Here is a 55,326-nt window from a genome sequence, read left to right on the forward strand (position 1 = left end):
GTGCCCGGCCTGCGTGTACGACTTGGGGGCGCGGGTCCCCTCGAAATTGCACAGGAACGTCAGCTCGGTGCCGCGACGGACCGCGACGTTGGCCCCGAGCCCCGTACGGGTGGCGAGGTCCTGGAGAACCATCCGCGCGGCGCGATGGACCGGATGGCGATTCGTGGCGGTGGCGGCAAGCGAAAGGATGCCGAGGCTGAGGCGGTACAAGTTGCTGACAGGATCGCGCTCCACCATGTCGAGGCGTTCGAGCGTCGACAGCAGACGAGAGGTCGTCGAGGAGCCGAGGCCGGTCAGCTCGGCGACATCGGAAACGCGCAGTTCGGCGCGGCCGGAGTCGAGCGCGCGCAGCACCGAGACCGCGCGTTCGACACTCTGGTTCGTCCCGACATCAGTCGCCCGATTAACCATGACCCTCCTCATTCTGCAATCCGCTTGCACTATCTGCAGAAGCATACTTGTACCGGTATCCGGCGGCGGCAGCGCTGCTGCGCCGTGAACAGCCGCCGTCGATGTGCCGGTCACCGCCCGGCATGACGCCTCAGCATCAGATTCGCGCCGACTACGGCGCTCGCAGATCGCGGTCCATCAGGCGCGCTCGCCCGCCATCGCTGACGCGGCACTGCGCGCGGGCCGCTTCGTGAAGTTCGGCGCTGATCGCCTGTCGCGTCCGCAGGTCGCGGGGCCATCGGGCACTATCGACGGGGTGAGCACCTACCCCGAGGCGAAGATCCCCGAGAAGCTTTTCGACGACCCCGAGCGGGAGGCTCGGTGGCGGGCCCGCTTCAGCGCGCCGCGCGTGTCGTTGCCGGACTGGGCGCGCGATGCCCCGCAGCGCAGCCTGTACGTGTCGAACTTCAGCGGCACTTGGGAGCTCTACGCGTGGGATCGCGACGCGGACAAGCACCGCCAGGTCACCGACCGCCCGAACGGGACGTTCCACGGCACGCTGTCCGCCGACGGCGAGCAGATCTGGTGGTTCGACGACACCGACGGCGACGAGTTCGGCAGCTGGCGGGTCGAGCCGTTCGCCTCGGGCGAGGCCCGGCCCGCGCTGCCGGGCACGCACCCCGGCTACCCGGCGGGCCTGGAGCTCGGCCGGTCGGTGATCGGCATGGGCATGTCCACCGATGACGGTGTGACGGTCTGGGTGGTGCGCGACGGCAAGCCCGAGGTGCTCTACGAGCACGAGCAGGACGGCGGGCTGTCCGCGATGTCCTGGGACGAGTCGATGCTGGTGATCTCGCACTCCGAGCACGGCGACAGCCGCCACCCGGCGCTGCGGGTGCTGCGCACCGACGGTTCCGAGGTGGCCGAGAAGTGGGACGGCCCGGGCAAGGGGCTGGACGCGCTCGCCTTCGCGCCGGTCACCGGCGACCCGCGGCTGCTGGTGCTGCACGAGCGCCGCGGCAAGGAGGAGCTGCTGGTCTGGGACGTGGTGGCGGACACCGAGACCGAGATCGAGCTCGACCTGCCCGGCGAGGTCTCGGCCGACTGGTACCCGGACGGCGAGGCGCTGCTGATCGCGCACACCCACCACGCGCGCACCACCATGCACCGCTACGACCTGGCGGAGAAGGCCCTCACCGAGCTCGCCACGCCGCCGGGCACGGTGGCGGGCGCGTCGGTGCGGCCGGACCACGCCGTGGAGTACGTGTGGTCGTCGGCGGCGACGCCGTCGCTGATCCGCACGGTTTCCGCGGACGGCGAGGACCGGGTCCTGCTGACGCCGCCCGGTGACCGGCCGCCGGGTTCGGAGGCCGTCACCGACGTGTTCGTGGAGGTCCCGTACGGGCCGAACGACACGGTGCACGCGCTGGTGGCCCGCCCGGCGAACGCTCCCGACGGGCCGCTGCCGACCGTGTTCAACCTGCACGGCGGCCCGCACGCCGCGGACGAGGACCGGTTCTCGGCCTACCGCGCGGCCTGGCTGGACGCCGGGTTCGCCGTGGTGGAGATCAACTACCGGGGCTCCACCGGGTACGGCTCGGCGTGGCGCGACTCCATCGAGGGACGGCCGGGGCTGACCGAGCTGGAGGACGTCGCGCGGGTGCACGACTGGGCGCTCGAGGCCGGGCTCACGACTCCGGCGCAGAGCGTGGTCGCCGGCGCGTCCTGGGGCGGCTACCTGACGCTGCTGGCGCTGGGCACGCAGCCGGAGCGGTGGGCCGGCGGTGTCGCCGGGGTTCCGGTGGCCGACTACGTCTCCGCCTACGCCGACGAGATGGAGCCGCTGCGGGCTTACGACCGCGCGCTGTTCGGCGGTTCGCCGGAGGACGTGCCGGACGTGTACGAGAAGGCCTCGCCGATCACCTACGTGGACCAGGTCCGGGTGCCGACGCTGGTGCTGGCCGGGGACAACGACCCGCGCTGCCCGATCCAGCAGATCCTGAACTACCTGGACCGGCTGGGGCAGCGGGACGTCCCGTTCGAGTTCTACCGCTACGACGCGGGCCACGGCTCGCTCGTGGTGTCGGAGACGCTGCGCCAGGTCGCGGCGGAGATCCACTTCGCCCGCCGCGCCGTCGGCCTGGGCTGAGGCTTGTCAGGTGGCGATTTCGCGCGAAATCGCCACCTGGCACAGCTTTCCGGGCACCCGGAAAACTCTTTGCCGGAATTGCCGGGTTTTCGGTACGAAATACCCATGCCGCAAACCGATCCCGAGATCAGCTTCCGCCGTGTCACCGCCTGGACGGTGACCGACGTGTGCGAGCTGAGCGAAACGTTGTCCGACGAGCAGCGCGAGATGGTGGCCGACAACGCGGTGTCGATCGCCGAGGCGCACTTCTCCGAGAGCGCTTGGTTCCGGGCCATCTACGCGGATGAGACCCTGGCCGGGTTCATCATGCTGCACACCGGCGCGGACTACGACGACGGCATCGAGCGCCCGGGTGTGTTCCTGTGGCGGCTCATGGTCGCCGGCCCGCACCAGGGACGCGGCATCGGCCGCAAAGCCGTGCAGAAGGTCGTCGCAGACCTCACCGCGCGCGGCATCCGCGAGCTGCGCACCAGCTACGACGAGGGCCCGGCCAGTCCCGGCCCGTTCTACAAGTCTCTCGGGTTCATCCCCAGCGGGGACTTCTACGGCGAGGAGATCGGCGCCGTGCTGCGCTGGTGATCCCGTGCGGATTCCGGCCGCCGACTGGTCCGTTCCGGTGGTAGCGCTGGTCAATTTTTGATCGAAAACGCAAGAATGGTGGCCATTTCACTCAGCACTGAGCAGGCGAGGTGGGAGATGGCAGGCGTCAGCAGACGGGGTTTCCTGGGCGCGGTCGGCGTCGGCGGTCTCGCCCTCGGCATGTCCGCCGGCAGCAACCGGGTGCTCGCGCAGGCGCAGACGCGGTCCGGGCTGACCGTGCGCGGCGACGAGTTCCTGCTCGACGGCGAACCGTTCCGGATCATCGCCGGCGAGTTCCACTACTTCCGCACCCATCCCGACCAGTGGCGGGACCGGCTGGTCCGGATGCGCGCGCTCGGGCTCAACACCGTGGACACCTACGTCGCGTGGAACTTCCACGAGCCGCGACGCGGCGAGGTGGACTTCACCGGCTGGCGCGACGTGGTGCGCTTCGCCGAGCTCGCCGGCGAGGTCGGCCTGAAGGTCGCGATCCGGCCCGGCCCCTACGTCTGCGCCGAGTGGGACTTCGGCGGCCTGCCCGCCTGGCTGCTCGCCGATCCGGACATGCCGCTGCGCTGCGACGATCCGGTCTACCGCGAGCTGGTCGACGCGTGGTTCGGCGAACTGCTGCCGCGGCTGGCGCCGCTGCAGGCCACCCGCGGCGGCCCGGTGATCGCGTTCCAGGTGGAGAACGAGTACGGCAGCTACGGCAACGAGCAGCAGCATCTCGCGCACCTGCAGAACACGTTGCGCGGCAACGGGATCGACAGCCTGCTGTTCTGCTCCAACGGTCCGTCGGAGTACATGCTGCGCGGCGGGAACCTGCCGGACGTGCTGGCCACCGTGAACTTCAGCGGCGATCCGGCCGAACCGTTCGCCGCGCTGCGCCGCTACCAGCCCGAAGGCCCGATCTGGTGCACGGAGTTCTGGGACGGCTGGTTCGACCACTGGGGCGAGCAGCACCACACCACCGACCCGGTCCAGACCGCCGCCGACGTGGCGAAGATGCTGGCGGCCAACGCGTCCGTGACGTTGTACATGGGTGTCGGCGGCACCAACTTCGGCTGGTGGGCGGGTGCGAACCACGACGACGCCAACGACCGGTACCAGCCGACGATCACCAGCTACGACTACGACTCCCCCATCGGCGAGGCCGGTGAGCTGACCGAGAAGTTCCACCGGATCCGCGAGGCGATCGCCGAGCACGCACCGGTGCCCGGCGAACCGCTGCCACCGCTACCGCCCCGGCTCGCCGCGCAGAGCGTGCGGCCCGACGCCTCGGTCGGACTGCTGGAATCCCTCGACGTGCTCAGCGAACCGGTGCGGCGGTCGGCGCCGGTGCACATGGAGGCGCTGGGGCAACCGCACGGGCTGATCCACTACCGCACGCGCATCCAGGGCCCGCGCGAAACGGCGGGGATCAAGGTGCGCGGGCTGGCCGACCGGGCGCTGGTGTTCGCCGACGGCGAGCTGCTGGGCGTGCTGGACCGCAACGAACCGCAGGGATCGGTGGAGGTGCCGGTGCCGGGCGAGTCCGTGCAGCTGGACCTGCTGGTCGATCCCGGCGGCCGGATCAACTTCGGCCACCGGCTCAACGATCCCAAGGGCATCAACGACCGCGTGCTGCACGGTGCGCAAGCCCTGTTCGGCTGGGAGATCCGCCCGCTGCCGCTGGACGACCTCACCGGCTTGCGCTTCCGCTCCGGCACCGCCACCGGGCCCGCCTTCCACCGCGCGACGCTGCGGATCGGCGAGCCCGCGGACGGGTTCCTCGCGCTGCCGGGCTGGACGAAGGGCCTGGTGTGGCTGAACGGGTTCCTGCTCGGCCGCTACTGGTCGATCGGCCCGCAGCGCACCCTGTACGCGCCGAGTCCACTGTGGAGGAAGGGGGAGAACGAGCTGGTGGTGCTCGAGCTCCACGAGCCCGGCGGAGCGCTCGAACTCCGCGCCGAGCCCGACCTCGGCTGAGCGGTCGTGAGCGCGTAACAGTGTTCGAGCACTGTTACGCGCTCACGACCCCGGCTGGCGCAGGTCGAGGCGGTAGTCCAGCTCGTCGAGGTGCTGGCCCCACTGGCGGACGGACCTCCGCTCGGTGCAGTGGAAACCGGCGTCGAGGTAGAGGTGCGCAGCTGCTTCCAGCTGACCGACGGTCGAGAGCAGGATCCGCTCGAAGTCGCGTTCCCGCGCGTACTCCAGCAAGGCGCGGATCAGGCGTTTGCCGACGCCGGAACCGCGCACCTCGGGCGAGACCAGGAACCACCGCAGCTTCGCGGTGCCCGCCCCTTCGTCGGTGAGGCCGACGGTGCCCACCACCTCGCCGTCCCGCTCGGCGAGCCAGAGCCGTCCCGGCTCGGCACCCGGCTCGTCGCGGGCTTCGCCCAGCGCCTCGGCGAATGCGGCCAGGCCCTTGGCAACGTGCGCTTCGAAGCGTTCGTCGAAGGAGTGCTCGCGCGCGTAGAACCGGCCGTGCATGGCCAGCACGGTGCCGAGGTCGCCGGGGCTCGGGCCAACGCGAACGGTGATCTCGGAGGACATCTCGACTCCTGGTGTGAAACAGTTGTTTCACTCGTACGCTAGCAGCCCGACCCACACCGGAACAGAGGGCGACGATGACCGACACCGGGCGCCGCGACGAACTGCTCGCGAAGCTCCTGGACTACTCCGCCGCGCACGGCCTGTCGGAGGTGTCGCTGCGCCCGCTCGCGGCGGCGGTCGGATCCAGCCCGCGGATGCTGCTGTACTTCTTCGGCTCCAAGGAAGGCCTGGTCCGCGAAGTGCACCGGCACGCCCGCGACGTCCAGCTCCAGCTGCTCGCCGACACGCTCGCCGACTGCCACGAGCGCACCGAGGCGCTGCGCGGGCTGTGGCGCTGGCTCAGCTCCACAGCGCACCACGACGTGATCCGGTTCTTCTTCGAGAGCTACGCGCGCTCGCTGCGGGGCGGCGCGTGGGAGGGCTTCGGCGAAGCCAGCGTCCGCGAATGGCTGCCGCCGCTCCAGCGCGCGTTGGGCGGCTCCGAGGCCGAGGCCACGCTGGTGCTGGCCGCGCTGCGCGGGCTGGTCCTCGACCTGCTGGCCACCGGCGACGCGGCGCGCGTGGACACCGCGTTCGAGACCCTGCTCACCAGCCTGTGAAATAGTCGCCGACGCGGAATATCTGCACGCGCGTGGTTGTCCGTGCCTGTCGTGAGCCATCTCTTCGAACCGATCAAGCTGCGCGACCTGGTCATCCGCAACCGCGCGTGGGTCTCCCCGATGTGCCAGTACTCGGCGACCGACGGCGTGCCCGACGACTGGCACCTGGTGCACCTCGGCCAGTTCGCCACCGGCGGCGCCGGGCTGATCATCTCCGAGGCGACCGCCGTGGTCCCCGAAGGCCGGATCAGCCCGCAGGACACCGGCCTGTGGAACGACGAGCAGGTCGCCGCCTGGCGGCGCATCAACGACTTCCTGCACGCGCAGGGCGCGGCCACCGGCGTGCAGCTCGCGCACGCCGGGCGCAAGGCGTCCACCTCCGCACCGTGGGAGGGCGGCCAGACGGTTCCCGCGTCCGAGGGCGGCTGGGAGACCGTGAGCTCGACCGCCAACGCCTTCGGCAACAACGCCGCACCGCGCGCCCTGACCGAGGCCGAGGTCGCGGAGCTGCCCGCGCAGTTCGCGGCGGCCGCGCGCCGGGCCGAGCAGGCCGGCTTCGACGTGGTCGAGCTGCACTTCGCGCACGGCTACCTGGCGCACCAGTTCTACTCGCCGCTGGTCAACGACCGCACCGACCGCTACGGCGGCGACTTCGACAACCGGGTCCGGGTGCTGCTGGAGATCACCGACGCGGTCCGCGAGGCGTGGCCAGCGGACCGGCCGCTGTTCGCGCGGATCTCGGCGACCGACTGGGTCGAGGGCGGCTGGACCGGCGAGGACTCGGTGCGGCTGTCCCGGCTGCTGGCCGAGCGCGGCGTCGACCTGGTGGACGCCTCCACCGGTGGCGCGGTGCCGAAGGCGGAGATCCCGATCAGCGCCGGCTACCAGGTGCGGTTCGCGCGCCAAGTGCGCACCGGGGCGGACGTCCCGACGGCGGCGGTCGGCCTGATCACCTCGCCCGAGCAGGCCGAGGAGATCGTCGCCTCGGGTTCGGCGGACGCGGTCCTGCTCGGCCGCGAGCTGCTCCGCGACCCGCACTGGCCGCTGCGCGCGGCCGACCGCCTGCACGCGGACAACATCTGGCCGAAGCAGTACGAGCGGGCCCGCCGCATCTGACCGGCGGTCTTCCGAGGTGAAGGGCACCCTTCACCGAGTTAGCGGGCGAAAGGTGCCCTTCACGCCGACCTCGTTCGGGTGCCCATCACTCGACGGAAGCGAGGTGAAGGGCACCTTTAGGCAGCACAGTTGCCTAAAGGTGCCCCTCACCGCTCCCAGCCCGTTCGGGAGTCCATTGTGGATTAGGGTGGGAGCTTTTGGCCGAAGTTGACCGGGGCGGGGCCAACTCGCGTAATCTCGGCTCAGGAACTCCCCGAGCGTGAAGATGGACATGCGTACAACACCAGTCACAGCCGCCGCCGCGCTGGCCCTCGCCGGCCTGCTGCTCTCGGGGTGCGCGGGTGGCGACGCACCAACCTCGGAGGCGGAACCGCTGGTCGGGCCGTCGCTGGCCGGGTTCGACCCGTGCTCGGCGCTCTCCCAGAGCGATCTCCAGCACGTCGGGGTCACCGAGCCCGGGGAGCAGGTCGACGAGAACGGCGAGATCGGCTGCGACTTCCGCGGCGACGACGAGTTCCTGCTGCGGATCTCCAAGGCGGAGACCACCGACCTCGCGGGCTGGGAGCGGCAGCGCGGCGTGTTCAGCAGCTTCGAGCCGAACTCGGTGGGCGCCCGCCGGGGGATCAGCGCGGTGCCCGCCGGAGCGCCGGAGTTCTCCTGGTGCAGGCAGATCATCGCGGTCGGCGACGGCTCGGTCTCGGTGGAGATCAAGTACAACGCCGACACCGGCCGGGCGGACCCGGAGACCTGCGCGAAGGCGCTGGACATCGCGCAGGTCCTGGAGCCCGCCCTGCCCTGAATCGTGAGCACTTCGAGGGGCTGTAGCACCCCGAAGCACTCACGATGCGAGCTGCGACTGCCACATCCAGTGGGCCTTCTCCAGCTCCGCGGCGATGGCGATGAGCAGGTCCTGCGTCACCAGGTCGGTCTTGTCGGCCTCGTCGATTCGGGCCCGCAAGCGGCGGATCAGCTCGCCGAGCGACTCGGCCATCGCCTCGATCACGGCCTTGTCGCTGCGCCAGTCCGACTCGAACTTCGGCAGGCCGGAACCCGCCGCGACCGTCGCCGCGCGGCCGTCCGGCGAGACTCCGATGGCCGCGGCGCGCTCCGCGACGTCGTCGGCGAAGCCGCGCGCGGTGGCGACCAGTTCGTCGAGGTGCAGGTGCACGTCGCGGAAGAAGCGGCCGACGACGTTCCAGTGCGCCTGCTTGGCCACCAGGTGCAGGTCGATCAGGTCGAGCAGCGTCGCCTGCAGCAGCTTGCCGGTGATGTCCTGGTCCTGGTCGTTGAGCGGGCTGGTGATCGGAGCCATGAGCGGTACAACCTCCTCGGACGCGAGCTGCTTCGCTCCTGAGGGTGCTGCCTCACGGGCACCGACGCACTTCGAACGTCAGGAGGCGAACTCGACCACCTGTCGGCCGATGGTGCGCAGGATGGTGGTGACCTTCTCGTCGGTGCACTCGCCGCCGGGCTCGAAGTGGGTCTCCGCCGAGTTGACCGCGCCGCCGAGCGGCGTCGGCCAGCCGCGCAGCGCGTGCACGACGGAGCGCAGCGCTTGCAGCGTGGTGACGGTGGCCTGCCAGCCGTGCGCGATGCCGATGCAGCCGACCGCGCGTCCGTCCAGGTAGGGCCGCTCATCTTCGCGCAGGTCCTCGGCGTAGTCCAGGGCGTTCTTGATCAGCCCGGAGACGGTGCCGTGGTAGCCGGGCGAGGCGAGGATGACCCCGTCCGCGTTGCGCAGGGCGTCCACCAGCTCCAGCGCGTTGTCGGTGCGCTCGGTCAGCTGCGGGTCGTAGAACGGCAGCGCGAGGCTGCTGCCGGTGATCGCGTGGACCTTCGCACCTGCTTCGCGGGCGCCCGCCAGCGCGGCGTGCAGCGCACGTTCGGACTGCGAGTCCGGCCGTACCGAGCCACCGATTCCCACCACGGTCAGCGTCATGCGCAAATCCTTCCACCCGCTCGTCGCACCTGTCTTCGGCGGACTCCGGCCACGCTACGACTTCCAGCCCGGTCGAGGTCAAAGCGGAACGTCGGTGTCTTGAAACACACCTACTTGCAGGTAACCTCAACGTCGACCTGCCGCCTCCCGGGAAGGCCCACGATGTCCAAGGTCCGCGAACTCGTGGAGGCCGCAGCGCTGCGCGGCATCTTCGCGCTGCCCCGCCCCGCCCGACGGCTCATCGCCGGACGGCCGGTCCGGCTGGACGGCCAGGAACTCGCGCTGGACGCGCAGCTGCTGCTCAAGCTGCAGAAGCTCAGCGGGCAGGAGAAGCTCTCCGCTCCCACGCCGGAGCTGGCGCGCGAGGGTATGCGCCGGTCCACCCGCCTCGCCACCGCGGCACCGGTGAGCGGGGTCGTCGTCGCCGACCGGCCGATCCCGACCGAGAACGGCGCGCTGCCCGCCCGGCTTTACCGGCCGCGCGAGCTCACCGGCACCAGCCCGCTGCTGGTGTTCTTCCACGGCGGCGGCTGGGTCATCGGCGACCTCGACAGCTACGACGACGTGTGCCGGTTCCTGGCCAAGCACGCGGGCATCCGGGTGCTGTCGGTCGGCTACCGGCTCGCCCCGGAGTTCCCGTTCCCGGCCGCGCTGGACGACAGCATCGCCGCCTACCGGTACGCCGTGGACAACGCCGCCGAGCTGGGCACCAGCCGCGATTCGATCGCGGTCGGCGGGGACAGCGCTGGCGGCAACCTGGCGACCTCGGTAGCCCTGCACGCCGCCCGCTCGGAGCTGGCCGACCCGGTGTTCCAGCTGCTGATCTACCCGGCGGCGGACGGCACCACGCGCCGCCGCTCGCGGGAGCTGTTCGGCACCGGCTTCCTGCTCACCGACGCGGACATGACCTGGTTCATCGACCACTACCAGCCCGACGAGGAGCTGCGCGCCGACCCGCGCCTGTCGGTCCTGCTGGCCGAGGATCTCAGCGGGCTGCCGCCGGCGTACGTGGCCACGGCCGGGTTCGACCCGCTGCGCGACGAGGGCGAGGCCTACGCGCAGCGGCTGGCCGACTCGGGCGTGCCGGTGATCAGCCGCCGGTTCGAGGACCTGATCCACGGCTTCGCCAACGCGCGCCAGGTGGCGCCCCGGTTCCAGGAGGCCATGTTCGAGATCGTCGGCGCGCTCCGCGCCGGGCTGTCCCTGCGGAAGGTGTGAGACCCGCGAGTGCTTTGGGGTGCTCTAGCGCCCCGAAGCACTCACGACACGGGCGGCGGAGGCGTGGACGGGTCGGCCAGCCACGCCTTCGCGCGAGCGCGGGTGGGTTCGGACAGCCGCCCGCTGATGTCGGCGAGCGTGACCGCGCGCAGCGAGTCCCGCCAGGCCCGGTCCGCGTCGAGCATGATCTGCGCGACCGGGCACGGCGCCGTGCACCGCTCCGGCGGCACCGCGCAGGCGCCGCGCTGCCGGATCTCGGTGCACACGAACGAAGGCGTGGTGCCCTCGATCGCTTCGACGACGTCCAGCACGGTGATCTGCTCCGGGGCGCGGGCCAGGCGGAAGCCGCCGCGCGGCCCCGGGCTGGCGATCAGCACACCCGCCCGCACCAGTGATTTCAGGTGCTTGGCGAGGTAGGCCTCCGGCAGGTCGTAGTACCCGGCCAGGGTGCGGCGCGAAGCCAGGTCGCCCGCGTCGGCCTCCGCGAGGGTCACAGCGCAGTGCAGCGCCCACTCCACCCCCTGCGACAGCTTCATGTCCGGCACCCTACTTGGCAGACTTCATGGATAACGAATATCCATGATATCTATTTACCCATGATCCGAAGCGCCGCGCGATCGCAGCCCGCTCCGCCCACCGCACGTCGGTGGTTCGTCCTGGGAGTCGCCCTGACCGGCACCTTCCTGGCGACGTTCGACCTGTTCGTGGTGAACATCGCCGTTCCGTCGCTGCGCGCGGACCTGCGCGCCGGCGACGCGGCGATCGAGCTCGTCGTGTCCGGCTACGCCTTCGCCTACGCGGCCGGGCTGGTGACCGGCGGGCGCCTCGGCGACCGGTTCGGCTACCGGCGGACGTTCGCGCTCGGCATGGCGGCCTTCGCGGTCGCCTCGCTGCTGTGCGGGATCGCGGCGACACCCGGCCAGCTCGTCGCCGCTCGACTGCTCCAGGGGCTCGCCGCCGCCGCGATGGTTCCGCAGGTGCTCTCGCTGATCACCGTGACGTTCCCCGCCGAGCACCGGGGCCGCGCCACCGCCTGGTACGGCGCGGTGAGCGGGATCGCCGCGCTGGCCGGGCAGATCCTCGGCGGGCTGCTGCTGACCTCCGGGCTCGGCTGGCGGATGATCTTCCTGATCAACGTCCCGTTCGGGCTGATCGCCGCGGCGCTGGCGGCGCGCCTGCTGCCCGCGGGCGGCGGCCGGATGGCGCGGTTCGACCCGGTCGGCGCGGTCGCGGTGTCGCTGACCCTGGCACTGGTGCTGGTGCCGCTGGCGCTCGGCCGCGAAGCCGGTTGGCCCTGGTGGACCTGGGTGTGCCTGGTCGCGGTCGTGCCGATCGGGCTGCTGACGACGCGCGCGCAGCTGGGCCTGGCGCGGCGCGGTGGCGAGCCGATCATCGACCCGCAGCTCTTCGGCAACCGGCGGTACCTCGCACTGCTCGCCGCGAGCGCCCTGTTCCAGCTCTACTTCGGGGCGCTGATGTTCACCCTGACCATGCTGCTGCAGGGCAAGCTCGGCAGCAGCCCGGTGACCGCGGCGCTGGTCTTCCTGCCGCAGGGCGTGCTCTTCACCGTCGGCTCGATGCTCGGCGGACGGCTGACGGCCCGGTACGGTGTCCGGGTGCTGCTGAGCGGCGGAGTCATGGCGATGGCCGGGCTGGTCGCGCTCGCCGGAGCGCTGGCGGCCACCGGCGGCGAACTGCCGAGCTGGTGGCTGGCGCCGCCGCTGGCGCTCGTCGGGCTGGGCAACGGTTTCCTGCTGCCCCCGATGATCGGCGCGGCCCTGGCCCAGGTGCGGCCGGACCAGGCCGGTGCGGCGTCCGGCACGTTCACGACCACCCAGCAGTTCGCGAACTCGCTCGGCGTCACCCTGCTCGGGACGCTCTTCTTCGCCCTGGCCGGGCCCCGGTTGGTCGCCGCCGACACCGCCATGGAGGTCGTGTGCGCGGTGTACGTCGTGCTCATCGCAGCCGTGCTGGCGCTCATCGGAGTTCGCCGCGGGAAGGGAGAAGCCTGATGCGCAAGGCCGTCGTCGTCGGTGGCGGGATCGGAGGCCTGGCCACCGCCGCCGCGCTGGTCCGGCAGGGCTGGCAGGTGGAGGTGCTGGAGCGGGCACCGGAGTTCGCCGAGGTCGGCGCGGGCATCTCGGTGTGGCCGAATGCGTTGCGCGCCCTGGACGTGCTGGGCCTGGGCGACGCGGTGCGCGAACGCTCGGTGCTGTCCGGGCAAGCGGGCTTCAAGGACTCCAGCGGGAATTGGCTCTCGCGCATGGACACCGCCGAGGTCGAGACGCGCTTCGGGCCGATGGTGATGCTGCACCGCGCCGAACTGCTCGACGTGCTGCGCGCCGCGGTCCCGCCGGATGCTCTGCGCAGCGGGATCGAGGTGCAGCGGGTGCGGGCGGACGGGACGGTCGTGCATTCCGCCGGGGAGTCCGGGGCCGATCTGGTCGTGGGTGCCGATGGGATCCGCAGCGCCGTTCGCACCTCGGTCTGGGGCAGTTCTCCCGCTCCGCGCTACGCCGGTTACGCCGCCTGGCGGATGATCACCGCGCCGGTCGAGATCGAGGACAGCGGCGAGTCCTGGGGACGCGGCGAGCGGTTCGGCTTCGCGGCGCTGCCGGACGGGCGGGTCTACTGCTTCGCGGTGGCCAACGCCCCGGAGGGCGCCGCTCGCACCGGATTGGCCGAGCTGGAGCGCAGGTTCGGATCGTGGCACGACCCGATCCCGGCTCTCCTCGCCGCCACGAGCGAGGACTCGGTGCTGCACCACGACCTGTACGAGATGCCGCCGCTGCGCTCCTACGTGGCGGGCCGGGTCGCGCTGGTCGGCGACGCGGCGCACGCGATGACGCCGAACCTCGGGCAAGGCGCCTGCCAGGCGCTGGAAGACGCGGTCGTCCTCGCGGAAACCGCGACCAGCGGCGATCTTCCGGCCTACGACCGGCAGCGCCGCCCTCGCACGCAGCAGATCGTGAAGCGGTCCCGGCAGATCGGCGCGATCGCGCAGTGGTCGTCGCGCCCCGCCGTGTCGCTGCGCAACACGGCCCTGCGCTTGGCCCCGAGCTCGGCCGCCCTCCGCTCGCTGGAGCCGGTCCTCGACTGGCGCCGGTGAGCCCTGTGCGGGCAGACGACGCGGCGCGCGCTTCACACTGACCAGCGCAGCCCCGGCGGCCGGGCACGCGGGGCCGTGGTCAATTTCGTACGAAATTGACCGTCACCCGGGTGAACGTCAATTTCGCGCGAAATTGACCGTCACCTCGGCGGATCCGGCGGGACGGAGGCTCGATCGGCGTAACCGAGGCGCTGCCCGGCGCGCCGCCTGCGGCGGCGTCGAGTGCCCGGGCACCTCACTGGTGACGGCCGTGAGTGGTTTGGGGCGTTATAGCGCCCCGAAGCACTCACGGTTCCTGTGAAGACGGAGCCTGCGCGGGGCCGCCGCTACTGGCCGAGGAGTTGGCGGAGGCGGTTCAGGAGGTCTTCCCTGCTCGCCGCGCCCAGGCGCTGCTTGATGCGGCTGATGTGGTGCTCCACCGTTTTCGCCGAGATGAACAGGCGCTTGCCCACCTGCTTGTAGGTCAGGCCCGCCAGGACCAGCTCCGCGACTTCCTTCTCCCGCTCGCTGAGCATTCCGCTCTCGTCGTCGCCGCGCACCGCTCGCGGGCGCGGTGGCTTGCCCTGCAGCGCCCGGGCGCATTCCAGCAGCGCCAGCATCGCGCGGCGGTCCGCGGTCCGGATCGCCGCTTGGCCCGCCAGCCTCGCTCCGTCCCAGGCGAGCCCGGCCGCGTGGAGGGCTCGGGCGGTTCTTTCCGCTTCATCCTGGTCCACCTGGCCGGCGAGGATTCCCAGCCACACCCGGGCCGCTTCGGCCATCGCCGCCGCCAGCGGGTTGTGGTGGGCCATGCCGGCGAGCTCCACCGCCCGCTGCTGGGCGGTGTCCAGCTCGTCGAGGACGATCGACGCCTGGAGGCGCTTCCAGGTCAGCATCGACGTCCACAGCGGCGGGTTTCCCAGGCGGTCGAGCAGGGCCAGCGCTTCGGTCAGGTAGGGCTCGATCCAGTCCTGGTCGCGCAGCCGGGCTGCGGCGATCAGCAGTTCGCCCAGCGGGAGCAGGGCGAACAGGTCCACCGAGTGCTCCGCGACGACCTGGCGGGCTTGGCCCCGGGCGGCCGCGAGCGCTGCCATGTCGTTGTCGCGACTGGCGATTCCGGCTTCGAGCGCCGTGGCCACCAGGCGGTCGCGGGCCGTCATCTCGCCCGCCGGGAGCTTCGCGCGCGCGGCCACCGTGTCGCCTCGCACCAGCGGCAGCCACGCCGCCAGCAGGCGGTGCCGGTGCTGCAGCAGCGGGCCTCCGGTGCCGGCGTCGATCGCTCGGTCCAATGTGGACTTCGCGACGTCCAGCTCACCGCAGTGCAGGGCGACCAGCGCGGCCACCGAAGCAGGCGAGTCGGGCAGCAGGACGCCGCGCCCCACCGGTTCCGACAGCGACGCCGAGCGCACCAGCGTGGACAGCGCGATGGAGGCCGATCCGGTGACGGATTCCCGCACCCCAGCGGCCAGTTGCGCGGCGGCGCCGGTCATCGACGTCGGCGGGCCCGCGTCGTCGGAGGAGCTCAGCAGCTCGTCGGCATCGGCCAGCCTGCCGGATCCGATCAGGCCGACGGCCGCGAAGGCCCGGTCGCCCGGCCACCGCAGCCGTCCGACCGACCAGCGGCACATCTCCGCCGACCGCTCCAGCAGTCCGCGCTGGGCCAGCACGCTCGCCGCGACCTGCACGCCGAGCTCCCGGTCCGGCACCGCCGCGTCGACGATCACCTGATCGGCCAGCCGCAGCGCTTCGTCCAGCTCCCCCGCCACGGCCGCGGCCCGCGCACGCCGAGCGGCGACCGACGTGGCCGGAGCACCCGCCGACACCGCCGCGTCGAACAAGCGCGGTGCCAGCTTCGGCGCATCCAGCATCGCCTCTTCACCGGCCTGCTCGAACGCCTTGGCCAGCGTCGCTTCCGGGAGCAGCGCTATCTCGGCGCCGAGCAGCGGGCTGACCAGCGGCAGCACCGGGCCACCTCGGGCCAGCTGGGTCTCGACCAGGCGGCGGGTCACCTGGAGCCGTCGCTCCCACGGCGTCAACCGCAGCACGGCCTCGCGCACGATCGGCAGCAGCACGTCGTTCGCCGCCACCAGCCCGCCGGAGCGCACCGCCAGCAGCGCGGCGCCGACCGCGGCGGCGTCCAGGTCGAGCAGCGCCGCGAGCAGGTCCGGGTGCGGCGTCGCGCCGACGGCCATCGCCGTCACGCACGCCTGCCCGGCCTCGCCGAGCTGGTCCAGGTCGTGCTGGAACTGGTCGAGCGCCCGCGCGGACAGCTGCATGACGCCCGGTTCCACGGTGCCCAGCACGCGGCTCACGTAGCGGGGGACGCCGCCGGTCTGCGCGTGCAGCCAGCGGATCCAGTCCGCGGAGGCGGTTCCGACCTGGACCGCCAGCTCTTCCGGGCTGAGCGCGGAGAGCAGCACCGGCGCACCGAGCTCACCGATCAGCTCGCCCAGCGCATCGGGCCGCGGGCCCGGCCGGTAGGCGACCAGCAGGCGGGCTCCCGGCTGCCGGGCGAGCTCGACCAGCCGGGCCAGCGCGGGCTCGTCGAGGCGGTGCGCGTCGTCGACCAGCACCGCGCCCTCGTCCGCGCGGTCCAGGTCGGCAGCGCCGAGCACCGGGACACCGGCGGCTCGGTAGGCCTGCGCCAGCTCGGTCAGCAGCGCGGTCTTGCCGTAGCCGCCGGGGCCTTGGACACCTGCGGTGATGGGTGCGGACGGGGCGGTGGCGACCGCCGACCGGAGCCCGGTCGCGTGCCCGTCGAGCAGGGAGGTCGTCGAGTGGTTCACGCCTGCCGTCCTTGTCGGCCCGTCATCGGCTCATCAGCTGGAGGAGGCCCAGCATTCCGCCGCCGCTGGAGGAACTCGGCCAGAGGAAGGTGAGCAGCAGGCCGACGATCACCAGCACAGCGGCCGCGGACAGCTTAATGATCTTGATCCGCCGCGCGCGATCCTCATCGGGGGGCTCCAGCGGCAGCGGCTCCACGTCGATCGGCGGCCGCGGCGCGTCCGGGATCTCCGGTTCCTCCTCCTCGAAGTCCGAGCCCTCGATGCGCACCAGCACGCTGGTCTCGGAGATCGACCCCTCGTCGCCGTCGGTCGAGAGCAGCTGCACCGCGGCCGATGCCGCCCCGCAGGCCGCCGCCAGCTCCGGCGAGACGTCGACCTGCGGTGGCACCTTCAGCCGCTCGGCGACCAGCTGCTTGAGCAGCGGAACCCGCGCCGTGCCACCGGCCAGCACCACCGCGTCGAGGTCGTCCGGGGTCAGCGTCGCCGACTGCACCGCCTGCAGGACCAGCTCCGGCACGCGTTCCAGGTGCGGGCGGGCGAGCTGCTCGTAGCGGGATCGCGACATTGCGAATTCGGTTCGCACACCGGGCAATTCCACCCGGATCTGCGCACTTGCCTGCTGCGACAGCGCTTCCTTCGCGCGGACGCACTCGGCGCGCAGGTGCGCCAGCGCGGCCCGCTGGTTCAGGTCGGCGAGGTCCAGGGCCTCCAGCTGCTCGCCGAACTCCGCGCGCACCGCGGCGAAGATCTCGTCGTCCAGGTCCTGGCCGCTGGGGTGGTCGGCGGTCAGCGGGGAGCCCACCACCTCGAAGCCGCGCTGCCTGCGGCGCAGCACCGTGGCGTCCATCCCGCTGCCGCCGATGTTGGCCACCGCGATCGGCTCGTGCTCGGCAACGCGCTGCTTGCCCGCGTAGTCCAGGGCCACCGCCAGCGGTTCCGGCACCATCGTGACCTCGTTCAGCCCGAGCTGCGCCAAGGCCTGCTGCACCAGCCGGATCCGGTGCGGGCCCCAGGTGGCGCTGTGCGCGATCGCGATGTGCTCGGCCGGGTGCCCCTGCCTGCCCGCCACCACGTCGGCGACCCACTCGACCATGGCCGCCACCAGGCGCTGGGCGGGGACGAACTCGCTGCCGACCAGCAGCGGCAGGTCGTCGCCGAGGCGCGCGGTGAAGCCGCGCACCACCCACTCGTGGTGGGCGATCTCCTGGCGCTGGGCGGCCTCCCCCGCCACGAACGAACCGTCCTGCACCTTGCACAGCACGGTCGGCACCACCGGCCCGGCGGCCAGCGGCACCGGTGCCGCCGCGGCCCACCTGCTGCCATCGCGGCGGGCGATGGCGGCCGTGGTGGCCGTCGCACCCAGATGAACGCCCAGGACGTAAGGCATGCAATCCCTTCGTGTCACCGGTCGGCCACCATCGGGCGATACCGGTGGCGGCGCGGGGTGGACACAATTTAGCGCGCGCTCGGTTACACAGAGGTATCAGATTCCCCACTCGATCCCCTAACGGACCACCTAGCGGATCCCCTAATAGAGATCTGAGTAACTAGGAGTCGTACCCGATGGCCTGGGGGCTCTCACCCCATAGCGTGATCGCCACAGGGGTGAGGACCCGCGCGACCTCACTCGGAAACCCCAGCCGAGAACCGCTGAGCACATCGGGAGGCCCAACGATGATGAACCCTCAGCACGCGACCGGTCGGGCCGAGTCCTCCACTCCAGACCCCGGGACGCACTCCGCCGGCCTTCCGGAAGAGCCGACGCTGTACGAGTTCCTCACGCGCCTCGTCAGCGACCCGGCCGCCCGGTCGGCCTTCGACACCGATCCGCAAGCCACGCTGGATCAGGCCGGACTCGGGGGAATGAGCGCGACGGACGTACTGCACGCATCGTCGCTCGTCCTCGACTACGCGCCGGTCGAGGTGGTGACGGAATACGGGCGCTCACTCCAGAGCAGCGTCGAGAAGTTCGCTGCGAGCTCCCAGGCCGTCGCGTTCAACCAACTGCATCCCGCACATCCACTAGATCAGGAAGAGCAGAGCATGCTGCAGAACACCCCCGCCCAGTCCGACGACTTCGGCAAGGACAGCGACGTCGACGCCACCCTGCCGGCTCCGGCCCCGGCTCCGTCGAACAACACCGACGTGGACGTCGACATCGAGCAGACCGACTCGCACAACCTGATCAGCATCCACCACGTGCTGAGCGACAACAGCGTCGGCAACGACAACATCATCGGCTCCGTGGTGGGCAACACCGTCGGCCAGGTCGGCGACAGCCTCGACCTCGGCGACGTCACCAACGTGGTCGGCAACACCGTCACCGAGGTCAACTCGACCGCCACCCACGTCTTCGACACCAGCGTCGACCTGACCGCCGGTGCGGGCTCCCTGGTCTACGGCGACGTGACCAACGTGGTCGGCAACACCATCAGCGGCGACACCCTGAACGTCGTCGGCGACCTCAACGTCGGCAACGTGCTGGGCAACGTCACCAACGGCGACGTGACCGAGATCGTCGCGAACGCCCCGGTCGTCGGCGACGTGGTCGCCAACGTCGGCAACACCGTCACCAACGTGCCGGTCGTGGGCGACGTCGTGAACAACGTCGCCAGCGGCGACATCTCCAGCGTGACCGGCGTCGTCGGTGACGTGACCAGCGTTGCGGGCGACCTGCCGGTCGTCGGCGACGTGGCCGGTGTGGCCGGCGGCGTCGTGGGCGAGGTCCCGGTCGTGGGCGACGTGCTGGGCGGCGTCACCAGCGGCGACGTCAGCATCCTGCCGGTCGACGACGTGACCGCCGCGGTTCCGGCCGCCCCGGTCGAGACCGTCACCGAGACCGTCGGCAGCCTGCCGGTCGTCGGCGAGGTCGCCGACACCGCCACCTCGGCCCTGCCGCTGGACCTGGACGGCCTGCTCTGAACGCAGTGAGCGACTGAATGCCGGGATCCGCCGCACGCGGATCCCGGCATTTCGCGCATTTCCGCAGTATTTCGACGACAGCGGGCGATCGAAACCGTGTGAGTTCAGCCGTTCGGGTTTATCTCTCCGCGATGTCAGGCCACAATCGACGCCGTGATCGAGACGGCGTTGGTGGAACTGATCGATCGCGCGACTGCGGAATGCGCCGAGCAGCAGCGCGCGGATCTGCACAACCGCCTGCGCCAAATCCGGACCAGGGTGCTCGACCCGACGCAGCTGGTGCTGGTCGTCGGCGAATCGAAGCAGGGCAAGAGCGCGCTGGTCAACGCGATAGTGAACGCCCCGGTGTGCGCTTCCGGCGACGACGTCACCACCGTCGTGCCGACCCTCGTGCGCTACGCCGACGAACCGACCGCGCTGCTCATCGAGCACGAGCCCCGGCAGGGCCCGGCCGCGCTGGACCGGATGCCGGTGCCCGTCGAGCGGGTCCGCGAGCACCTGGACCGCGCCCTCGCGCTCGGCCGACCGGTCACCAGGGGCGAAGTGGGCATACCGCGCGCCGTGCTGCAGAACGGGCTCGCGCTGATGGACACCCCCGGCGTCGGCAGCGTGTCCTCCTCGCTGACCGCCACCACGCTGACCGTGGTCGCCGAAGCCGATGCCCTGCTGATGGTCTCCGACGCCACCCAGGAGCTGACCACCAACGAGCTCTCGTTCCTCAAGCAGGCCACCGCGCTGTGCCCGAACATCGCGCTGGTGCTGCCGAAGATCGACCGCACGCCGCACTGGCGGAAAGTGCTGGAGACCAACCGCAAGCACCTGGAGAACGCCGGTATCGCGGCCAAGATCTTCCCGGTGTCGGCCAGCATCCGGATGCGCGCGATGCAGGCCAAGAACACCGCGCTGAACACCGAATCGGGCTTTCCGCCGCTGCTGGAATTCCTGCAGACCGAACTGGCGGGAAAGCACGAGCAATCCACCCGGCGCCTGGTCGCGCACAACGTTTCCGAAGCCCTCACCCAGGTCAACGACGCGCTGAAGGCCGAACTCGCCTCGCAGAACCCGCGCACCGCGGCGGAAACCCTGGTCGAGCTGGAAACCGCGCAGCGCCGCGCCGAAGACCTCCGCCGGGTCTCCAACCGCTGGCAGAAAGCGCTCAACGACGGCATCGCCGAGCTCTACGCCGACATCGAGTTCGACTTCCGCGAGCGCGCCTGGGCGATCCTGCACGAGGTCAACGAGATCTTCGAGGTCGCCGACCCGCTGAAGGTCTGGGACGAGTTCCGCGAATGGCTCACCGACCGGCTCACCGACGCGATCGTCGACACCTTCGAGTGGCTGGAGGCCCGGCAGGAGCAGCTGGCCGAGGTGGTCGCCGCGGAGATGCGCTCCGAGCACAGCGTGCACAGCCCCGAGCTTGACCGCATCCACCCGCCCTCCCCGATGGAGGAGGTGCCGGAGCCGAAGCTGCCGAGCCGCAGCGAGTACAAGCGGTTCGACCAGTTCCTCACCGGGCTGCGCGGCTCCTACGGCGGTGTGCTGATGTTCGGCATGATCACCTCCTTCGCGCTGGGCGGGCTGTTCAACGTGGTGTCGATCTCGGCGGGCGTGCTGCTGGGCATCAAGAGCCTCGACGAGGAGAAGGACTCGCGGCTGCGGCGCCGCCAGACCGAGGTGAAGAGCGCCGTCCAGCGCCACGTGGAGCAGGTCATCTTCCACGTGAACCGGGAGGCCAAGACCACCATCCGCACCGTGCACCGCGGCCTGCACACGCACTACATGCAGATCACCGAGGACGCGCAGTCGGAGATCAGCCGGGCCATCCAGGAGATCAAGCGCTCCGCCGAGCGCAGCGCGGTGGACCGCGACCAGCGGGCCCGGGAGATCCGGCAGAAGATGGAAGACCTCACCTCGCTGCGCCGCCGGGTCGCCGTGCTCACCCAGAACCGGATCACCGCGGCATGACCGGCGAAGCCCTGCTCGACCGCGCCCGCGCGCTGCTGATCCGCACGATGACCTTCTACCGCGACGACCCGCGCACCTCCACCTGGTTGCGCGGCCGGCTGGAACGGCTCGACCAGCCGCTGCGCATCGCGGTCAGCGGCCGGGTCAAGGCGGGCAAGTCGACGCTGATCAACGCGCTGGTCGGCGCCGAGCTCGCACCGACCGACGCCGAGGAGCGCACCCAGGTCAGCACCTTCTACCAGTACGGCCCCGAGCCGAAGATCCTGGTGCACACGCCGCAGGGCACCGTACAGAACGTTCCGGTGTCCACATTGGACGCTGGAACCATCCGCGACCTGCAGCACTGGCGGCCGGACGAGGTGTCGCGGCTGGTCATCGAATCGCCCACGCCCGGACTGCAGGCCATCACGCTGATCGAAACGCCGGGCGTGGCTTCGGCGGCGGTGCAGGAGACCGGGCGATCGGCGCTGGCGCAGATCCTGTCCGAAGCCGACGCCGTGCTGTACCTGACGCGCTACCCGCGGCAGACCGACCTGCAGTTCCTCCAGTCGGTCAACGAGCTGCAAACCGCCCGCAGCGTCCCGATCAGCACCATCGTCGCGTTCTCCCGCGCCGACGAGACGGGCAGCGGCGGGCCGGACGGGTTGCAGGCCGCCGAGCGGATCGCCGAGAAGTTCCGGGGCGACCCGACGCTGCGCTCCTTCGCCCAGCACCTGATCCCGGTGGTCGGGCTCCTCGGGCAGGCGGTGGCGACGATGACCGACGAGGAGTTCACCGCGCTGGTCAACCTCGCCCGGTTGTCCCAGAACGACCTGGAAGCGCTGCTGCTGTCGGCGGACCGGTTCGTCAACAGCAAGATCGAATCGATCCCCGGGCCCATCCGGCAGCGGCTCTTCGAGCGGTTCGGGCAGTTCGGCCTGGGCCGCGCGCTGACGTTGCTGCGCAGCGGAGTCACGGAACCCAAGAAGCTGCGCGCGGCGCTGCTCGACGAGAGCGGCCTGAACTCGCTGCACGAGACCGTGCACCAGCAGTTCGTGGAACGCCAGGACGCGCTGCGAGCCCGATCTGCGCTGTTGGCCGTGGACATGGTGCTGCGCGCCAACCCGCGCCCCGGCGTGCAGCAGCTGCAGGGCGAGTTCGAGCGGATGCTGGCCAACGCGCACGAGTGGGACGAGCTGCGGCTGCTGTCGGCGCTGGATTCCGGCCAGGTGCGTTTCACGCGGCCGCTCCAGGCCGAGGCGAAGCGGCTGCTCGGCGCGTTCGGGAGCAGCCCGCAGGAACGGCTGGGCAGCGAGGACGCGGCGCTGGCCGAGGCGGCGGCCGCCGCGCTCGCCCGATGGCGGCAGCAGTCGGTGAACCCGTTGCACGATCGAATCCACCGCGACGCGGTGCGCACCGTTCTGCGCAGCTGCGAACGCCTGGTCGTCAACCAGGCCCACGCGCCCCAACGCCCGGCCCAGCCGCGCCCTTCGCAACAGCACCCCGTTCAGCAGCCCGCGCAGCACCAGACTGGGCAGCACCAGCAGCCTGCGCAGCACCAGCGCAGCCCTTCTGCGCATTCCTCCGAGGGCCAGCACCGATCTGGGCACCACCAGGTGGTGCAGCCCCAGCAGGTGGAGCAGCCGCGCCGCCGGCGCGCAGCGCACCAGGCCCCGCCCCAGCCCCCGCAAGATCCTCCTGGCGCGCATTCCCGCCCCTAGGTGTCCACAGTGGAACATCCAGGGTCTTTCGCGGTCTGGGAGGAGTTGTGGTGGACATCGTCCGGCGTGCGTACGACCACCCCGACGTGACCGCGCTCGTCGCGCGCCTGCAAGGCGAGTACACGCAGATCTACGGCGAGCCGGACGACTCTCCCGTCGACGCCGCTCAGTTCAGCCCGCCGAACGGAGTTTTCGGCGTCGGGTACGAGCGCGGAACCGCCGTGGCCATGGGAGGCTGGCGCCGACGCGACGACGGACGCGCCGAGCTCAAGCGCATGTACGTGCCCGACGAGCACCGCGGCAAGGGCTTCTCGCGGGCGATCCTCAGCTGGCTGGAGAACGCGGCCGCGGCCGACGGAGCTGCGGAAATGGTGCTGGAGACCAACCAGCGCCACCCGGCAGCGCTCGCCCTGTACCGATCGGCCGGGTACACCGCGGTCGAGGCGTTCGGCTACTACGCGGACGACCCGCTCACCGTCTACCTCGGCGTCTCGCTGCCCCGACGCGCCTGACCCGCGCTAGCCGTCGTCGAACGCGACGAGCACCTCGGAGAAGTCACCTTCGCGGAGCGCCTGCCTCGGGATGAGGAAGTGCAGCGAACCTCCTTCCGGGAACTCCCACCCGCCGATGTTGCTGGAGAGCCGGAGGAGGTGCGCGTACTCGCCCCGGCGGTCCGGCAGCGGATCGCCCGGCTGCACCGCGATCGGCCAGCCGAAGGCCTGGTCGAGGCCACCTCCCGGATACCGGTCGCCCAGGTGCTCCTCGGTGAACAGGTCGATCACCTGCTCCTCCGGGTCGCAGATGCTCGTCAGGTCGGGGCCCGGATCGAGCCCGAAGCCCTCGATGAGATCTTCCAGCGACGCGCCCCACCACACGTCGGGCAGGGCCAGGCCCGGTGCGGCGTGCAGCGGGACGCTCGCGAACGAAACACCCGGCGGCTCGACCTCGACCGCGCGCTCCGGATCCGCGGGAACGACCTCGCAGCGGTGGGAGCACTCGAGGCCGAAGAAGTTCAGCAGGCCAGGACGAACGGGCAGCTCGTCCTGGAGCCACGGCGCGAGCTCGGCCGTGTCGAGGACCGCGAACAGGAGGAGCGGGACGTCATCGGCATCGTGCGGCCACGGCGTTCCCGGTTCCAGCAGCGCCGGGCCGCCCGCCCTGCTGCGCCCTGCCGCCGGATGGGATTCGTCGGCCGGTCTGAGCTCGAACCCCGGCCTGGCCAGCGCGGCCAGCTGCGCCCCCAGGTGCTCCCCGAGCAGTTCGACGCACGTCTCCCTGATGTGGGCGGCTTCGCGTTCGCGGTGCATTGAGCGTCTTTCCAACCTCGTTTTGCGTAGCGGTGCGGGTTGCGGAACCTCAGCGCCCGCCTGGCTGCGGGATCCCGCTCTTATGTATGCCCAATACACGGCGAACGGGCTGTCCTCGCCAGGCGACCTCTGCGAACCCGCGGCGGTGCCGGTTGCGTAGGTGGGTTATGCGCCTGGCGGCGCATGCGACACCCCGCCGACGTTCGGCTTCCAGCCTCGCGGCTGCGGAACCACCAAGGTGAAAAACGCTCATTTCGACATCCCAGCAGAGAATTCCGGCGAACTCTCCGTTTTGCCGCAAGAGCACTTGCCAGCAGTCCCCCCGAATCTTCCCGTGAACCCGATCCGGCTCTCGTGCGGAGAACAGGATGTACGAGGACGGACGGCGAAGGGCAGCCATGGGTGCACCAGCGATCGACGGCGAATCAGAGGACGACGCTTCGATCATCGGGAGATCGGTGCGGGATCCCGACCGCTTCGCCGCGATATTCGACCGGCACGCGCCGTTGATCCACCGGTACCTCGCCCGTCGCGTCGGCGGGGACGTGGCCGAGGACCTGGTGGCCGAGACGTTCCTGACCGCGTTCCGCAAGCGGCAGCGCTACGACCTGGGCAGGGCAGACGCCAGGCCGTGGCTGTACGGGATCGCGACGAAGGTGGTCGGCCAGCACCGCCGTCAGGAAGAGCGCACCTACCGGTACCGCAACGCCATCGCCCCGGTGCCGGACGAGCTGGGCCACGCGGACCGGGTCGCCGCGCAGGTCAGCGCGCAGGCCATGGGGCCGCTGCTCGGCGCCGCGCTGGGGAAGCTGTCCCAGAAGGACCGCGACGTGCTGCTGCTCGTCGCCTGGGAAGACCTGTCCTACGAGGAAGTCGCGGCCGCACTGGGCATTCCGGTCGGCACCGTGCGGTCGCGCCTGAACCGGGCCCGCAAGAAGACCCGCGCCGTGCTCACCGCTGCGGGCAGCACCCCGAACCACCAGGAGGTCGTTCGCAATGGACGTTGACGAGATGAAGCTGATCAAGGAATTCAGCGGATCCGCCCCGCTCCCCGACCGGAACCAGCTCGTGCCCGCGCGCAACCGCCTGATCGTCGCCGCAGCCGAGGAGCGCACCGGTTCAGCGCCCGCGATGCGGAGCCGGGGACGACGTTGGGCCTGGTCGACCGGGCTGACCGTCGGCCTCGCCGCGGCGATCTCCGGCGTGCTGGTCCTCACCCCGGCGGGCGAAGTCGGCGGCGGGGCCCCGGTCGCGAACGCCGAGGCGGCGCAGGTGCTGCGAAGCGCGGCTGACGCGGCGCTGAAGCTCCCCGACGCCGCACCCCGGCCCGACCAGTTCGTCTACTTGCGGTCCGAGACCCCCGACGGCCCTCGCGAAGCCTGGCTGTCGGCCGACGGAACGCGCGAGGGCGTCTACGTGCAGGGCGGTGAGAACCCCGGAACAGTGCCCGCCTGCCAGGGCTCGACGTACCAGGATTCGATCGGCACCCCCCAGGAAGCCGGGAACTGCACTCCGGAGGCCGGCTACCGGCCGGGGCTGCCGACCGAGGCGGACGCGATGCTGGAATACCTGAAGAATCCCGAGAACGCCAAGGATCCCAACGTCGTCTCGTCCATCCGGCGCCTGGCCACCGAGTCGTACATGCGCCCGGAATCGCGCGCGGCGCTCTTCGAGGCCGCCGCCGAGATTCCCGGCATCACGGTGGTCCCGGACGCGAAGGACCCGAGTGGACGGTCCGGCATCGGCATCTCCTTCCCCAGCCCGGACGGCACCCCGCAGCTGCTGATCTTCGATCCCACCAGCTACGCCTTCCTCGGCACGGAGAACTACGCCCAGCTGGAAGTCGCGTTCACCGACCAGCCCGGGCACCGCCCCTGATCAGCCCGACGCCCGCCGGAAGAGGTTCCGGAAGACGCGAAGGCCGTGGCGCCCCGGCCCTTCGCAGCTGGTTCCCGCACTGGCGGGAACGGCCGAAGGTCCTGGGAGTCGGGAGCTCCCAGGACCTTCGCGCGTGGTCGTGGTCCGTCAGCCCTGGACCTTGGCGGCGATCTTGTCGCCGGTGTCCTTGTCGACGCTGCGCCAGTACTCCAGCGCCCGCTCCAGGACCGGCTTGGTCACGCCTCCCGAGAGGTGACCGGCCACGTTGTCCACGAACCGCGCCCGCTCCTCGTCGTTGAAGACGTTGCGCACCATCGCACCCGGCTGGCCGAAGTCGTCGTCCTCGGCGTGCAGCCGGTACGCCGAGCGGATCACCTCGTGCTCGATCCCGGTGGCCGAGTCGTCGACGCCGTAGGCCGGATCGGCGCGCGGGCCGTCGTAGGAGTTGGGCACGTACACCGGGTCCTGCCCGATGCTGTACCGCATCGCGCCGTCCTTGGAGTAGCTGTTCACCGGCGCGATCGGCCGGTTGACCGGCAGGTCGTTGTAGTTGGTGCCGATCCGGTAGCGGTGCGTGTCCGGGTAGGCGAACAGCCTGCCCTGCAGCATCTTGTCCGGCGAGGCGCCCACACCGGGCACCATGTTCGACGGTTCGAACGCGGCCTGCTCGATCTGCGCGAAGTAGTTGTCCGGGTTGCGGTTCAGCACGAACCGCCCGACCTCGATCAGCGGGTAGTCGGCGTGCGGCCACACCTTGGTCAGGTCGAACGGGTTGAACCGGTAGTCCGCGGCGTCCTCGAACGGCATGACCTGGACGTAGCAGGTCCAGCTCGGCTGCTCGCCCGACTTGATCGCGGTCCACAGGTCGCGGATGTGGTGGTCGGCGTCCTCACCGGCCATCCGGTCCGCCTCGGCCTGGGTCAGGAAGTCGTGCCCCTGGTCGGTCTTGAAGTGGTACTTCACCCAGAACTTCTCGCCCGCCCCGTTGATCCACGAGTAGGTGTGCGAGCCGTACATGTTCATGTTGCGCCAGGTGCGCGGGATGCCGCGGTCGCCCATCAGGTAGGTCACCTGGTGGGCTGATTCCGGGCAGCGGCTCCAGAAGTCCCACTGCATGTCGTTGTCGCGCAGGTGGTTGTCGGCGCGGCGCTTCTGCGAGTGGATGAAGTCCGGGAACTTGATCGCGTCGCGGATGAAGAACACCGGGGTGTTGTTGCCGACGAGGTCGTAGTTGCCCTCGTCGGTGTAGAACTTCATCGCGGTGCCGCGCGGGTCCCGCCAGGTGTCCGGCGAGCCCAGCTCACCGGCCACCGTGGAGAACCGCACCAGCGTCTCGGTCTTCGCCCGCGGCTGGAACACCGCGGCTCTGGTGAACTGGCTGACGTCCTCGGTGACCTCGAAGAACCCGAACGCCCCGCCGCCCTTGGCGTGCACCACGCGCTCGGGCACCCGCTCGCGGTTGAACTGCGCGTTCTTCTCGATCAGGTAGTGGTCCTGCAGCAGGACCGGGCCGTTCGGGCCGGCGGTCAGCGAGTGGTCGTCGCTGGCCACCCGGATGCCTGCGTTGGTCGTCGTGGGTCGTGCCGAACTCACGATCGTCCTCCTCGTGGTGGTGGCTGAGGCCCTCCGGGCCTACCGAGGACCGGCAGTCGGGGCAGCGCGCCACCACGCGGGACGAGTCCGGAAACCGTCCTACAGCGGCAGGTCGCGCAGGGTTTCGTAGATCCGCTCGACCACCGCTCGGCGACGCGCCATCAAACGCGCGGCCGCCGCGTCGGGCGTGGCCCGTCCTTCCGGCACGACCAGTTCGGCGGCGCGCTCCAGTGAATCGAACTCACCCAGGGCCCGCCACCCGAGCAGCACCGCGCCGAGCCCGGAGCCGCCGCTGCCCTCCGCGAGGTCCAGGTCGATGTCGAGCGCCGCCGCGATGGCGTCCGCCCAGACCCGGCTCCGGAAGCCACCGCCGGTGGCCCGCACCGCGCGGACCTCGGCACCGGAGTCGCGCACCGCGTCGAGCACCAGCGCGAGCTGCTGCGCCACGCCTTCGACGACCGCGCGGGTCATCTCGGCGCGACCGTGCGACCGCCGCAGCCCCAGGAACGAGCCGGTCAGGCCCGGTTCCCACCACGGCGCCCGCTCGCCGAGCAGGTACGGCAGGGCGATCAGCCCCTCCGCACCGGGCGGCACGGCCGCCGCTTCGTCGAGCAGCTCGGCCACGTCGACGCCGAACGCCTCAGATGCCCACTGCGCGGCGACCCCGCCGTTGCTCACGGCACCGCCGATCACCCACAGCCCGTCGGCCAGCGCGTAGCTGAACGTCCGGCAGCGCTCGTCGACGCCGGGCTTGTCCCGGGTCACGCGGAGCGCCCCGCTGGTGCCCAGCGAGAGCGCGGCCACGCCCGGCTGCACCGCACCGACGCCGAGGTTGGCCAGCGGACCGTCGCCACCGCCGAGCACGACCGGCAACCCCTCGGGCAGCCCGACGGCGTCGGCCACCTGCGAGGTCAGCGGCATGGTCGTCGTCGGCGAGTGGATCTCCGGCAGCTGCTCGGCGCGGACGCCCGCGACCTCCAGCGCCGGTTCGTGCCACTGCAACGTCGACATGCCCTGCAACCCGCTCCCGGAGCTCAGCGAGTACTCGGTGACGAGCTCCCCGACGAAGTCCGCGACCACGAAGTCCTTCAACGCGCACCAGCGCACCACGTCGTGGGTGAGGTCGGGCTGGCTCCCGGTCAGCCAGGCCAGCTTCACCATGACCGACTGCGTGTGGACCGGCGTGCCGGTCGCACGGTGCAGCGCCGAGGCGGCGTCGCGGTCGGACCGGATCCGCGCCGCGACGTCGGCCGCGCGGGTGTCCGCCCAGTTGAAGGCCGGTGTGGCCGGAGCACCGGACGAGTCCAGTCCGACCAGCGTGTGCATGGCGGTGCTGAACGACAGCCCGGCCACCTCGTGCCCGTGCTCCTTCGCCCAGGCCGCGCACTCGGCCAGCGCCTCGATCGCGGCGTCGCGCACCTGCACGGCGTCCTGCGTCGCCTCACCGGACTCGTCGGTCCGCAGCGGGTAACCGCGCTCGGTCTGGTGCAGCACCCGAGCGTCGGTGCCAGCCGCGACGACCTTCGTCGCCGTGGTGCCGAGATCGATGCCGAGGACAACCGGGGCAGGGCTCATGCCCCCAACCTATCCGCCGAACGCAGCAACGGATTCGCTCAGGGCACACCCCCGGACCGCCGATGCCCGAGCAACTCCAGGTCAAGGCACATCCGCACGAGCTCGGTCGACGTGAACCGACCACCACCCCGCCAGCCGATGCGGTAAACGTCACCCGCGAGCCGGTAGTCGGTGAGCGTCACCGATGGCTCCGGATCAACCTGCCAGTAGAGGGGTATCCCCGCCGTGGCGTACTCGCTGCACTTCGTCACGGTGTCGAGCGTTCTGGAACCTGGCACGCTCACCTCGACCACGCCGAGGAGATCCGACGCGGACGGCATCTGCATGTCCCGGTCGATCAACCTCGTCGGCACGATGGCCACATCCGGCACGCGAACGGTGGGCGGCCATCGTTCCTCCACGATGACTTCCATTCCGCATATCGGTTCCCATTCACCAGGCAGCACATCCTCCAGTTCAAAGGCCATCGAGTTCGCGACACGTTGGTGCCACGTACCGGGCCGAGGTGCGCCGGTCAGCACTCCTTCCTGCAGTTCGTAGTAGCGCGAGCGGTCTTCGGGGAGCGCCGCGAATTCGGTCAGGGTCAGCAGGTGGTCAGGCCACGCAATGGGTTTCATGGGTCCACTGTGGCGAATGGTTCGCGAGAGGTTCAAGGAGAATTAGAGATGAACACACGTTCGAATGAATCTTGAATCCGTTGCGCCGCAACGAAAAGGCGCCTCCCTCCCGCAGCCGGGAGGAAGGCGCCCTGTCGAGCCGGGGGCTTACTTCGCGAGGGTTTCGGCGATCTCGTAGGTGTTGAGCGCCGCGCCCTTGCGGAGGTTGTCACCGCAGACGAAGAAGTCCAGCGTGTTCGGGAAGTCCAGCGCCTGGCGGACGCGGCCCACGTAGGTCGGGTCCTCGCCGACCACGCCGGCCGGGGTCGGGAACACGCCGTTGTCGTGGTCGTCCTGCAGGACGATCGTCGGCTGCGCCTCGAACAGCCGGTGCGCCTGCTCCACGGTCACCTCGCGCTCGAAGGTGGCGTGCACCGCCAGCGAGTGCGTGGTCACCACCGGCACCCGGACGCAGGTCGCGGAGACCTTCAGGTCCGGGATGCCCAGGATCTTGCGGGACTCGTTGCGGACCTTGAGCTCCTCGGAGGTCCAGCCGTCGTCCTTGCGCGAACCGGCCCACGGCACCACGTTCAGCGCCAGCGGAGCCTTGAACGGCGTCTCCGCGGGCAGCCCGGCCGCGGCCAGCGCCTCGGCCACGTCACCGGCGCGCTCCCCGACGCCCTTGCCCGCGACCGCGGCGATCTCCGCCTGCAGCCGGTCGATGCCTTCCTGACCAGCACCGGAAGCGGCCTGGTAGGAGGAGACGACCAGCTCGCGCAGGCCGAACTCGCGGTGCAGCGCACCCAGCGCCGCCATCATCGACAGCGTGGTGCAGTTCGGGTTGGCGATGATGCCCTTGGGCCGCTCGTTCGCCTGCTCCGCGTTGACCTCGGGCACCACCAGCGGCACCTCGGGGTCCATCCGGAACGCACCGGAGTTGTCCACCGCGATCGCGCCGCGCTCGGCCGCCACCGGCGCCCACTGCGCGGAGACCTCGTCCGGCACGTCGAACAGCGCGATGTCCACGCCGTCGAACGCCTCCGGCGCGAGCTCCACCACGGTGTGCTCCTGGCCGCGCACGGTGATCTTCTTGCCCGCCGACCGCGCGGAGGCGATCAACCGGATCTCGCCCCACGGCACGGAGTCGCGGTTGTTGATGATGTCGATCATCACGGTGCCGACCGCGCCGGTCGCACCCACGATTGCCAGCGTCGGTGCCATCAGCGACCACTCCCCGCGTAAACAACGGCCTCTTCATCGCCACCGAGCTCGAACGCGTCGTGCAGCGCGCGCACGGCGTCGTCGAGCTGGGTGTCCTGGATCAGCACCGAGATGCGGATCTCCGAGGTGTTGATGATGTCGATGTTCACCCCGGCGTTGGACAGCGCCTCGCAGAACGTCGCGGTGACGCCCGGGTGCGACCGCATCCCGGCGCCGACCAGCGAGACCTTGCCGACCTCGTCGTCGTAGACGACCTTGTAGAAGCCGACCTCCTCCTGGATCTTCTCCAGCTCGGCGACCGCCACCGCACCGTTGCTGCGGGCCACGGTGAAGGTGATGTCGGTGAGACCCGAGTCGGTGCTGGAGACGTTCTGCAGCACCATGTCGATGTCGATCTCGGCGTCGGCGACCACGCGGAAGATGCGGCCCGCGACGCCGGGGTTGTCGGGCACACCGCGCACGGTGACCTTCGCCTCGGACCGGTCGTGCGAGACGCCGGTGATCATGGCCTGTTCCACGGAAAGATCCTCCACTGAGCCGGACACGGTCGTACCGGGCTTGGGCGAGTAGGACGAGCGGACGTGCAGCGGGACGCCGTAGCGGCGCGCGTACTCCACCGCGCGCAGGTGCAGCACCTTCGCGCCGGTGGCCGCCATCTCCAGCATCTCCTCGTAGGTGATGTGCTCGAGGTGCTTGGCGTTGGGCACGATGCGCGGGTCGGCGGTGTAGATGCCGTCGACGTCGGTGTAGATCTCGCACACGTCGGCGTTCATGGCCGCGGCCACCGCGACCGCGGTGGTGTCCGAGCCGCCCCGGCCGAGCGTCGTGATGTCCTTGGTGTCCTGCGCCACACCCTGGAAGCCGGCGACCAGCACGACCTGGCCCTCCTCCAGCGCTTCCTGCACGCGCCCCGGGGTGACGTCGATGATCCGGGCGTTCTGGTGCGCCGAGGTGGTGATCACCCCGGCCTGCGACCCGGAGAACGAGCGGGCTTCCGCACCGAGCGACTCGATGGCCATCGCGACCAGCGCGTTGGAGATTCGCTCCCCGGCGGTCAGCAGCATGTCGAGTTCGCGCTCCGGTGGAGCTGGGTTGACCTGTTTGGCGAGGTCGAGCAGCTCGTCAGTGGTGTCTCCCATCGCCGAGCACACGACCACGACGTCGTTGCCCGCCTTGCGGGTCTCGACGATGCGTTCGGCGACCCGTTTGATGCGATCGGCACTCTCAAGCGAGGATCCGCCGTACTTCTGGACGACGAGCGCCACGTGAAACAAACCTCCTCGACCGCTGCGGTCGCCCCGGGCACGGGTTGTCCCCGCACTGACACCGGTGGACGAAGAGCGCCAACGCACCGCGGGCGCGCAGGTTGCCCCAGCGACCGAGCAGTCGACAGCGTCGGCCGCTACCGGCCGAAACGGCCTTCTACCAGGTCGCTCCGCTGCCGGACTAGCCTACCGAACCGACACCGCCCGACCCCAGCCCCAGCGGTCGCCACTACCCTGAGAGGCTCGATTGTCGACAAGCGCGGAGGACGGGGTTGCCCACCACTCCAGGTGCGATCGAGCCACCCACGGGAAGTCTCGGAAACAGCCCTGCTACCCAGCGGAAACACTCCGGATCCACGGCGCTGGACCGGCTGCTGGACGGCTCGCCGCAACGGCGTCGGCTGATCGTCGCCGTCGCGCCTGCTGTGGTTTACCTCGCAATCCGTCTGGTCGGCCTGCTGGTGCTCGCCTGGCTGTCCGCGGCCAACGACGAAGCGATCCTGGACAACCTGCGCGCCTGGGACGGGCAGTGGTACCTGGAGATCGCCCAGCACGGCTACGGCGGCGTGGATCCGAGCATGGTGGACGGCTTCGGCAACCGGTACCCGGAGACGCCGCTGGCCTTCTTCCCCGGCTACCCGCTGCTGATCATGGCGTTCTCGCTGATCCCGGGGGTCAGCGCGACCGGTGGCGCGATCACCGCGAGCCTGGCCTGCGGGGTGGCCGCGGCCTACGGGCTGGCGCGGCTGGGCCGCCGGATCGGCGGTTCCGAGGGCGTCGGGCTGCTGCTGGTGGTGCTGTTCGCGGCGGCACCGATGTCGGTGGTGCTGTCGATGGCCTACTCGGAGGCGCTGTTCTGCGCGCTGGCGATCTGGGCGCTGATCGGGGTCATCGAGCGGAACTGGCTGCTGGCCGGGCTGTGCTGCGCGGCGGCAGGCCTGGTGCGGCCGACCGCCGCGGCGCTGATCGGCGTGATCGGGCTCGCCGCGCTGATCGCCATCGTGCAGCGGAAGGACACCTGGCGGCCGTGGCTGGCGATGCTGCTGGCGCCGAGCGGGATGCTGCTCTACATCGGCTGGGTGGGGGTCCAGACCGGCAACCTGACCGGCTACTTCGCGCTCCAGCAGCGCGGCTGGTCGTCGCAGTTCGACGGCGGTGTCGCCACCGCGCAGTTCCTGCTGGAGTCGCTGACCACGGAGAAGTCGGTCTTCGAGACGTTCACGACGTGGGTCGTGCTGGCCGCGCTGGTGCTGATGGTGCTCTGCCTGCGGCAGCGGATGCCGTGGCCGCTGCTGCTGTTCGCCGCCGCGGTGCTGGTGCTGGACCTGGGCTCGGACGGCTTGATGTACTCGAAGGTGCGCCTGATGCTGCCGGCGTTCCCGCTGCTCATCCCGGTGGCGATCGGGTTGGCGCGGCGCCGGACGACCACGGCGGTGACGACCGCGGTGCTGCTGGTGTTCTTCGGCTCGTGGTTCGGCGCCTACTCGCTGACGGCCTGGCAGTACGCGATCTGAGCCTGCGGTGGACAGCGGCGGGCTCGGTCGACAGACTCGCGGGGCGACGACCTGGGAGGTGTCCCGTGACCGCTGAGGACTACACGGTCGAGGTTCCGGCGAGCAAGCCGGCGGAGACGTCCGTGCCGGTGCACCCGCTGCTGGCGGAGCGCTGGAGCCCGCGCGCGATGGACCCGTCGACGACGTTGAGCGACGAGCAGTTCACCGCGCTGTTCGAGGCGGCCCGGTGGGCGCCGTCGTGGGGCAACACCCAGCCCGCGCGCTACATCGCGGCGCGGCGCGGCGAGCCGGTCTTCGACCGCATCCACGGCACGCTGTCGCGCGGGAACAAGGGCTGGACCAGCAACGCCGCCGCGCTGGCGATCGGCGTGGCGCAGCTGATCGACGGGGACGGCGAGCCGCTGCCCTACGGCGAGTACGGGGTGGCGCTGGCGACGCAGAACCTGGTGCTGCAGGCCGTCGCCGAGGGCCTCCACGGACACCAGATGGCCGGGTTCGACCGGGACGCGGTGCGCGCGGAGTTCGGCGTCCCGGCCGAGTTCGAGCCGGTCGTGGCCGTCGCAGTAGGCGGCCTGGGGACGTTGGCGGGCATGCCCGAGCGGCTGCAGGAGAAGGAGCTCCGCCCGCGCATCCGCAAGCCCCTGGCGGAGCTGGTCTTCACCGACTGGGGACAGCCGCGGTTCTGACCGCCGTTTCTGCAGGTGGTGGGCCGTGAGTGCTTTGTGGGGTTATAGCACCACAAAACGCTCACGGCTTTTGACCAGCGCGGACCCAAGCGCTAGCGGTGGCCCAGGCGGCGCAGGGCGAGCAGGCCGCCGATGCCGGGGATGAGCGCGAGCCAGCGGGCTGCGGGCGGTGCCGGGATCAGGAACGTGGCCGCGATGGTGACCAGGTAGGCCATCCCGTGCAGTGGGCCGACCAGCGACGACACCCCGCCGATGTGCACCGTGAACAGGTTGATCAGCAGGAGTGCGAGAGAGGCGGCCTCGGCTGCCGCGGCGATCCGGAGGATGCGCACTCATGCTCCCGTGGTCGAGCCGGGGCGGACGATCATCAGGACGGTGACGATCGCCCAGAGCACGTTGAAGATGCCGGTGACCATCGCCAGCCGGCTCACCGTGCCGAGCATCTCGCGCGGCTTGTCGAGCAGTCGGCGCTGCGCGGGCAGGATCGCCAGCGCGAGGACGGCCGCGGCGATGGCGGTGAGCACGATCGACACGAGCAGCCAGGCGTCGGTCAGCACGCCGAGCTGGGCGCCGGTGGCGACGCCGAAGACCGGGACGGCGATCCCGAACACCGCGTAGACGCGGCAGATGCGGTGCAGCACCTCGGCGATCGCGGCGGAACGCTCCTGGTCATCGGCGGCTTGCCGGGCGAAGTTGGGGAACATCGAGGCGGCGACGGCGATCGGCCCGACCGCCAGGATCGCCGCGATCACGTGTATCGACAGCAGCAGCTTGGTCACGTTGGCCCCTCTCGGATCCATATGTTGCCTGCCAACATATACGCAGCCAATGCTCGATGTGTAGGCTCTCGACTCATGAGGGCTGATGCGGTGCGAGGGCATCTGGACGGGCTGCTGCTCGCGGTGCTCGAATCCGGCCCGCTGCACGGCTACGCGATCATCACCGCTGTGCAGCGCCGCAGCGGCGGTGCGCTGGCGCTGCGCACGGGCACGATCTACCCGGCGCTGAACCGGCTGGAGCGCCTCGGGTTCCTGCGCAGCACCTGGCAGTCCATCGGCGAGAGACGGCGGCGCTGCTACGAGCTCACCGACTCCGGTCGCCGCGGACTGGACACCGAGCGCAGCGCGTGGGACGAGTTCACCAGCGCGATCGGTTCGGTGCTCAACCCCGGGCGCGCCACATGAGCGATCCCGTCGAGCACTACGTCGCCGACCTGTCAGCAGCGCTGCGCGGACCGGCTCGGGCCAAGGCCCGGATGATCGACGAGATCCGCGACGGCCTCGCCGAGACCATCGCCGCCCACTCCGACCACGGCGTGCCGCACGATCAGGCCGTCGAGCGGGCGCTGCGCGAGTTCGGCACCGTCGACGAGCTCGTGCCGAGCTGCCAGCAGGAGCTGACCATCGCCCAGACCCGGGTCACCGCGGCCAAGCTCGTCATCGTCGTCGGGTTCCTGATCGCCTGCGGCCACGTGGTCTGGACGGTCGGCGGCTGGCAGCTCCCGGCAGCGGCGCAGATCATGATCGGCATCGCGGGGACGGCGGCGACGCTCGCGGCGACCGCGCTCGCCGCGACCGGGATCATGACCCGCTGGATGCCGGCGCCGGAGGGCCTGCCGACCTTGGTCGGCTGGGCGAGCAGCACGGCCAGCGTGGCGATGCCGTTCGCCGCGCTCGCGCTGGCCACGACCTCGCCGCTGGACAGCACCTGGCCGTCGATCGCGCTCACGGCGGTGGTCGCGGTGGGATCGCACGTGGTGCTGGCGGCATCGGCCCGCACCTGCCGGGAATGCGCCCGGCTTCCGGCCGAAGAACCCACCTGATCGCTCTGCGGACGACTCCGTTTCCGCTGGTGGTGGCCCGTGAGTGGTTTGTGGGGCTATAACACCACAAAACGCTCACGGGACCTGGCCAGCGGAAACGGAGCATGAAGGGTGCGGCGGACCTCCAGGCCGGTGCTGCTGCGCCCTACTGCGATGGCTGGAAGCCGCCGGTCTGCTGCTCGAGCAGTTCGGCCAGCCGGAGCGGGGTGCGGTCCTCGAACATCGGGCCGATGAGCTGCACTCCGACCGGCAGGCCCTCGGGGGACCGGCCCGCTGGTACGGCGGTGGCGGGCAGGCCGGGCATGGTGGCCAGACCGGCCCAGACGAGCTGGTCGAAGTAGTGGTGCTCGACGCCGTCGATGTCGATGCGCCGTTCCCCCGGATCGGGGTTGTGGTCGTGCGGGAACGCGGGAGTCGGCGTGATCGGGCACACCACGGCGTCGAACTCGGCGAACAGCTGCCGCCAGCCGTGGCGGTGGAGCTCGCGGCGGTTGTTCGCCTCGATCCAGTCGCGGTGGCTGAACACCATCGCGCGCTGCCGCACGGCGTCGAGGCTCTGGTCGTCCGCGCTCAGCCCGGCGGCGCGGATCCGCAGCTGCTCGTGCGAATCGACGGGGAAGCGCGCGACGGATCCCGAGATCAGCAGCTGCATGTAGATCGTCGCGGCTTCGGTCAGATCGGGCAGCAGCGGGCTGTGCCGTTCGACGCGGGCACCGCCGTCGACGAGCGCGGCGGCCACCCGGTCCACGCCCGCACGCACGGCGGAGGAGGTCGGAAGGAGCGGATGCTCGTCCAGGACCAGGACCCGGAAGTCGTCGAGCCGCTCGTGGCGGGCGGGCGGCAGCACCAGGTGGTGGGCCTTGCCGAGCGTCAGCGGGTCCGGTCCGGCCATGACGTCGAGCAGGAGCGTGAGGTCGCGGGCGGTGCGCGCCATCGGACCGACGACGGCGAGGTCGGAGTCGACCGGCAAGGCCGGCTCGGACGGCGCGACCATCCCGCCGCGGGCTGCCACCAGTCCGAGCGTCGGCTTGTGCGCGTAGATGCCGCAGAAGTGCGCGGGGGTGCGCAGCGAACCGGCGAGGTCGGAGCCGATGGACAGCGCGCCGAACCCGCACGCCAGGGCCGCCGCCGACCCGCCGGAGGACCCGCCCGACGTGCGATCGTGGTCCCACGGGTTGTTGGTGGTGCCGTAGATCTCGTTGAAGCTCTGGATGTCTTGCAGCCCCAGGGGCACGTTGGTCTTGCCGAGCACCACCGCACCCGCGTCCTTGAGCCGCGCCACCTGCACCGCGTCTTCGGTCGGCACGTAGTTCCGGTGCGGTGGCATGCCCCAGGTCGTGGGCAGCCCGGCGATGTTGTACGACTCCTTGACCGTCACCGGAATGCCGAGCAGCGGCCGGTCCTCACCACGCGCGCGTGCCTGGTCGGCGCGGTGCGCGGCGTCCCGCGCGCGGTCGAAGTCCGGCACGCAGATCGCGTTGATCGCCTCGTCGTCGCGCTCGATGCGCGCGATCGCCTCTTCGGTCAGTTCCACCGATGTCACCGCACCGGCGCGCAACGCGGCAACGAGCTCTTCGGCAGATTTCAGGCTCCACTCCATGAATCCGAAGCTATCGACCTGCCGAAGGGGGCACGAAATTCCTTTTCGCGCAACGGGAAAGACGAACACCGCCCTCGTTCTGCCGCCAAGGCGGCTAACCACTGGTCACCGCACCGACAGCAGGCCGAACCCACCGCGCAGCCATGAAATGCCGCGTCGTGCAACAGGATGGACGTCTCAAGGCTTGTCGACGTTCCCGATCGCTCATCGGGTACGTCCACGTGACGACCAACATCACCCCGGACGTCGAGGGCGACGCCATCGACTTCTTCTTCACCAGCGAAGTAGTCGCGATCCTCGACCCCGAGTACGAGAACGCGGTGCTGTTCGAGGCCTCGTAACGCGTTCACGGCAGAGCGGCTTTGGTGCAGCGGCGGGCCAGGTCGGCGAAGGCTTCTCTGAGCTCTGGTGGGCCGATCACCTCGACGTCCGCGTCGAACCTGGTGATGGCTGCCGCCAGGCCGGGCCAGGACCAGGAGCCGAGGACGACGCGGCAGCGGTTCGGGCCGAGCTCCTCCACCACTCCGTCGCGGGTGTAGCGGGAGACGGCGGCCGCCGGGAGGTCGAGGATCACTTCGCCGCGGCAGGGCCAGGCTCCGGTGGCGTCGGCTCCTCTGAAGCGGTTGATGACGAAGGCCGCGACGTCGCCGCCGGGCACTTCGCGGGGCGTGAAGCGCGGGCCGGTCGGGATGCGCGGGGTGATCCGGTCCGCGCGGAAGGTGCGCCAGTCGCCGCGGTCGAGGTCCCAGGCGACGAGGTACCAGCGCCTGGCCCAGGTGACGAGGTGGTGCGGTTCCACCCGGCGCGGATCCCCGGATGCGTAGTCGAAGCGGAGGATCTCGCAGGCGCGGACGGCTGCGCCGAGCGCGAGCAGGACGTTGCTGCTGGCCTGCGGGGCCGAGTTCGGGACGGTGGTGACCTGGAGCGCGTCGACGCGGCTGCGCAGGCGCGCGGGCATGACCTGCCGGACGGTGTTCAGCGCGCGCACGGCGGCTTCGTCGATACCGGCTCCGCTGGTGGTGGCGATCTGGAGCGCGATGGCGAGCGCCACGGCCTGCTCGTCGTCGAACAGCAGCGGCGGCAGTTCGGCACCGGGTTCGAGCCGGTAGCCGCCGTCGGGGCCCTTGACGGCCGCGATGGGATAGCCGAGTTCGCGCAGGCGGTCGACGTCGCGGCGCACGGTGCGCTGGCTGACCTGGAGCCGCTCGGCCAGCACCGCGCCCGGCCAGTCCCGGCGGGCTTGGAGCAGCGAGAGCAACGCGAGCAGTCTCGCCGAGGTTTTCGGCATGTCTCCCATACTGCCCGCAGAAGAGGACACAACCTGTCCTGTTCACCTGAAATGGTCGTGCCATGAACAACCTCGACGCCGAGCGCACCGCGCTGGTGACCATGCTCGCCACCACCCGATCCACCCTGACCAGCACCGTTCGCGGGCTCAGCGACGACCAGCTCGGCGAGCGGCCGACGGTCAGCGAGCTGTGCCTGGGCGGCCTGATCAAGCACGTCGCGGCCATCGAGGAGATGTGGCTGCGCTTCGCCCTCGAAGGCCCCTCCGCCATGCGCTACGACCTGCCCGACGGCGTGACCTGGGCCGATTTCGCCGCCGGGACCGCGCGCGAGTTCCCGCAGTGGATGATCGACCACCAGAACAACTTCAAGATGCTGCCCGGCGACACGCTGGCCTCGGTCGTCGAGCGCTACGAGAAGGTCGCCGCCCGCAGCGAGGAGATCATCGCCGACATCGACTTGTCGACATCGCACCCGCTGCCGGAAGCGCCGTGGCACGAGCCCGGTGCGGCGTGGAGCGTGCGTCAGGTGCTGTTGCACGTCATCGTCGAAACCGCCCAGCACGCCGGGCACGCCGACATCCTGCGCGAGACGATCGACGGCCAGAAGGCGTTCTGAACGGGAGAAACCGCGGCATGACAGTCCTCGACGCCCGCGCGCTCAACCGCGCGACGCTCGCCCGGCAGCTGCTGCTCGACCGCTCCGATGCGACGGCGCTCGACGCGGTTTCGCACCTGTGCGGCTTGCAAGCGCAGGAACCGCAGGAACCGTTCGTCGGACTCTGGTCGCGACTGCGCGCGTTCGATCCGGCGACGCTCTCGGAGCTGCTGGTCGAACGGAGCGTGGTGCGGCTCGCCCTGATGCGGCGGACCATGCACCTCGTCACCGCCGACGACGCTCTGGCCTGGCGGAGTCGTCACGATGCCATGCTGCGCCAACGGGTTCTCGGCGTTTACCGCGACGAGCTGGCCGGGATCGACCCGGTGGAGCTCGCCGCTGCGGGCCTCGAGGTCATGGCCGATGGCGAGCCGCGAACGATGCCGGAGATCGCGCGCGCAGTCGCCGACCGCTGGCCGGACGCGGGAACGCGGGCGTTGGGCGAGATGCTGTTCGCCGCACTCATCCCGGTGGTGCAGGTGCCGCCGCGCGGGCTGTGGCGGCAGAAGGGCGGAGCGCGCAACGCGCTGCTCTCCTCCTGGCTGGGCCGCGAAATCGACCCGCCATCCTTGAACGGCGAGGATCCCGTCGGCGAGGAGCTGGTGCGGCGCTACCTCGCGGCGTTCGGGCCTGCGACCTCGACGGATCTGCGTTCTTGGTGCGGCTTGGCGGGATTGCCGCGCGCGGTGGCCGCGGTCCGAGGGGAGCTCGTCTCCTTCCGCGACGAGCGGGGCCGCGAGCTGCTGGATCTCCCCGACGCACCGCGTCCTGACCCCGACGTTCCCGCGCCGGTACGGTTCCTGCCGGCGTTCGACAACGCGATCCTCGGCTACCACGACCGCAGCCGGATCATCGACGACGAACACCGCGGCCTGTCGGTCGCCGGAGAACGCGTCGTCCTCGTCGACGGCCGGGTCGCCGCGACCTGGACCGTCGACGACGGAACAGTGCAGGTCAGCCCGCTGCACGCACTTTCCCGAACCGATCGCGCCGAAGTCGCCGAACAAGGCCGGGAACTCGCGGCCTTCCTCTCCGACGGCGAGAACGACCGCGTCGCCATCGCCGCGTGATCAGCCCAGGAAAGCCAGGACTCGTTGCCAGGTCTCTTCGGCGGCCGCTGGGTCGTGATCGGGGAGTTCGGGGTCGGTGTAGAAGTGGCCCGCGCCCGGGTAGCGGAAGACCTCCAGCTCGACGCCGGACTTCTCGGCGTCCTGCTGGAGGGCTTCGACGCGTTCTCGCGGTGCGAACTCGTCCTGCTCAGCGGCGTGCAGCTGCACCCTGATGCCGCGACGGACCGGTGTCGGGAGTTCCGGGGCTGCGTGGAGCAGGAGAACGGCCGCTGTTTCCGGGCGCTCTGGCCAGAGGTCCGCGGCGACCTGGGTTCCCATGGAGAGTCCGGAGAGCACCGTCTCGGCGGGTAACTCCGCGAGGCTCTTCCTCGCGCGGTCCATGAGCGTCGACCAGCCGATCTGGTCGAGCAGCTGGAATCCGGCGTCGATGGTGGAGGTGGTCTCACCTGCGAAGAGGTCAGGTGTGGTGACCTCGTGACCTGCGCTTCGCAGCCGATCTGCGGCGAGGCGTTCGGCAGAGCGGAGACCGAGGACGGAATGGAACAGCACGATGTGGGCCACCTGAGCATCGTGCCGCACCGAGCGCTGCCGGGGTGGCCGGTCGGTGCACGGGGAGGGTCGATGCACCGACCGGCCGGGGCGGGCCGATGCCAACGGTCGGGGGCATTCGGCATCGGCCCGGGCTTCAGAGGTTCTGGAGGAGTTGGTGGATCCGGCGTTGGACCTCCAGCGATGGGCCTGGTTCCGGGTCTGGTGGAGCTGGTTCGCGGAGGCGGTGGCGACCGGTTCGCTCACGTTGTCGCCGTTCGGCTTCGGCTTCTTCGATGAGTTGCCACACCGTCAGCGCGCCTTCACCGCTTCCGGCGTGCTGCGGGCGGTAGGTGCACCAGGTCAGGGCGATCAGGATCAGCGCTGTCGTTGCGACGGCAGCGAGATACGGGAGTGCGGTGAGCATTCTGTTCCTTCCAAGAGGGCTTTTTCCTTCAACAGCACGGCGAGTTCGTCGAGCGCAGCGGCGGTGTCGGTGAGCTCTCCGGCGTCGAACCGGCCGCCGACGATGCGGTAGGCCAGGTCGTCGAGCAACCACTGCGCCCGCCGGAGCAGCACCGCCAGCGCGACGGCTTCTGCGCTCATGGCACGGCTTTTCGAGTGCTGGCGGAGCTGGGAGCAGGCGTCGATCCGGTGATTCGGTGGGCCTCGGCGTTGCACGCCTGGCAGGTGGACCACAGCCACCCGAACTCGGAGTTGTCCGCCAGCAGCTCCCGCCCGCACAACGTGGTCACCCCCATCCCGGTCGGATACCCACCGCTAGGACGAGAATCCAGACTCGCGTGCCGCTCACCTTCCCCAGGAACCCAGTGGAACGGATGCATCGGTGCCGCCTTCCAGGATGTCTCCAATGTTTCCGGAATCAATGGAAGCACCGGAAGCGGTCGGGTTCTATTCCCGGTTCGAGTGATGTTGAAGTGCAAAAATGAGCGGTAATCTACGTTGCATGCCTGGAAACACGCGAACCCCGAAGGCTCGCGCCCTTGGCGCGGCGCTTCGATCCGCCCGAGAGGAACGCAACATCGGCTTGCGGCAGCTGGCGAAGCAGATCGAATGCGCACCCGGCACGCTCTCCCGCTGGGAGACCGGCGACCGATGCCCGAAGCCCGCAGACATCGCCAGGATTCTCACAACGCTCGGGGTGACCGGTGAGAAGTACGAGGAAATCCTGGATATGGCCAACGGGGCAAGCGCCCCGCACTGGCTCGCGGTGAGCCTTCCAGAGCAACGTCAACAGCTCAGTGCTTTGCTTGAGTTCGAGCGAACAGCAAAGTCGATCACGCACGCCGCCCCCTTGCTGATCCCCGGGCTTCTGCAAAGCACGACCTACATCCGGGCAATCATGACTGCCGGTGGCGTGCCTCCAGAAGAAGTGGAAACACGCATCGCAATTCGGGTGGGCAGGCGCGAAGCGATCACACGAAACGACGAGCCGGTCCGCCTCAAAGCCGCGATCGGTGAAGCAGCTCTTCGGCAGATCGTTGGCAGTCCCGACGCCATGTCCGAGCAGCTGGACCATCTGCTCCAGCTCTCAGAGCTCAAGAACGTCGATGTCCACGTCGTGCCGTTCAAGAGCGGTTGGCACCCAGCGCTGGAGGGGTTGTTTGTGCTGATCGAGTCGGACGAGGCTCCACCTGCAGTACATCTGGAGAACCGCCGGTCAGGTCTGTTCCTGCACGAGCCTGCGGACATCGAGATATACCGCGAAGCTGCCGAGACGGTGTTCAGCACAGCACTGGATGCGGCAGAGTCGAAGCAGCACATCGCCAAGGTCCGCAAGGAGATGGAGGCAGAACTATGACTTCAGTGAGCGGATGGCGGAAGTCGAGCCGCAGCCAAAACACCGACTCCTGCGTCGAAGTGGGGCGTGTCCATGCCTGGCGAAAGTCGAGCCACAGTCAAAACACGGGCTACTGCGTCGAGGTCGGGCGCATGGCCAGCTGGCAGAAGTCCAGCTACAGCCAAGGAACGGACTCCTGCGTCGAGGTGGGGGCGTTATCCGGTGGGGCTGCGGTTCGGGATACCAAGGATCGGGACGGCGGGTACTTCGTGACGACGCCCGCGCAGTGGTCGTCGTTCGTCTCGGCCGTCAAGCACGGGCGCTTCGAGCGCTGACCTCCCGTTTCAAGCCCGTGAGCACTTTGTGGGGCTGTAGCACCACAAAGTGCTCACGGGTCTGAAACCGCAGCCCGGCGGCCTGACCGCACCCTCGACCGGGATCAGGCGAAGAACGGGGTGAGGAGTGCTGCCAGGGTTCGCGGGCGGTCGAGGGGGATGATGTGGCCGCAGTCCTCGATGAGGTGCGCTACGAGGTCATCGGCGATCGGGCGGAGCTGGCGTTCGAGGGCGTTTCCGACCGGGTGGGCGCCTATCGCCATGGTCGGCACGGTGAGCCTGGCCGTCGCGACGGCGTCGCTGATCTGGCGCGCGCTGGTGGGCATGGCGCGGTAGTGGGAGAAGGCGCAGCGCAGGGCGTCGCTGCCGGTGTAGGCGGCGACGAACTCGTCCCGGATCTCCTGCGGGATACCGCGGCCGAGGGTGCCCGCGTCGAGGAACCAGTCGACGTACTCGGCCTCGTGCCCGGTCAGGACGGTTTCGGCGAGACCGGGCACCGCGTGGAACCCGAACCACCAGGGCGGCCCGCCGCGGAGGAAGTCCTTCGCGCCGGGAAGCGCGCCCAGCAGCGACTCCATGACGACGAGCTTGCGGACGCGTTCGGGGCGCCGCATGGCGAGCAGGAAGGCGACCGGGGTTCCCGCATCGATGCCGACCACGGCGGCCGTCGGCTCGTTCAGCGCATCGAGCAGGCATTCAGCGTCTTCGGCGAGCGTGCCCGCGTCGTAGCCGCCGACCGCTCTCGTGCTGGCTCCGAGGCCGCGCAGGTCCGGGGCGATGACCCGGTGGTGGCGCGCCAGGTGCGGCATCACCTCCGCCCAGAGCCGCCACGTGTGCGGAAAGCCGTGCAGCAGCAGAACAGCGGGACCGGCCCCGGCGATTGCCACGTTCACGTCGATGCCGTTGGCCCTGATCCGGCGCACAGCCCCTCCAAGCGGTTACCATTGGTTACCACAAAACCGTAGGTAACTTCTCCGGAGGTGCCAAGACGGCACTTCCACGTCAGGTGGTGAGCTCCAGGTGACCGCCAAGCGCGGGGATCTCTTCGATCCCGACTGCCCGACCCGCCGGCTGCTGGACCGGATCGGCACCAAGTGGACGTCGATGGCGGTCAAGGTCCTCGCCGACGCCGATCCCGGGGAGGTCCGCTTCGCCGAACTTCAGCGGCGGATGCCGGGTGTCTCGCAGAAGATGCTGTCCACGACGCTGCAGAGCCTCACCCGCGACGGCCTGGTCGCCCGCCGCGTGGAGCCGACGGTGCCGCCGAAGGTGCACTACAGCCTCACCGACCTGGGCCGATCGCTGGAAGTCCCGCTCTCGGCCCTCCGCGAGTGGGCGGAGCAGCACATGGCCGCCATCGACACCGGCCGGTGACAGCAGCCTCCGCTACCTCCGGACAAGGCGTTTCGCCTGGTCTGTGAGGTAGCGGTGTTCGGGGACGCTGGTCGTTCGGCGGGCCGCTTCGCGGTAGGCCTCCGCTGCCGCTTCGGGCTGGTCGAGTTGTTCGAGCAGGTGGGCGCGGGTGGCCAGGAGGCGGTGGTGGCGGGCTGTGCGCTTGTCCGATTCCAGGGTTTCGAGGAGTTCGAGGGCTGCTGCTGGGCCGTGGACTTCGGCTACTGCGACCGCTCTGTTGAGGGTGACCACCGGGTTCGGGCCGAACTGCTCCAGGATTTCGTACAGGGTCAGGATCTGCGGCCAGTCCGTGCTCACCGCGTCCGGTGCTTCGTCGTGGACCGCTGCGATCGCGGCTTGCAGCTGGTACGGGCCGACTTGGCCGCGCGGCAGAGTCCGGCTGATCAGGTCGATGCCCTCGGCGATCAGGTCGCGGTTCCAGGCTGCGCGGTCCTGCTCGGCCAGCGGGATCAGCTCGCCGTGCGGGCCGGTTCGGGCCGGTCGGCGGGCGTCGGTCAGCAGCATCAGGGCCAGCAGACCTGCGGTTTCCGGGTCGTCGGGCACCAAGCCGTGCAGCATGCGGGCCAGGCGGATCGCTTCGGTGGACAGTTCCGGGGCCGTCAGTTCCGGGCCGCCCGTGGCCGTGTAGCCCTCGTTGAAGATCAGGTACAGCACGTGCCGCACCTCGGCCAGCCGTTCCTCGCGGTCTTCCTCGGGCATCGCGAGCGCCAGGCCCCGGATGCTCTGCTTCGCGCGGCTGATGCGCTGGGCCATCGTCGCTTCGGGCACCAGGAACGCGGCGGCGATCTGGGCCGTCGTCAGACCGCCGACCGCGCGCAAGGTCAGCGCGATCTTGCTGGGTCCGGACAGAACCGGGTGGCAGTACAGGAAAAGCAGCGCCAGCGAATCGTCCTGATCAGCTTCGGGCATGGCATCGCTGACCAGCGCGGACTGCGGCGTGGCGAGCGCGTCCTCGCGGCGGCGTCGCGCCGTGTCGCTGCGGATCTGATCGACGAGCTTGCGGGTTGCCACGGTGATGAGCCAGCCGCGCGCGTTCTCCGGCACGCCCGAATCGGGCCACTGGAGAGCGGCTGCGATCAGCGCTTCCTGCACGGCGTCCTCGCACGAGTCGAAGACCTTGTACCGGCGGACGAGCGCGGTGAGGACCTGCGGCGCCAGCTCGCGCAGCAGGTCCTCAACGCTCACATGTCCCCCGCGGCTTCGTGCAGCACCGGCCACAGCTCGATCGGTTCGTCCTCGGCGAACGGCATTTCCGCCACGATCTGCTGCGCCCGCTCCAGGTTCTCGCAGTCGAGCAGGTAGAAGCTGGCGATGTACTCCTTGGTCTCCAGGTACGGGCCGTCGGTGACCGCCGGAGCGCCGTCGACGCGGCGGACGAGCTGGGCGTTGGCCGCATCCGCCAGCCCGTAGGCGCCGAGAAGCTCGCCGGTCTCGCGGTACTTGGTGTTGAAGGCGTCCTGCTTGGCGATCGCCTCCGGCCACTTCTCCGCCGGGTAGGAGTCCCACTTCTCCTGGTTGCCGTAGATCATCGCGACGTACTTCATCCCGGGTGTCCTCCCCGTCCCGCGCACCCCGCCGGCGCGCTCTCACCCATCAGTCGGAGCGCGGACGCCCTCCTCTACATCTCCGCGACACTTTTCCAGACTTTTCTCTGCATGGCCGCTGACCAGCGGTGATCAGGAATCGAAGGCGTAGACGAGGGTCAGGACGCCGTGGGCAGCTTCGGTGGCGCGGCCGGAGAGCCCGGTGAGGCCCGCCGTACCCGAGTTCGGGACGACGGTGCCGAACGTGCTCTGGTCGTCGCCGTTGGCCAGACCGCCGTGCTGGATCACGAAGGTGCCCTGGCGCCCGTCCAAGGTCGCGTTGATGCGCTCGGAGGCGACGTAGCCCGCGCCCGCGGAGCCCTGTGCGGTGAGCACTTCGGCGACGCCGGTTCCTTCCAGCGCTCCCCGGTAGGTCTTGCGGATCACGACCTTGGTCAGCTTCGGGCCGTCTTCCGGCTCCTCGTAGGGAACCTCGTCCCAGCTGTCGATCTCGAACTCGGCCTGGACGGTGATGTTCAACGTTGCTTCCTTCAGCTGGTGATCCGGGCGAGGGTGCCGTGTTCCAGGGCTGTCCACAGCGCTCCGTCGGGGCCGAGGGCGATGCCGTGCGGCTCGCTGGCCGGGGTGGGCAGGTCGTGGGTGGTGATCACGCCGTCGGTGGTGATGGAGTCGACCCGGTTGCCGCCCCACTCGGTGAACCACAGCTCGTCACCGGCCGGGGTGATGGCGTGCGGGCGGGCTTCCCGGTCGGGCAGCGGGAACTCGGTCACCTCGCCGTCGACGGTGATGCGGCCGATCTGACCTGCGGCGATCTCGACGAACCACAGCGCGCCGTCCGGGCCCGCGGTGATCCCGACCGGTGCGGCCGCCTCGGTGGGCAGCGGGTGGACGGTGACCTCACCGCCCATGTCGATCCGGCCGATCGCGTTGGCCTGGTTCATGGTGAACCACATGGCGTCGTCCGGCCCTGCGGTGATCGCGGACGGGAACGCGCCGCGCGACGGGAATCCGGTCACCTCGCCGTCGGTGGTGATCCGGCCGATGCGATCGGTGGTGGTCTCGGTGAACCACAGCGCGCCGTCGGGACCAGCGGCGATGCCGTACGGCCCGCACTCCGGCAGCGGGAACTCGGTGATCTCACCAGCGGTGGTGATCCGGCCGATCCGGTGGCCCTTGTACTCGGTGAACCACAACGCGCCGTCCGGGCCGGGGACGATGACGGTCGGGCCGGATCCGGGATCGAGCTCGTAGCTGGTCGGCTGCTCGCCGGGAACCAGCCGACCGATGTGTCCACTTCGGACCAGCGTGTACCACAGGGCGCCGTCGGTGCCGGTGGTGATCGCGTACGGGCCGCTGCCGGGCACGGCGTGTTCCTGAATCATCGGATCCCTTCCGCGATGCGGGCGATGTCGGCCGGAGTTCCGGCCATGATGGTGCGGGCGTGCTCGGTGACCAGCTCGACGGGCCAGTCCCACCAGGCCGCGTTCAGCAGCAGGTCGACGTCGGCGTCGTCGAAGCGCCGCCGGATCGCGCGGGCCGGGTTGCCGCCGACGATCGCGTACGGCGGCACGTCGGCGGTGACCACCGCTCCCGCGGCGATGATGGCGCCGTCCCCGATCGTCACGCCGGGCATGACGGTGGCGCGGTAGCCGAACCAGACGTCGTTGCCGATCACCGTGTCGCCCCGGCTGGGCATGCCGGTGACGATGTCGAGCGTCTTCGCCGCCCACTCGCCGCCGAACATGGTGAACGGGTAGGTGGACACGCCCATCGTCGGGTGCTCGGCCCCGGCCATCAGGAACCGGGTTTCCGCGGCGATCGCGCAGAACTTGCCGATGACCAGCCGTTCCGGCCCGTAGGCGTAGAGCACGTTGCGGTGCTCGAACTCGGTCGCGCCGTTCGGGTCGTCGTAGTAGGTGTAGTCGCCGACCACGATCTGCGGCGCGCTGATCAGCGGTTTCAGGAACACCACGCGCTCGTGCTCGGGCAGCGGGTGTCGGGTCATCGGATCGGGTGTCACCGTTGAGCTCCTGTGCGGTCGAGGAAGCCGCAGACGCGGCTCAAGCGGCCGTGATCGGTGATCAGCACGGCGAGTCCGATGATCACCGGTGGGCCGTCTTCCGGTCCGAGTTCCCAGGTCAGTCGCGCCACGTGGTGGTGGCTGTCGATGCTCCCGGCCAGCCGGTACACCAGGCCGGGGAACTGCCGCTGAGCCGTGGCCACCACGTCGTCGACCGCGCCGCGGCCGTCGGCCGTCGCGATCGGGTCGACGTAGCAGGCGTCCTCGGTCCACAGCTCGTCGATGAGCGCTCGGCGCTTGACCGGATCGCGCTCGTTCCAGGTGGCCAGGTACCTCCTGGCCAGTTCATCGGGCATGGCGCTCACGCTACGGCCGCCGACGAGCTGCGGAATCTGTCACAGCCAGGCAATCTGCTCCGATCGGCTTAAGTACTGTCACCAGGTGTTGCACGGACGAGATGCCGAGGTATCGGTCATCGACCAGTTGCTGGCCGACTGCCGGACCGGTCGCAGCGGGAGCCTGCTGATCACCGGGGAGCCCGGCATCGGCAAGACCGCGCTGCTGGAGCACGCGGCGACGGCCGATGGGCTGCGGATCGTGCGCAGCACCGGAATCGAATCCGAGGCGCACCTGCCGTTCGCGGGCCTGCACCTGCTGCTGCGACCTGCTCTCGACCGGATCGACGCCCTTCCCGCACCGCAGGCGCGTGCCCTGCGCGGGGCTTTCGGGCTCACCCCGGCCGAGCCCGGCGACCGCATGCTCGTCGGCCTCGCGGTGCTCTCCCTGCTCGCCGAGTTCGCCGACGGCGGACCGGTGCTGTGCCTGGTCGACGACGCGCAATGGCTGGACCGGGCGTCGTCCGAGGCCCTGCTGTTCGCCGCGCGGCGGCTCGACGCCGAGGGCATCGCGCTGATCATCGCGGCCCGAGAAGGCTTCGCCGCGCCCGGGCTGGATCAGCTGCCGCTGACCGGGATCGACGCGCCCGCCGCCGCCGAACTGCTGGCCGAGCACGCCTCGCTCTCTCCCACCGACCGGTACCGGGTTCTGGCTGAGGCGCGGGGCAATCCGCTCGCGCTCCTCGAACTTCCGGCCGCTCTCGCCGCGAACAAGCCCAGCTCCGGCGGCTCGCTGCCCTTGCCCGCCACCGTCCAGGCGGCGTTCCTCGACCAGGTGCGGCAACTTCCCGAGGCAAGCCAGCACGTGCTGCTCGTCTCCGCAGCCGAGGACACCGGTGATCGCGGCGTGGTCCTGCGCGCGGCCGCCGCGCTCGGTTGCCGACCAGCGGACCTGGTGCCTGCGGAAACGGCGGGGCTGATCCGGGTGGACAACCACACCGTGCGCTTCCGCCACCCGCTCGTGCGATCCGCCGTCTACCAGGCGGCGCCGGTCAGCCTCCGGCTCGTCGTGCACACCGCGCTCGCCGACGCCCTCGACCAGCCCGACGACGCCGACCGGCGCGCCTGGCACCACGCCGTGGTGGCCACCGGACCCGACGAGCAGGTGGCCGCGGAACTGGAGCGCACCGCTCAGCGGGCTGCCACGCGCAGCGGTTACGCCGCTGCCTCTGCGGCCTACGAGCGGGCCGCGCAGCTGACACCGCCCGGGGCGGATCACGCCCGCCGACTCGTGCTGGCCGCCGAAGCAGCCGCCGAGGAGGGCGATGTCGAGCGCATGGCCGAACTCGCCACCACCGACGACCAGGCCTTGGCCGTCCGAGCGATCCGGGTTCGCGCCACCTCGGCTTTCCACCGCGGCTCGCTCCGCACGGCCCGCCAGCTGCTGATCGAAGCCGCCGCGCTCACCGACGACCTGCCGCTGACCGCGCACCTGCTGCTCGACGCGGTGCACGCCGCCTGGTACCTCGGGGAGCACGAGATCGCCGACGCCGCGGACCGGCTGGCCGCGCTGCCGCTGCCGCCCGAGGACCCGCTCACCCACGTCGCCCGCCTGCTGACCTGGGCCGTCCGATCCGCGATCGGACAGCCGGAGCCGGACGCACTCGCCGACCGGATCGCGGCGGCCCGGCGGACCGGATTCGGCGACACGATCCTGGTCGGCGCCACCAGCTTGCAGGCCACCGGCCAGGACGCCCAGGCCCACCAGGTGGCCCACGAACTGCTCGCCCAGTGCCGCGACCAGGGCTGGATCGGCCGGACGCCGCCGGTGCTGGTGTGCCTCGCCCGCGCATCGACCTTCCGCAGCCGGCACACCGACGCCTGGAACGAGGCGACCCAGGCGTTGCAGATCGCGCAGGAACTCGGGCACCGGCAGTGGATCGGCGACACCAGCGGCGTGCTGGCCTACCTGGCCGCGGTGACAGGTGACGAGCAGCGCTGCCACGCCTTCGCCGACGACGCGCTCACCGCACCGGAACCCGGCTCACCCGCGCCCGGCGCGTCCTGGGCGCACTGGGCGCTGGCGCTGCTCGACCTCGGCAACGCCCGGTGGGATTCCGCCCTCGCCCGGCTGACCGCGCTGCACACCGGGCCGGTCCGGCACCAGCTTCCCGGCCTGCGCAGCATCCCCGACCTGATCGAAGCAGCAGCGCGGCTCGGCCGGGCGGCCGACGTCCACGAGCCGCTCGCGCAGCTCACTTCCTGGGCGAGTCACGCCGAGCAGCCGTGGATCGACGCGCACGTCCACCGCTGCCGCGCACTGCTCGCGCCCGACGAGGACGCGGCCGAGCTGTACCTCGCCGCGCTGCGGTGCCATCCCGACGACCGGCCGTTCGAGCGCGCCCGAACAGCCTTGCTGTACGGCGAATGGCTGCGGCGTGCGCGCCGGAAATCCGAGGCCAGAGCACAGCTTCGCGATGCGTACGAGACGTTCCGCAGGCTCGACGCCGCGCCGTGGGCGGAACGGGCCCGCACCGAACTCGATGCTTCCGGCGAAGCCGTGCCGTCGCCCGGCGGAGGTGCGCTCGCCGTGCTCACCCCGCAGGAGCGGAAGATCATCCGGCTCGCGGCGCGCGGACTGTCCAACAGGGACATTGCCGCGCAGCTGTTCCTCAGCCCCCGCACCGTCGGATACCACCTGTACAAGGCCTTCCCCAAGCTCGGAGTCACCGCCCGAACCGAACTCGCCGACCTCTGAGCCGAACCCCGGCGCCCACGCCGCGTCACCCGGCGGCTCTACGTGCGGCTCGGCCCGCCGGGGGTGCGGGTGGAACAGCTCCGGTGTCGCTCAGCTTTCGGGGCGGGAGAACTCCTTGATCAGGACCGGGTACTGCTCTCCGCCGTGGCCTGCGGCGATCGCTCGGTCGACCATCACCTTGATCAGCTTCGGCAGTTCGGCGTTGACGCCCACCGCTTCGGCTTCCTCGACCAGGTGGCCGATGGCCTGCGCTTCGGTCTCCAGCGTCGCCACCTCGGCCGGGAACGAGCCGCGGTCGATCTGCTCGGCGTAGCCCGGCAGCCATCCGGCCACCTCGACCGCGACCTGCTGCGCGAACGGCGCGTACGTCGCGGCGTCGACACCAGCCGTCCGGAGCATGGCCGTGCCCTGTAACCAGGCGTTCAGAACGCTCCACATCATGGCCAGACCGGACACGTCGTACAGCGACGCCAGGCCCGGGTCCTCGCCGAGGTAGGTGGCGACGCCGAGCTCGGCGAGCGTTGCCTCGTGCGCCTCGAAGACAGGCTTCGGCCCGCTGGCGAGGATGATCCCGTCCGGCGTCCCGATCGTCGAGGGGATGGCCATGATCGCGCCGTCCAGGTAGCGGGCGCCGCGCTCCTGCGCCCAGCGGGCGGTTTCCCCGGCCTGGGTCGAGTCGCCCGAGGTCAGGTTGATCACCGTCGTGCCGTTCAGCTCGACGTCGCTCGCGCCGAGCAGCTCGTGCACGGCCGTGTAGTCGGTGACGCAGATGATCGTCACGGATCCGGCCTCGATCGCCTCGCCGACCGTCGGCGCCAGCCGCGCGCCGTCGGCCACCAGCTGATCGGCCTTGGCCGTCGTCCGGTTCCATACAGTTGTGGGGTGCCCCGCCTTCAGCAGCGCGCCGGCGAGCGCCTGGCCCATCAGGCCGAGCCCGATGACTGTCACGGGGGTGTTGGTCTTGTCGTTCACAACAGCATCGTCAACGTTGATACCGGTATGAAGGTCAAGTGAGGATTCGATGCGAATCGGGGAACTGAGCCGTCGGACGGGCGTCAACGCCCACCAGCTGCGCTACTACGAAGCTCAAGGGCTGCTGGAAGCCGACCGCGGCGCGAACGGCTACCGCGACTACGGCGAGCCCGCCGTGCTGCGCGTGAAGCAGATCCGGCACCTGCTCGACGCCGGGCTCTCCACCGAGGACATCGCCTTCCTGCTGCCGTGCGCGGTCGGCGAAACCCCGGAGCTGATGGGATGCCCCGAGCTGCTGGCCGGGATGCGGTCCCGCCTGCGGCGGATCGACGAGCAGATGGACCGGCTCGCCCGGTCCCGCAGCGCCCTCGTCGACTACATCGACGCGGCCGAGCGGGTGAGCAGCGAGAACTACCCGCCGTTCGACGGTTCGGAGCCCGTGTCCGCCTAGGTCCAGTCGATGCGGTGGCCGTACATCCAGTCCATCGCGTCCGGAGTCGGCTTGCGCAGCTTGAAGATCAGCGGCAGCACGTGCCGCATCACCGGGCCGAGGGTCTTGCCGTCGCCGTTGCGCTTGCCCTGCGCCACAACACGTTCCACCCTCGCGCGGCGGAGCGACTCGTAAGCGGTGAAGGCGGCGGGCACGCTGGCCGCGTCGCGCAGGCACTTCGCCAGCGTGATCGCGTCCTCGATCGCCATCGACGCGCCCTGGCCCGAAGCCGGTGAGGTGGCGTGCGCCGCATCGCCGATGATGATCATCCGATCGCGGTGCCAGACCGGTGCCTTCGGGAAGTCGTAGGTGCTCCAGCCCGCGAAGATCTCGTCGCTCGCGGCGACCAGGTCGCGGGCCGGGCCGTCGTCCTCGGCGAACAGGTCGAGCAGCTTGGCGCGCCACTGCTCCGCACCGACCGCGGCGAGCTCCTGCTTCGACAGCTCCTTCGGCTGGCGCGGGTTGGCGAACCACCACACGTCGCCGTCCGGGTGCACGACGTAGCTGTAGAAGCAGCCGCGGCCGAAGACCATGTGCATGTGGCCGGGCTCGGCGTCGAGACGCAGGCCTTCGGCGTAGCCGCCGGTGTTGAGCAGCGGCACGTAGCGCGGTGGCGGCGCGCTCGGGTCGATGATCGTGCGGACGGTGGAGCGCAGGCCGTCCGCGCCGATGATCAGATCGGCGTGCGCGGAGCTCCCGTCGACGAAGGTGGCGGTCACGCCATCGCCCTCCGGCGTCGCGGCGACCAGCCGCTTGCCGTACTCGATCGGGATGCCGCGCCGGACGGCCTCGTCCCGCAGCGCGCCGTAGAGCGCGGCCCGGGTGATGGTCTGCGTGCCGGTTCCGTCGGGCAGCGCCGCGCCGAAGCCGAACTCGGCCATGGGCTTCTTCCCGCCCATGCCGAGGGACATCCTCGGGGTCGCGAAGCCCTTGTCGCGCACTGCCTCGTGCAGGTCGAGCGTGCCGAGCGCGGCGATGCCGTTGACCGCCAGGGTCAGGAACGCGCCGACGCCGTCCGCGCCCCGGTCGTACGCCTCGTGGACGGTCGCGTCGATGCCGGCCTTCTGGAGCGCCATCGCGGTGACCGGCCCGGCCACTCCGCCACCGATGATCATCGCTTTAGTCATACTATGACTATACATAGAATGACCTCTTGGGCAAGAGGCACTAGGGTCTGTCCCATGGCGAGGAGCATCCATCGGCGATCCGTGCTGGCACTCGTGCTGCTTTCCCTGCTGGCGGAAGAGCCGATGCACCCGTACCGGATGCGCGAAGTGATCAAGGAGCGCGGCAAGGACCGGATCGCGAACGTGGCGCAGCGCAACAGCGTCTACCAGACGATCGACCGCCTGCTGCGCACCGAGCTCATCGCCGTCCGGGAGACGACTCGCGACGAGCGCAGGCCGGAACGCACGGTCTACGAGATCACCGAAGCCGGCCAGGACGCGCTGCGCACCTGGACCGCCGAGATGCTCGCGAACCCGGCCCGCGAGTTCCCGGAGTTCCCGGCCGCGCTGGCCACCGCGATGGTCCTGACCCCGCAGGAGGTGACGGCGAGACTGGCGGAGCGGGCGGCCGACCTGGCCACCTCGCTGGCCGCCGACCGCGAAGCCCTGCAAACCGTCCCGGAGCTGCCGCGGCTGTTCCTCCTGGACGACGAGCACTCCATCGCGATCCGGGAGGCCGAGCTCAAGTGGATCGAGGGCGTGCTGGCGGCGCTGCGATCCGGCGAGATCACGTGGTCGGAGGAGTGGATTCGCGCGCTGACGGAGAAGTTCGCGTGACCTGTCAGGACCCGCCGTGACGAGGTGACCGGTCCGGACACCGCACCAGCCACTTGTCGGCGATCGCGGCCTCCAGATCGATGCCGTGGAACCTGGCCAGCAGCAACGCCTGGCACACCACGTCGGCCACCTCGTCGCGGAAGTCCCGGCCCAGCTCCGCCGCGCTCTTCCCCTTGGTGCGGGCCTGCCCGGTCTTCATCAGGAACGCCTGGTTCAGCTCGCCGACTTCCTCGTTCAGCTTCAGCAGGAACCACGCCGCGTCCCGCTCGAAGCCGAGCTTGCGCGCATAACG

Annotated in this window: 57 protein-coding genes (2 of these 57 only partly in view); 27 read left to right on the forward strand and 30 right to left on the reverse strand. The window is 70.5% G+C overall.

Annotated features, from left to right (window positions below):
- A protein-coding gene (locus tag OU416_RS17260) for an IclR family transcriptional regulator (RefSeq protein WP_270928005.1) crosses the window boundary here: on the reverse strand, positions 1–411 show its 5' portion. 378 nt of this gene lie to the left of the window's left edge; only the first 411 of its 789 coding nucleotides appear in the window; the start codon lies at positions 409–411; the stop codon falls past the left edge of the window.
- Positions 412–706: 295 nt separating this feature from the next.
- On the opposite strand from OU416_RS17260, the gene OU416_RS17265 reads away from it, so the two are divergent.
- The 3 genes from OU416_RS17265 (at position 707) to OU416_RS17275 (ending at position 5,086) form a co-directional block, all read left to right on the forward strand.
- Positions 707–2,539, forward strand: coding sequence for a S9 family peptidase (locus tag OU416_RS17265; RefSeq protein WP_270928006.1), 1,833 nt, complete (start codon positions 707–709; stop codon positions 2,537–2,539).
- 105 nt (positions 2,540–2,644) lie between these two features.
- The gene (locus tag OU416_RS17270) at positions 2,645–3,118 is read left to right on the forward strand and encodes a GNAT family N-acetyltransferase (protein WP_270928007.1); all 474 of its coding nucleotides are present in this window, start codon (positions 2,645–2,647) and stop codon (positions 3,116–3,118) included.
- 117 nt (positions 3,119–3,235) lie between these two features.
- Positions 3,236–5,086 (forward strand): glycoside hydrolase family 35 protein, encoded by a 1,851-nt coding sequence (locus OU416_RS17275; RefSeq protein ID WP_270928008.1) that lies wholly within the window; start codon positions 3,236–3,238, stop codon positions 5,084–5,086.
- A 42-nt stretch (positions 5,087–5,128) separates the two neighbouring features.
- Here the strand turns inward: OU416_RS17275 and OU416_RS17280 are convergent, their stop codons facing one another.
- Positions 5,129–5,653: a GNAT family N-acetyltransferase gene (locus OU416_RS17280; RefSeq protein ID WP_270928009.1), complete on the reverse strand. Its 525-nt coding sequence runs from the start codon at positions 5,651–5,653 to the stop codon at positions 5,129–5,131.
- Positions 5,654–5,727: 74 nt separating this feature from the next.
- Here OU416_RS17280 and OU416_RS17285 point away from each other — a divergent pair, with 74 nt between their 5' ends.
- From OU416_RS17285 to OU416_RS17295, 3 genes are all read left to right on the forward strand, one after another.
- On the forward strand, positions 5,728–6,252 hold the full coding sequence (locus tag OU416_RS17285) for a TetR/AcrR family transcriptional regulator (RefSeq protein WP_270928010.1): 525 nt from the start codon (positions 5,728–5,730) through the stop codon (positions 6,250–6,252).
- 51 nt (positions 6,253–6,303) lie between these two features.
- The gene (locus OU416_RS17290; protein ID WP_270928011.1) at positions 6,304–7,368 is read left to right on the forward strand and encodes an NADH:flavin oxidoreductase/NADH oxidase; all 1,065 of its coding nucleotides are present in this window, start codon (positions 6,304–6,306) and stop codon (positions 7,366–7,368) included.
- 271 nt (positions 7,369–7,639) lie between these two features.
- Positions 7,640–8,167, forward strand: coding sequence for a DUF3558 family protein (locus tag OU416_RS17295; protein WP_270928012.1), 528 nt, complete (start codon positions 7,640–7,642; stop codon positions 8,165–8,167).
- A gap of 39 nt (positions 8,168–8,206) precedes the next feature.
- Here the strand turns inward: OU416_RS17295 and OU416_RS17300 are convergent, their stop codons facing one another.
- Together OU416_RS17300 and OU416_RS17305 are read right to left on the reverse strand one after the other, a co-directional pair.
- Positions 8,207–8,680 (reverse strand): Dps family protein, encoded by a 474-nt coding sequence (locus tag OU416_RS17300; RefSeq protein ID WP_270928013.1) that lies wholly within the window; start codon positions 8,678–8,680, stop codon positions 8,207–8,209.
- 78 nt (positions 8,681–8,758) lie between these two features.
- Positions 8,759–9,307: an NADPH-dependent FMN reductase gene (locus tag OU416_RS17305; protein WP_270928014.1), complete on the reverse strand. Its 549-nt coding sequence runs from the start codon at positions 9,305–9,307 to the stop codon at positions 8,759–8,761.
- Between the two features lie 162 nt (positions 9,308–9,469).
- Between OU416_RS17305 and OU416_RS17310 the strand changes: the two genes are divergently transcribed.
- A complete protein-coding gene (locus OU416_RS17310; RefSeq protein ID WP_270928015.1) occupies positions 9,470–10,525 on the forward strand; it encodes an alpha/beta hydrolase in 1,056 nt (351 codons plus the stop codon).
- Positions 10,526–10,566: 41 nt separating this feature from the next.
- Here the strand turns inward: OU416_RS17310 and OU416_RS17315 are convergent, their stop codons facing one another.
- Positions 10,567–11,061 carry an RrF2 family transcriptional regulator gene (locus tag OU416_RS17315; RefSeq protein ID WP_270928016.1) on the reverse strand — a complete coding sequence of 165 codons (495 nt, stop codon included), beginning with the start codon at positions 11,059–11,061 and terminating at the stop codon, positions 10,567–10,569.
- A gap of 60 nt (positions 11,062–11,121) precedes the next feature.
- Here OU416_RS17315 and OU416_RS17320 point away from each other — a divergent pair, with 60 nt between their 5' ends.
- Positions 11,122–12,537, forward strand: coding sequence for an MFS transporter (locus OU416_RS17320; protein ID WP_270928017.1), 1,416 nt, complete (start codon positions 11,122–11,124; stop codon positions 12,535–12,537).
- A complete protein-coding gene (locus OU416_RS17325) occupies positions 12,537–13,634 on the forward strand; it encodes an FAD-dependent monooxygenase (protein ID WP_270928018.1) in 1,098 nt (365 codons plus the stop codon). Before OU416_RS17320 ends, OU416_RS17325 begins: the two co-directional genes overlap by 1 nt.
- Positions 13,635–13,960: 326 nt before the next feature.
- Here OU416_RS17325 and OU416_RS17330 read toward each other — a convergent pair whose 3' ends face one another.
- Both OU416_RS17330 and OU416_RS17335 read right to left on the reverse strand, forming a co-directional pair.
- Positions 13,961–16,396 (reverse strand): helix-turn-helix transcriptional regulator, encoded by a 2,436-nt coding sequence (locus tag OU416_RS17330; protein WP_270928019.1) that lies wholly within the window; start codon positions 16,394–16,396, stop codon positions 13,961–13,963.
- A 22-nt stretch (positions 16,397–16,418) separates the two neighbouring features.
- A complete protein-coding gene (locus tag OU416_RS17335) occupies positions 16,419–17,783 on the reverse strand; it encodes an Hsp70 family protein (RefSeq protein ID WP_270928020.1) in 1,365 nt (454 codons plus the stop codon).
- A gap of 287 nt (positions 17,784–18,070) precedes the next feature.
- On the opposite strand from OU416_RS17335, the gene OU416_RS17340 reads away from it, so the two are divergent.
- The 4 genes from OU416_RS17340 (at position 18,071) to OU416_RS17355 (ending at position 23,495) form a co-directional block, all read left to right on the forward strand.
- The gene (locus OU416_RS17340; protein ID WP_270928021.1) at positions 18,071–19,318 is read left to right on the forward strand and encodes an IniB N-terminal domain-containing protein; all 1,248 of its coding nucleotides are present in this window, start codon (positions 18,071–18,073) and stop codon (positions 19,316–19,318) included.
- Positions 19,319–19,471: 153 nt separating this feature from the next.
- Positions 19,472–21,283: a dynamin family protein gene (locus tag OU416_RS17345; RefSeq protein ID WP_270928022.1), complete on the forward strand. Its 1,812-nt coding sequence runs from the start codon at positions 19,472–19,474 to the stop codon at positions 21,281–21,283.
- The gene (locus OU416_RS17350; protein WP_270928023.1) at positions 21,280–22,983 is read left to right on the forward strand and encodes a dynamin family protein; all 1,704 of its coding nucleotides are present in this window, start codon (positions 21,280–21,282) and stop codon (positions 22,981–22,983) included. Before OU416_RS17345 ends, OU416_RS17350 begins: the two co-directional genes overlap by 4 nt.
- A gap of 50 nt (positions 22,984–23,033) precedes the next feature.
- Positions 23,034–23,495 carry a GNAT family N-acetyltransferase gene (locus OU416_RS17355; protein WP_270928024.1) on the forward strand — a complete coding sequence of 154 codons (462 nt, stop codon included), beginning with the start codon at positions 23,034–23,036 and terminating at the stop codon, positions 23,493–23,495.
- A 6-nt stretch (positions 23,496–23,501) separates the two neighbouring features.
- Here OU416_RS17355 and OU416_RS17360 read toward each other — a convergent pair whose 3' ends face one another.
- Positions 23,502–24,290 (reverse strand): DUF1963 domain-containing protein, encoded by a 789-nt coding sequence (locus OU416_RS17360; RefSeq protein WP_270928025.1) that lies wholly within the window; start codon positions 24,288–24,290, stop codon positions 23,502–23,504.
- A 398-nt stretch (positions 24,291–24,688) separates the two neighbouring features.
- On the opposite strand from OU416_RS17360, the gene OU416_RS17365 reads away from it, so the two are divergent.
- The gene (locus OU416_RS17365) at positions 24,689–25,297 is read left to right on the forward strand and encodes an RNA polymerase sigma factor (RefSeq protein WP_270928026.1); all 609 of its coding nucleotides are present in this window, start codon (positions 24,689–24,691) and stop codon (positions 25,295–25,297) included.
- On the forward strand, positions 25,287–26,168 hold the full coding sequence (locus tag OU416_RS17370; protein WP_270928027.1) for a CU044_5270 family protein: 882 nt from the start codon (positions 25,287–25,289) through the stop codon (positions 26,166–26,168). The genes OU416_RS17365 and OU416_RS17370 overlap by 11 nt, the downstream gene beginning before the upstream one ends.
- A gap of 147 nt (positions 26,169–26,315) precedes the next feature.
- On the opposite strand, the gene OU416_RS17375 is transcribed toward OU416_RS17370, so the two are convergent.
- From OU416_RS17375 to OU416_RS17395, 5 genes are all read right to left on the reverse strand, one after another.
- Positions 26,316–27,761: a catalase gene (locus OU416_RS17375; RefSeq protein ID WP_270928028.1), complete on the reverse strand. Its 1,446-nt coding sequence runs from the start codon at positions 27,759–27,761 to the stop codon at positions 26,316–26,318.
- A gap of 99 nt (positions 27,762–27,860) precedes the next feature.
- Complete coding sequence (locus tag OU416_RS17380; RefSeq protein WP_270928029.1) at positions 27,861–29,336, reverse strand: gluconokinase; 1,476 nt, start codon at positions 29,334–29,336, stop codon at positions 27,861–27,863.
- 38 nt (positions 29,337–29,374) lie between these two features.
- On the reverse strand, positions 29,375–29,953 hold the full coding sequence (locus OU416_RS17385) for a Uma2 family endonuclease (RefSeq protein WP_270928030.1): 579 nt from the start codon (positions 29,951–29,953) through the stop codon (positions 29,375–29,377).
- A 147-nt stretch (positions 29,954–30,100) separates the two neighbouring features.
- Positions 30,101–31,153 (reverse strand): aspartate-semialdehyde dehydrogenase, encoded by a 1,053-nt coding sequence (locus tag OU416_RS17390; RefSeq protein ID WP_270928031.1) that lies wholly within the window; start codon positions 31,151–31,153, stop codon positions 30,101–30,103.
- Entirely contained in the window at positions 31,153–32,418 is a 1,266-nt protein-coding gene (locus OU416_RS17395) for an aspartate kinase (RefSeq protein WP_270928032.1), read from the reverse strand. Before OU416_RS17395 ends, OU416_RS17390 begins: the two co-directional genes overlap by 1 nt.
- Positions 32,419–32,843: 425 nt before the next feature.
- Here OU416_RS17395 and OU416_RS17400 point away from each other — a divergent pair, with 425 nt between their 5' ends.
- Both OU416_RS17400 and OU416_RS17405 read left to right on the forward strand, forming a co-directional pair.
- On the forward strand, positions 32,844–33,932 hold the full coding sequence (locus OU416_RS17400) for a glycosyltransferase family protein (protein ID WP_270928033.1): 1,089 nt from the start codon (positions 32,844–32,846) through the stop codon (positions 33,930–33,932).
- Positions 33,933–33,997: 65 nt separating this feature from the next.
- On the forward strand, positions 33,998–34,618 hold the full coding sequence (locus OU416_RS17405) for a nitroreductase family protein (protein ID WP_270928034.1): 621 nt from the start codon (positions 33,998–34,000) through the stop codon (positions 34,616–34,618).
- A gap of 92 nt (positions 34,619–34,710) precedes the next feature.
- Here OU416_RS17405 and OU416_RS17410 read toward each other — a convergent pair whose 3' ends face one another.
- Together OU416_RS17410 and OU416_RS17415 are read right to left on the reverse strand one after the other, a co-directional pair.
- Positions 34,711–34,950, reverse strand: coding sequence for a DUF3817 domain-containing protein (locus tag OU416_RS17410; RefSeq protein WP_270928035.1), 240 nt, complete (start codon positions 34,948–34,950; stop codon positions 34,711–34,713).
- Positions 34,951–35,397 carry a hypothetical protein gene (locus OU416_RS17415; protein WP_270928036.1) on the reverse strand — a complete coding sequence of 149 codons (447 nt, stop codon included), beginning with the start codon at positions 35,395–35,397 and terminating at the stop codon, positions 34,951–34,953.
- Between the two features lie 75 nt (positions 35,398–35,472).
- Here OU416_RS17415 and OU416_RS17420 point away from each other — a divergent pair, with 75 nt between their 5' ends.
- Together OU416_RS17420 and OU416_RS17425 are read left to right on the forward strand one after the other, a co-directional pair.
- Positions 35,473–35,802 carry a helix-turn-helix transcriptional regulator gene (locus OU416_RS17420; protein WP_270928037.1) on the forward strand — a complete coding sequence of 110 codons (330 nt, stop codon included), beginning with the start codon at positions 35,473–35,475 and terminating at the stop codon, positions 35,800–35,802.
- Positions 35,799–36,440 (forward strand): permease prefix domain 1-containing protein, encoded by a 642-nt coding sequence (locus OU416_RS17425; protein ID WP_270928038.1) that lies wholly within the window; start codon positions 35,799–35,801, stop codon positions 36,438–36,440. The genes OU416_RS17420 and OU416_RS17425 overlap by 4 nt, the downstream gene beginning before the upstream one ends.
- A 145-nt stretch (positions 36,441–36,585) precedes the next feature.
- Here OU416_RS17425 and OU416_RS17430 read toward each other — a convergent pair whose 3' ends face one another.
- Together OU416_RS17430 and OU416_RS17435 are read right to left on the reverse strand one after the other, a co-directional pair.
- The gene (locus tag OU416_RS17430; RefSeq protein ID WP_270928039.1) at positions 36,586–38,040 is read right to left on the reverse strand and encodes an amidase; all 1,455 of its coding nucleotides are present in this window, start codon (positions 38,038–38,040) and stop codon (positions 36,586–36,588) included.
- 346 nt (positions 38,041–38,386) lie between these two features.
- A complete protein-coding gene (locus OU416_RS17435; RefSeq protein ID WP_270928040.1) occupies positions 38,387–39,328 on the reverse strand; it encodes a helix-turn-helix transcriptional regulator in 942 nt (313 codons plus the stop codon).
- 62 nt (positions 39,329–39,390) lie between these two features.
- Between OU416_RS17435 and OU416_RS17440 the strand changes: the two genes are divergently transcribed.
- A complete protein-coding gene (locus OU416_RS17440) occupies positions 39,391–39,945 on the forward strand; it encodes a DinB family protein (protein ID WP_270928041.1) in 555 nt (184 codons plus the stop codon).
- A gap of 17 nt (positions 39,946–39,962) precedes the next feature.
- Positions 39,963–41,054 (forward strand): winged helix DNA-binding domain-containing protein, encoded by a 1,092-nt coding sequence (locus tag OU416_RS17445; RefSeq protein WP_270928042.1) that lies wholly within the window; start codon positions 39,963–39,965, stop codon positions 41,052–41,054.
- Here OU416_RS17445 and OU416_RS17450 read toward each other — a convergent pair whose 3' ends face one another.
- The 3 genes from OU416_RS17450 to OU416_RS17460 form a co-directional block, all read right to left on the reverse strand.
- Complete coding sequence (locus OU416_RS17450; RefSeq protein ID WP_270928043.1) at positions 41,055–41,615, reverse strand: dienelactone hydrolase family protein; 561 nt, start codon at positions 41,613–41,615, stop codon at positions 41,055–41,057.
- 345 nt (positions 41,616–41,960) lie between these two features.
- A complete protein-coding gene (locus OU416_RS17455; RefSeq protein ID WP_270928044.1) occupies positions 41,961–42,188 on the reverse strand; it encodes a hypothetical protein in 228 nt (75 codons plus the stop codon).
- Positions 42,185–42,427: a zinc finger protein gene (locus OU416_RS17460; protein WP_270928045.1), complete on the reverse strand. Its 243-nt coding sequence runs from the start codon at positions 42,425–42,427 to the stop codon at positions 42,185–42,187. Before OU416_RS17460 ends, OU416_RS17455 begins: the two co-directional genes overlap by 4 nt.
- A 122-nt stretch (positions 42,428–42,549) precedes the next feature.
- On the opposite strand from OU416_RS17460, the gene OU416_RS17465 reads away from it, so the two are divergent.
- Positions 42,550–43,404 carry a helix-turn-helix domain-containing protein gene (locus OU416_RS17465; protein ID WP_270928046.1) on the forward strand — a complete coding sequence of 285 codons (855 nt, stop codon included), beginning with the start codon at positions 42,550–42,552 and terminating at the stop codon, positions 43,402–43,404.
- Positions 43,401–43,718 (forward strand): DUF397 domain-containing protein, encoded by a 318-nt coding sequence (locus tag OU416_RS17475; RefSeq protein WP_333779642.1) that lies wholly within the window; start codon positions 43,401–43,403, stop codon positions 43,716–43,718. The genes OU416_RS17465 and OU416_RS17475 overlap by 4 nt, the downstream gene beginning before the upstream one ends.
- 104 nt (positions 43,719–43,822) lie before the next feature.
- Here the strand turns inward: OU416_RS17475 and OU416_RS17480 are convergent, their stop codons facing one another.
- Positions 43,823–44,641 carry an alpha/beta fold hydrolase gene (locus OU416_RS17480; RefSeq protein WP_270928047.1) on the reverse strand — a complete coding sequence of 273 codons (819 nt, stop codon included), beginning with the start codon at positions 44,639–44,641 and terminating at the stop codon, positions 43,823–43,825.
- A 97-nt stretch (positions 44,642–44,738) separates the two neighbouring features.
- On the opposite strand from OU416_RS17480, the gene OU416_RS17485 reads away from it, so the two are divergent.
- Positions 44,739–45,092 (forward strand): winged helix-turn-helix transcriptional regulator, encoded by a 354-nt coding sequence (locus OU416_RS17485; RefSeq protein WP_270928048.1) that lies wholly within the window; start codon positions 44,739–44,741, stop codon positions 45,090–45,092.
- A 12-nt stretch (positions 45,093–45,104) separates the two neighbouring features.
- On the opposite strand, the gene OU416_RS17490 is transcribed toward OU416_RS17485, so the two are convergent.
- From OU416_RS17490 to OU416_RS17515, 6 genes are all read right to left on the reverse strand, one after another.
- A complete protein-coding gene (locus tag OU416_RS17490) occupies positions 45,105–46,316 on the reverse strand; it encodes an RNA polymerase sigma factor (protein WP_270928049.1) in 1,212 nt (403 codons plus the stop codon).
- Positions 46,313–46,675, reverse strand: a complete 363-nt coding sequence (locus OU416_RS17495) for a YciI family protein (protein WP_270928050.1) — start codon at positions 46,673–46,675, stop codon at positions 46,313–46,315. The genes OU416_RS17490 and OU416_RS17495 overlap by 4 nt, the downstream gene beginning before the upstream one ends.
- 132 nt (positions 46,676–46,807) lie before the next feature.
- A complete protein-coding gene (locus OU416_RS17500) occupies positions 46,808–47,194 on the reverse strand; it encodes a DUF3224 domain-containing protein (RefSeq protein ID WP_270928051.1) in 387 nt (128 codons plus the stop codon).
- A gap of 11 nt (positions 47,195–47,205) precedes the next feature.
- Positions 47,206–48,057: a Vgb family protein gene (locus OU416_RS17505; RefSeq protein ID WP_270928052.1), complete on the reverse strand. Its 852-nt coding sequence runs from the start codon at positions 48,055–48,057 to the stop codon at positions 47,206–47,208.
- On the reverse strand, positions 48,054–48,695 hold the full coding sequence (locus tag OU416_RS17510) for a CatB-related O-acetyltransferase (protein ID WP_270928053.1): 642 nt from the start codon (positions 48,693–48,695) through the stop codon (positions 48,054–48,056). Before OU416_RS17510 ends, OU416_RS17505 begins: the two co-directional genes overlap by 4 nt.
- Positions 48,692–49,051: a nuclear transport factor 2 family protein gene (locus OU416_RS17515; RefSeq protein ID WP_270928054.1), complete on the reverse strand. Its 360-nt coding sequence runs from the start codon at positions 49,049–49,051 to the stop codon at positions 48,692–48,694. The genes OU416_RS17510 and OU416_RS17515 overlap by 4 nt, the downstream gene beginning before the upstream one ends.
- Positions 49,052–49,136: 85 nt before the next feature.
- On the opposite strand from OU416_RS17515, the gene OU416_RS17520 reads away from it, so the two are divergent.
- Positions 49,137–51,788 (forward strand): helix-turn-helix transcriptional regulator, encoded by a 2,652-nt coding sequence (locus OU416_RS17520; RefSeq protein ID WP_270928055.1) that lies wholly within the window; start codon positions 49,137–49,139, stop codon positions 51,786–51,788.
- Positions 51,789–51,878: 90 nt separating this feature from the next.
- Here OU416_RS17520 and OU416_RS17525 read toward each other — a convergent pair whose 3' ends face one another.
- Positions 51,879–52,760 carry an NAD(P)-dependent oxidoreductase gene (locus OU416_RS17525; RefSeq protein WP_270928056.1) on the reverse strand — a complete coding sequence of 294 codons (882 nt, stop codon included), beginning with the start codon at positions 52,758–52,760 and terminating at the stop codon, positions 51,879–51,881.
- Between the two features lie 49 nt (positions 52,761–52,809).
- Between OU416_RS17525 and OU416_RS17530 the strand changes: the two genes are divergently transcribed.
- Positions 52,810–53,211 carry a MerR family transcriptional regulator gene (locus tag OU416_RS17530; RefSeq protein WP_270928057.1) on the forward strand — a complete coding sequence of 134 codons (402 nt, stop codon included), beginning with the start codon at positions 52,810–52,812 and terminating at the stop codon, positions 53,209–53,211.
- Here OU416_RS17530 and OU416_RS17535 read toward each other — a convergent pair.
- Positions 53,208–54,377: an FAD-dependent oxidoreductase gene (locus tag OU416_RS17535; protein WP_270928058.1), complete on the reverse strand. Its 1,170-nt coding sequence runs from the start codon at positions 54,375–54,377 to the stop codon at positions 53,208–53,210. The two genes, OU416_RS17530 and OU416_RS17535, sit on opposite strands and share 4 nt — an antisense overlap.
- A gap of 54 nt (positions 54,378–54,431) precedes the next feature.
- On the opposite strand from OU416_RS17535, the gene OU416_RS17540 reads away from it, so the two are divergent.
- Entirely contained in the window at positions 54,432–55,034 is a 603-nt protein-coding gene (locus tag OU416_RS17540) for a PadR family transcriptional regulator (protein ID WP_270928059.1), read from the forward strand.
- Between the two features lie 4 nt (positions 55,035–55,038).
- On the opposite strand, the gene OU416_RS17545 is transcribed toward OU416_RS17540, so the two are convergent.
- Positions 55,039–55,326: the 3' portion of a nucleoside triphosphate pyrophosphohydrolase family protein gene (locus OU416_RS17545; protein ID WP_270928060.1), read on the reverse strand. 45 nt of this gene lie beyond the right edge of the window; the window shows 288 of its 333 coding nt (coding positions 46–333); its start codon lies beyond the right edge, outside the window — the gene reads right to left on this strand; its stop codon occupies positions 55,039–55,041.

The sequence above is a fragment of the Saccharopolyspora indica genome (genome assembly GCF_027853965.1).
Classification (GTDB): domain Bacteria; phylum Actinomycetota; class Actinomycetes; order Mycobacteriales; family Pseudonocardiaceae; genus Saccharopolyspora; species Saccharopolyspora indica.

Excerpts from the sequence above, each read along its gene's own strand:
- OU416_RS17515 (WP_270928054.1), bottom strand. The coding sequence starts at position 49,051 with ATGCCCGATGAACTGGCCAGGAGGTACCTGGCCACCTGGAACGAGCGC.
- OU416_RS17425 (WP_270928038.1), top strand. The coding sequence starts at position 35,799 with ATGAGCGATCCCGTCGAGCACTACGTCGCCGACCTGTCAGCAGCGCTG.
- OU416_RS17365 (WP_270928026.1), top strand. The coding sequence starts at position 24,689 with ATGGGTGCACCAGCGATCGACGGCGAATCAGAGGACGACGCTTCGATC.
- OU416_RS17465 (WP_270928046.1), top strand. The coding sequence starts at position 42,550 with ATGCCTGGAAACACGCGAACCCCGAAGGCTCGCGCCCTTGGCGCGGCG.
- OU416_RS17495 (WP_270928050.1), bottom strand. The coding sequence starts at position 46,675 with ATGAAGTACGTCGCGATGATCTACGGCAACCAGGAGAAGTGGGACTCC.
- OU416_RS17540 (WP_270928059.1), top strand. The coding sequence starts at position 54,432 with ATGGCGAGGAGCATCCATCGGCGATCCGTGCTGGCACTCGTGCTGCTT.
- OU416_RS17530 (WP_270928057.1), top strand. The coding sequence starts at position 52,810 with ATGCGAATCGGGGAACTGAGCCGTCGGACGGGCGTCAACGCCCACCAG.
- OU416_RS17390 (WP_270928031.1), bottom strand. The coding sequence starts at position 31,153 with ATGGCACCGACGCTGGCAATCGTGGGTGCGACCGGCGCGGTCGGCACC.
- OU416_RS17460 (WP_270928045.1), bottom strand. The coding sequence starts at position 42,427 with ATGCATCCGTTCCACTGGGTTCCTGGGGAAGGTGAGCGGCACGCGAGT.
- OU416_RS17350 (WP_270928023.1), top strand. The coding sequence starts at position 21,280 with ATGACCGGCGAAGCCCTGCTCGACCGCGCCCGCGCGCTGCTGATCCGC.
- OU416_RS17435 (WP_270928040.1), bottom strand. The coding sequence starts at position 39,328 with ATGCCGAAAACCTCGGCGAGACTGCTCGCGTTGCTCTCGCTGCTCCAA.
- OU416_RS17285 (WP_270928010.1), top strand. The coding sequence starts at position 5,728 with ATGACCGACACCGGGCGCCGCGACGAACTGCTCGCGAAGCTCCTGGAC.
- OU416_RS17430 (WP_270928039.1), bottom strand. The coding sequence starts at position 38,040 with ATGGAGTGGAGCCTGAAATCTGCCGAAGAGCTCGTTGCCGCGTTGCGC.
- OU416_RS17505 (WP_270928052.1), bottom strand. The coding sequence starts at position 48,057 with ATGATTCAGGAACACGCCGTGCCCGGCAGCGGCCCGTACGCGATCACC.
- OU416_RS17380 (WP_270928029.1), bottom strand. The coding sequence starts at position 29,336 with ATGAGCCCTGCCCCGGTTGTCCTCGGCATCGATCTCGGCACCACGGCG.
- OU416_RS17280 (WP_270928009.1), bottom strand. The coding sequence starts at position 5,653 with ATGTCCTCCGAGATCACCGTTCGCGTTGGCCCGAGCCCCGGCGACCTC.
- OU416_RS17360 (WP_270928025.1), bottom strand. The coding sequence starts at position 24,290 with ATGCACCGCGAACGCGAAGCCGCCCACATCAGGGAGACGTGCGTCGAA.
- OU416_RS17305 (WP_270928014.1), bottom strand. The coding sequence starts at position 9,307 with ATGACGCTGACCGTGGTGGGAATCGGTGGCTCGGTACGGCCGGACTCG.
- OU416_RS17335 (WP_270928020.1), bottom strand. The coding sequence starts at position 17,783 with ATGCCTTACGTCCTGGGCGTTCATCTGGGTGCGACGGCCACCACGGCC.
- OU416_RS17315 (WP_270928016.1), bottom strand. The coding sequence starts at position 11,061 with ATGAAGCTGTCGCAGGGGGTGGAGTGGGCGCTGCACTGCGCTGTGACC.
- OU416_RS17275 (WP_270928008.1), top strand. The coding sequence starts at position 3,236 with ATGGCAGGCGTCAGCAGACGGGGTTTCCTGGGCGCGGTCGGCGTCGGC.
- OU416_RS17535 (WP_270928058.1), bottom strand. The coding sequence starts at position 54,377 with ATGACTAAAGCGATGATCATCGGTGGCGGAGTGGCCGGGCCGGTCACC.
- OU416_RS17475 (WP_333779642.1), top strand. The coding sequence starts at position 43,401 with ATGACTTCAGTGAGCGGATGGCGGAAGTCGAGCCGCAGCCAAAACACC.
- OU416_RS17440 (WP_270928041.1), top strand. The coding sequence starts at position 39,391 with ATGAACAACCTCGACGCCGAGCGCACCGCGCTGGTGACCATGCTCGCC.
- OU416_RS17295 (WP_270928012.1), top strand. The coding sequence starts at position 7,640 with ATGCGTACAACACCAGTCACAGCCGCCGCCGCGCTGGCCCTCGCCGGC.
- OU416_RS17455 (WP_270928044.1), bottom strand. The coding sequence starts at position 42,188 with ATGAGCGCAGAAGCCGTCGCGCTGGCGGTGCTGCTCCGGCGGGCGCAG.
- OU416_RS17270 (WP_270928007.1), top strand. The coding sequence starts at position 2,645 with ATGCCGCAAACCGATCCCGAGATCAGCTTCCGCCGTGTCACCGCCTGG.
- OU416_RS17370 (WP_270928027.1), top strand. The coding sequence starts at position 25,287 with ATGGACGTTGACGAGATGAAGCTGATCAAGGAATTCAGCGGATCCGCC.
- OU416_RS17445 (WP_270928042.1), top strand. The coding sequence starts at position 39,963 with ATGACAGTCCTCGACGCCCGCGCGCTCAACCGCGCGACGCTCGCCCGG.
- OU416_RS17385 (WP_270928030.1), bottom strand. The coding sequence starts at position 29,953 with ATGAAACCCATTGCGTGGCCTGACCACCTGCTGACCCTGACCGAATTC.
- OU416_RS17325 (WP_270928018.1), top strand. The coding sequence starts at position 12,537 with ATGCGCAAGGCCGTCGTCGTCGGTGGCGGGATCGGAGGCCTGGCCACC.
- OU416_RS17420 (WP_270928037.1), top strand. The coding sequence starts at position 35,473 with ATGAGGGCTGATGCGGTGCGAGGGCATCTGGACGGGCTGCTGCTCGCG.
- OU416_RS17310 (WP_270928015.1), top strand. The coding sequence starts at position 9,470 with ATGTCCAAGGTCCGCGAACTCGTGGAGGCCGCAGCGCTGCGCGGCATC.
- OU416_RS17300 (WP_270928013.1), bottom strand. The coding sequence starts at position 8,680 with ATGGCTCCGATCACCAGCCCGCTCAACGACCAGGACCAGGACATCACC.
- OU416_RS17320 (WP_270928017.1), top strand. The coding sequence starts at position 11,122 with ATGATCCGAAGCGCCGCGCGATCGCAGCCCGCTCCGCCCACCGCACGT.
- OU416_RS17340 (WP_270928021.1), top strand. The coding sequence starts at position 18,071 with ATGATGAACCCTCAGCACGCGACCGGTCGGGCCGAGTCCTCCACTCCA.